At 67.5% G+C, this 57,671-nt stretch carries 47 protein-coding genes and 1 tRNA gene (2 of these 48 only partly in view); 19 read left to right on the top strand and 29 right to left on the bottom strand.

Annotated features, from left to right (window positions below):
* A protein-coding gene (locus tag SOM47_RS08405; protein ID WP_414715777.1) for a TonB-dependent receptor crosses the window boundary here: on the bottom strand, positions 1–1,288 show its 5' end (the start). 1,598 nt of this gene lie to the left of the window's left edge; the window shows 1,288 of its 2,886 coding nt (coding positions 1–1,288); the start codon lies at positions 1,286–1,288; the stop codon falls past the left edge of the window.
* Positions 1,289–1,538: 250 nt separating this feature from the next.
* Here SOM47_RS08405 and SOM47_RS08400 point away from each other — a divergent pair, with 250 nt between their 5' ends.
* Genes SOM47_RS08400 through SOM47_RS08380 form a run of 5 tightly spaced genes read left to right on the top strand, consistent with a single transcriptional unit; the run spans position 1,539 to position 8,515 of the window.
* Complete coding sequence (locus tag SOM47_RS08400; protein ID WP_042615029.1) at positions 1,539–2,972, top strand: chondroitinase-B domain-containing protein; 1,434 nt, start codon at positions 1,539–1,541, stop codon at positions 2,970–2,972.
* Positions 2,969–5,209, top strand: coding sequence for an oligoalginate lyase (locus tag SOM47_RS08395; RefSeq protein WP_320505308.1), 2,241 nt, complete (start codon positions 2,969–2,971; stop codon positions 5,207–5,209). Before SOM47_RS08400 ends, SOM47_RS08395 begins: the two co-directional genes overlap by 4 nt.
* The gene (locus tag SOM47_RS08390; RefSeq protein ID WP_042615031.1) at positions 5,206–6,516 is read left to right on the top strand and encodes an MFS transporter; all 1,311 of its coding nucleotides are present in this window, start codon (positions 5,206–5,208) and stop codon (positions 6,514–6,516) included. The genes SOM47_RS08395 and SOM47_RS08390 overlap by 4 nt, the downstream gene beginning before the upstream one ends.
* A 54-nt stretch (positions 6,517–6,570) precedes the next feature.
* Positions 6,571–7,323, top strand: coding sequence for an SDR family NAD(P)-dependent oxidoreductase (locus SOM47_RS08385; protein ID WP_042615032.1), 753 nt, complete (start codon positions 6,571–6,573; stop codon positions 7,321–7,323).
* 13 nt (positions 7,324–7,336) lie between these two features.
* On the top strand, positions 7,337–8,515 hold the full coding sequence (locus tag SOM47_RS08380; RefSeq protein ID WP_320505307.1) for a GDSL-type esterase/lipase family protein: 1,179 nt from the start codon (positions 7,337–7,339) through the stop codon (positions 8,513–8,515).
* 75 nt (positions 8,516–8,590) lie between these two features.
* Here SOM47_RS08380 and SOM47_RS08375 read toward each other — a convergent pair whose 3' ends face one another.
* Genes SOM47_RS08375 through nudE form a run of 4 tightly spaced genes read right to left on the bottom strand, consistent with a single transcriptional unit; the run spans position 8,591 to position 11,110 of the window.
* On the bottom strand, positions 8,591–8,914 hold the full coding sequence (locus SOM47_RS08375) for a YnfA family protein (RefSeq protein WP_320505306.1): 324 nt from the start codon (positions 8,912–8,914) through the stop codon (positions 8,591–8,593).
* Positions 8,911–9,732 (bottom strand): nucleoside triphosphate pyrophosphohydrolase, encoded by an 822-nt coding sequence (mazG, locus tag SOM47_RS08370; RefSeq protein ID WP_042615035.1) that lies wholly within the window; start codon positions 9,730–9,732, stop codon positions 8,911–8,913. The genes SOM47_RS08375 and mazG overlap by 4 nt, the downstream gene beginning before the upstream one ends.
* Positions 9,729–10,556 (bottom strand): 3'(2'),5'-bisphosphate nucleotidase CysQ, encoded by an 828-nt coding sequence (cysQ, locus tag SOM47_RS08365; RefSeq protein ID WP_042615041.1) that lies wholly within the window; start codon positions 10,554–10,556, stop codon positions 9,729–9,731. The genes mazG and cysQ overlap by 4 nt, the downstream gene beginning before the upstream one ends.
* Positions 10,553–11,110 carry an ADP compounds hydrolase NudE gene (gene nudE, locus SOM47_RS08360; RefSeq protein ID WP_042615036.1) on the bottom strand — a complete coding sequence of 186 codons (558 nt, stop codon included), beginning with the start codon at positions 11,108–11,110 and terminating at the stop codon, positions 10,553–10,555. The genes cysQ and nudE overlap by 4 nt, the downstream gene beginning before the upstream one ends.
* A gap of 124 nt (positions 11,111–11,234) precedes the next feature.
* On the opposite strand from nudE, the gene SOM47_RS08355 reads away from it, so the two are divergent.
* The gene (locus SOM47_RS08355; protein WP_042615037.1) at positions 11,235–11,972 is read left to right on the top strand and encodes a 16S rRNA (uracil(1498)-N(3))-methyltransferase; all 738 of its coding nucleotides are present in this window, start codon (positions 11,235–11,237) and stop codon (positions 11,970–11,972) included.
* Between the two features lie 131 nt (positions 11,973–12,103).
* On the opposite strand, the gene SOM47_RS08350 is transcribed toward SOM47_RS08355, so the two are convergent.
* The 7 genes from SOM47_RS08350 to pilG all read right to left on the bottom strand — a co-directional run bounded on the left by SOM47_RS08350 (position 12,104) and on the right by pilG (position 23,884).
* Positions 12,104–12,565 (bottom strand): chemotaxis protein CheW, encoded by a 462-nt coding sequence (locus SOM47_RS08350; protein ID WP_042615038.1) that lies wholly within the window; start codon positions 12,563–12,565, stop codon positions 12,104–12,106.
* Entirely contained in the window at positions 12,562–13,908 is a 1,347-nt protein-coding gene (locus tag SOM47_RS08345) for a chemotaxis protein CheB (RefSeq protein ID WP_320505305.1), read from the bottom strand. The genes SOM47_RS08350 and SOM47_RS08345 overlap by 4 nt, the downstream gene beginning before the upstream one ends.
* Positions 13,895–20,377: an Hpt domain-containing protein gene (locus SOM47_RS08340; protein WP_320505304.1), complete on the bottom strand. Its 6,483-nt coding sequence runs from the start codon at positions 20,375–20,377 to the stop codon at positions 13,895–13,897. Before SOM47_RS08340 ends, SOM47_RS08345 begins: the two co-directional genes overlap by 14 nt.
* A gap of 111 nt (positions 20,378–20,488) precedes the next feature.
* Positions 20,489–22,525 (bottom strand): methyl-accepting chemotaxis protein, encoded by a 2,037-nt coding sequence (locus tag SOM47_RS08335; protein ID WP_192084017.1) that lies wholly within the window; start codon positions 22,523–22,525, stop codon positions 20,489–20,491.
* 46 nt (positions 22,526–22,571) lie between these two features.
* Positions 22,572–23,102, bottom strand: a complete 531-nt coding sequence (locus tag SOM47_RS08330; RefSeq protein ID WP_042614340.1) for a chemotaxis protein CheW — start codon at positions 23,100–23,102, stop codon at positions 22,572–22,574.
* Complete coding sequence (locus tag SOM47_RS08325; RefSeq protein ID WP_057508185.1) at positions 23,102–23,464, bottom strand: response regulator; 363 nt, start codon at positions 23,462–23,464, stop codon at positions 23,102–23,104. Before SOM47_RS08325 ends, SOM47_RS08330 begins: the two co-directional genes overlap by 1 nt.
* A gap of 18 nt (positions 23,465–23,482) precedes the next feature.
* Positions 23,483–23,884 carry a twitching motility response regulator PilG gene (gene pilG, locus SOM47_RS08320; protein ID WP_042614342.1) on the bottom strand — a complete coding sequence of 134 codons (402 nt, stop codon included), beginning with the start codon at positions 23,882–23,884 and terminating at the stop codon, positions 23,483–23,485.
* Between the two features lie 226 nt (positions 23,885–24,110).
* Here pilG and gshB point away from each other — a divergent pair, with 226 nt between their 5' ends.
* Both gshB and SOM47_RS08310 read left to right on the top strand, forming a co-directional pair.
* Complete coding sequence (gshB, locus tag SOM47_RS08315; protein WP_320505303.1) at positions 24,111–25,061, top strand: glutathione synthase; 951 nt, start codon at positions 24,111–24,113, stop codon at positions 25,059–25,061.
* Positions 25,058–25,936 (top strand): energy transducer TonB, encoded by an 879-nt coding sequence (locus tag SOM47_RS08310; RefSeq protein WP_320505302.1) that lies wholly within the window; start codon positions 25,058–25,060, stop codon positions 25,934–25,936. The genes gshB and SOM47_RS08310 overlap by 4 nt, the downstream gene beginning before the upstream one ends.
* Positions 25,937–26,478: 542 nt before the next feature.
* Here the strand turns inward: SOM47_RS08310 and tsaB are convergent.
* From tsaB to SOM47_RS08275, 7 genes are all read right to left on the bottom strand, one after another.
* Positions 26,479–27,183 (bottom strand): tRNA (adenosine(37)-N6)-threonylcarbamoyltransferase complex dimerization subunit type 1 TsaB, encoded by a 705-nt coding sequence (gene tsaB / locus SOM47_RS08305; RefSeq protein WP_320505301.1) that lies wholly within the window; start codon positions 27,181–27,183, stop codon positions 26,479–26,481.
* 11 nt (positions 27,184–27,194) lie between these two features.
* Positions 27,195–29,231 (bottom strand): DNA repair helicase YoaA, encoded by a 2,037-nt coding sequence (gene yoaA / locus SOM47_RS08300; RefSeq protein ID WP_320505300.1) that lies wholly within the window; start codon positions 29,229–29,231, stop codon positions 27,195–27,197.
* A gap of 518 nt (positions 29,232–29,749) precedes the next feature.
* Positions 29,750–30,277 carry a hypothetical protein gene (locus tag SOM47_RS08295; protein ID WP_042615217.1) on the bottom strand — a complete coding sequence of 176 codons (528 nt, stop codon included), beginning with the start codon at positions 30,275–30,277 and terminating at the stop codon, positions 29,750–29,752.
* Between the two features lie 4 nt (positions 30,278–30,281).
* On the bottom strand, positions 30,282–32,708 hold the full coding sequence (gene mrcB / locus SOM47_RS08290) for a penicillin-binding protein 1B (protein WP_320505299.1): 2,427 nt from the start codon (positions 32,706–32,708) through the stop codon (positions 30,282–30,284).
* Between the two features lie 112 nt (positions 32,709–32,820).
* Positions 32,821–33,792, bottom strand: coding sequence for a glycosyltransferase family 2 protein (locus SOM47_RS08285; RefSeq protein ID WP_320505298.1), 972 nt, complete (start codon positions 33,790–33,792; stop codon positions 32,821–32,823).
* Between the two features lie 71 nt (positions 33,793–33,863).
* The gene (locus SOM47_RS08280; protein ID WP_042615214.1) at positions 33,864–35,426 is read right to left on the bottom strand and encodes a membrane protein; all 1,563 of its coding nucleotides are present in this window, start codon (positions 35,424–35,426) and stop codon (positions 33,864–33,866) included.
* Between the two features lie 30 nt (positions 35,427–35,456).
* Complete coding sequence (locus tag SOM47_RS08275; RefSeq protein ID WP_320505297.1) at positions 35,457–37,613, bottom strand: RelA/SpoT family protein; 2,157 nt, start codon at positions 37,611–37,613, stop codon at positions 35,457–35,459.
* A gap of 141 nt (positions 37,614–37,754) precedes the next feature.
* On the opposite strand from SOM47_RS08275, the gene SOM47_RS08270 reads away from it, so the two are divergent.
* On the top strand, positions 37,755–38,267 hold the full coding sequence (locus SOM47_RS08270; protein ID WP_042615213.1) for a hypothetical protein: 513 nt from the start codon (positions 37,755–37,757) through the stop codon (positions 38,265–38,267).
* A gap of 53 nt (positions 38,268–38,320) precedes the next feature.
* On the opposite strand, the gene SOM47_RS08265 is transcribed toward SOM47_RS08270, so the two are convergent.
* Together SOM47_RS08265 and hrpA are read right to left on the bottom strand one after the other, a co-directional pair.
* Complete coding sequence (locus tag SOM47_RS08265; protein WP_042615212.1) at positions 38,321–39,217, bottom strand: trypsin-like serine protease; 897 nt, start codon at positions 39,215–39,217, stop codon at positions 38,321–38,323.
* A gap of 137 nt (positions 39,218–39,354) precedes the next feature.
* Positions 39,355–43,446 (bottom strand): ATP-dependent RNA helicase HrpA, encoded by a 4,092-nt coding sequence (gene hrpA / locus SOM47_RS08260; RefSeq protein ID WP_320505296.1) that lies wholly within the window; start codon positions 43,444–43,446, stop codon positions 39,355–39,357.
* Between the two features lie 89 nt (positions 43,447–43,535).
* On the opposite strand from hrpA, the gene SOM47_RS08255 reads away from it, so the two are divergent.
* From SOM47_RS08255 to SOM47_RS08230, 6 genes are all read left to right on the top strand, one after another.
* Positions 43,536–44,111: a Dps family protein gene (locus SOM47_RS08255; protein ID WP_042615210.1), complete on the top strand. Its 576-nt coding sequence runs from the start codon at positions 43,536–43,538 to the stop codon at positions 44,109–44,111.
* 495 nt (positions 44,112–44,606) lie between these two features.
* Entirely contained in the window at positions 44,607–46,415 is a 1,809-nt protein-coding gene (gene recQ, locus SOM47_RS08250) for a DNA helicase RecQ (protein ID WP_191771820.1), read from the top strand.
* Positions 46,416–46,500: 85 nt separating this feature from the next.
* Complete coding sequence (locus SOM47_RS08245) at positions 46,501–46,884, top strand: CopL family metal-binding regulatory protein (protein WP_042615483.1); 384 nt, start codon at positions 46,501–46,503, stop codon at positions 46,882–46,884.
* A 48-nt stretch (positions 46,885–46,932) separates the two neighbouring features.
* Complete coding sequence (locus tag SOM47_RS08240) at positions 46,933–48,789, top strand: copper resistance system multicopper oxidase (protein ID WP_414715781.1); 1,857 nt, start codon at positions 46,933–46,935, stop codon at positions 48,787–48,789.
* Positions 48,786–49,727 carry a copper resistance protein B gene (locus tag SOM47_RS08235; RefSeq protein WP_320505294.1) on the top strand — a complete coding sequence of 314 codons (942 nt, stop codon included), beginning with the start codon at positions 48,786–48,788 and terminating at the stop codon, positions 49,725–49,727. The genes SOM47_RS08240 and SOM47_RS08235 overlap by 4 nt, the downstream gene beginning before the upstream one ends.
* Positions 49,728–49,784: 57 nt before the next feature.
* Positions 49,785–50,300 (top strand): GNAT family N-acetyltransferase, encoded by a 516-nt coding sequence (locus SOM47_RS08230; RefSeq protein ID WP_042613810.1) that lies wholly within the window; start codon positions 49,785–49,787, stop codon positions 50,298–50,300.
* Positions 50,301–50,305: 5 nt separating this feature from the next.
* On the opposite strand, the gene SOM47_RS08225 is transcribed toward SOM47_RS08230, so the two are convergent.
* Positions 50,306–50,653 (bottom strand): TFIIB-type zinc ribbon-containing protein, encoded by a 348-nt coding sequence (locus SOM47_RS08225; protein ID WP_042613811.1) that lies wholly within the window; start codon positions 50,651–50,653, stop codon positions 50,306–50,308.
* Between the two features lie 154 nt (positions 50,654–50,807).
* On the opposite strand from SOM47_RS08225, the gene SOM47_RS08220 reads away from it, so the two are divergent.
* The 3 genes from SOM47_RS08220 (at position 50,808) to yghX (ending at position 53,078) form a co-directional block, all read left to right on the top strand.
* Positions 50,808–51,581 (top strand): CPBP family glutamic-type intramembrane protease, encoded by a 774-nt coding sequence (locus SOM47_RS08220; RefSeq protein WP_320505293.1) that lies wholly within the window; start codon positions 50,808–50,810, stop codon positions 51,579–51,581.
* 118 nt (positions 51,582–51,699) lie between these two features.
* Positions 51,700–52,119 carry a response regulator gene (locus SOM47_RS08215; RefSeq protein ID WP_042613812.1) on the top strand — a complete coding sequence of 140 codons (420 nt, stop codon included), beginning with the start codon at positions 51,700–51,702 and terminating at the stop codon, positions 52,117–52,119.
* Between the two features lie 71 nt (positions 52,120–52,190).
* On the top strand, positions 52,191–53,078 hold the full coding sequence (gene yghX / locus SOM47_RS08210; protein ID WP_320505292.1) for a YghX family hydrolase: 888 nt from the start codon (positions 52,191–52,193) through the stop codon (positions 53,076–53,078).
* Between the two features lie 43 nt (positions 53,079–53,121).
* Here the strand turns inward: yghX and SOM47_RS08205 are convergent, their stop codons facing one another.
* Positions 53,122–53,421: a hypothetical protein gene (locus SOM47_RS08205; protein ID WP_042613814.1), complete on the bottom strand. Its 300-nt coding sequence runs from the start codon at positions 53,419–53,421 to the stop codon at positions 53,122–53,124.
* A gap of 127 nt (positions 53,422–53,548) precedes the next feature.
* Here SOM47_RS08205 and SOM47_RS08200 point away from each other — a divergent pair, with 127 nt between their 5' ends.
* Positions 53,549–53,947 carry a hypothetical protein gene (locus SOM47_RS08200; protein ID WP_320505291.1) on the top strand — a complete coding sequence of 133 codons (399 nt, stop codon included), beginning with the start codon at positions 53,549–53,551 and terminating at the stop codon, positions 53,945–53,947.
* 48 nt (positions 53,948–53,995) lie between these two features.
* Here SOM47_RS08200 and SOM47_RS08195 read toward each other — a convergent pair.
* The 6 genes from SOM47_RS08195 to tolB all read right to left on the bottom strand — a co-directional run.
* A tRNA-Lys gene (locus SOM47_RS08195) sits at positions 53,996–54,071 on the bottom strand.
* Between the two features lie 76 nt (positions 54,072–54,147).
* Positions 54,148–54,813: a 7-cyano-7-deazaguanine synthase QueC gene (gene queC, locus SOM47_RS08190; protein WP_042613816.1), complete on the bottom strand. Its 666-nt coding sequence runs from the start codon at positions 54,811–54,813 to the stop codon at positions 54,148–54,150.
* Between the two features lie 75 nt (positions 54,814–54,888).
* Positions 54,889–55,587 (bottom strand): 7-carboxy-7-deazaguanine synthase QueE, encoded by a 699-nt coding sequence (queE, locus tag SOM47_RS08185; protein WP_320505290.1) that lies wholly within the window; start codon positions 55,585–55,587, stop codon positions 54,889–54,891.
* 76 nt (positions 55,588–55,663) lie between these two features.
* Positions 55,664–56,482, bottom strand: coding sequence for a tol-pal system protein YbgF (gene ybgF / locus SOM47_RS08180; RefSeq protein WP_042613818.1), 819 nt, complete (start codon positions 56,480–56,482; stop codon positions 55,664–55,666).
* A gap of 3 nt (positions 56,483–56,485) precedes the next feature.
* Positions 56,486–57,001 carry a peptidoglycan-associated lipoprotein Pal gene (gene pal / locus SOM47_RS08175; RefSeq protein WP_042613819.1) on the bottom strand — a complete coding sequence of 172 codons (516 nt, stop codon included), beginning with the start codon at positions 56,999–57,001 and terminating at the stop codon, positions 56,486–56,488.
* Between the two features lie 64 nt (positions 57,002–57,065).
* Positions 57,066–57,671: the final stretch of a Tol-Pal system beta propeller repeat protein TolB gene (gene tolB / locus SOM47_RS08170; RefSeq protein ID WP_042613820.1), read on the bottom strand. Its footprint extends 714 nt past the window's final position; the window shows 606 of its 1,320 coding nt (coding positions 715–1,320); the start codon falls outside the window, past its right edge; it ends in the stop codon at positions 57,066–57,068.

The following is a 57,671-nucleotide window of genomic DNA, read 5'->3' as shown; positions in this document are numbered from 1 at the left end:
TGGTGCCGCTGCTGATGCCGGGCACGATCGCATTGGCGGTGTCGCGCTGGTTGGCGCGCAGGCGGGTGGCGCGCTCGTTGTCGACGCGCCGGGTGTGCGAATACGACAGATCGGTGGACAGTTCCCAGGCCGGGCTGGGGCGCACGATCAGGTTGAGGCCGCCACCGGTGTACTCCTCGTTGCGCCAATAGCGGTTGGAGGTCGAATCGATGGAGGTGCTGCCGGACAGTGCGCGCACCACGCCGTTGTCGTCCACCTGGCGGTCGACGATGCCACGACGGGTATTGGAAAGGCTCAGGTCGCTGCGGTTTTCATACCAGTTGCGGTCGGTGTGTTCGACATCGACATTGACCTCGACCACGTCATTGGGCCGCCACTGCACCGCGGCGAACTCGCTCTGGCGGTCGTTGCGCTCCTGCTTCAGGCGGTAGATCCGGCTGCTGGGCACCAGGTAGTAAGGCGTTCCGGCCGCAATCGCGGCAGCCCCCGGCTCGGTGCAGTTGGCGTTGGCGACATTGACCCGCCCGTCGCAGGCGTACCAGGTGGAGCCACTGGTGATGCTCTCTTCCGGATCAGACCCTTCCAGGCGTTGGATGCCCAGCGAGACGCCGAGCTTGCCGCCGTTGCTGAATTCAAACTGGTCGATGTAGCTGGCCGTACCGCGGTAGCCGATGCCATCGTCGTCCTTGTACTTCTTGTCGTACTCCGCCCAGCTGCCGCGCAGGTCCATCTGCACCGAGCGCTTGCCGTATTCCAGCGGTTTCACCGTCTCCAGGCCGATCGTGCCGGCCACGCCGCCTTCGATGATATCGGCGCGCTGCGTCTTGTAGATCGCCACGGTATTGATCAGTTCGGCCGGGAACATGTTGAAGTTCACCGAACGATCGCCACTGCCGTTGGTGATCTCGCGGCCGTTGAAATTGGTGCTGCTCAGGAACGCACCCAGGCCGCGGATCGAGATTTCCGAGGCGCCGGTCTTGTCGCGGGTGGACGCCGCGCCGGTCAGCGTCTCGATGGCGTCGGCCAGCGACGGCGCCGGCAGGTCACCGATGTCTTCAGCCGACAGCACATCGGAAATGACCGTGTCGTCGCGCTTCTTGTTGATCGAGCTCTGCATCGATTCGCGGATGCCGGTCACCTGCACCTGGTCCAGCGTGGTGGCCGCGCCGGTGGCTGGCGGATCGGCCTGCTGGGCCATGGCAGGCGCCGCGGCGAAAAGCGCTGCCAGCAGGGCGGCGGCAAGCGGATGTGGATGGAATGGTGAAACGGGCAGTTCAGTACGACGCATGATGTCCTCCTCCCAAAGGATGTCCCGCACAGCGGGCATGGGGCGCACTTTCGACATGCGGACACACAAATGTCAACCAATTGGACTGATTCTTTCGTCTTACCATTGCTATAGGCCAATTTACGGTAAAAAGATGTGCTGTTGCAGCATGACTTAGCGATGTTCTTGCCCTACTTTGCATCCCAACTGGACTAGCACTACGGCTTACAATCATCTCCTGCTTCGCAGGCCACGCTTCGGAGGGAACACCATGCAGTGTCCGTCACGCCATCTGACCGCCGCGCTGTTGCTGGCGCTGGGCATTCCGTTCGCGTCGCCCGCCGAGGCGGCAAGCTATCTGGTGCACGACACCGGCGAGTACACCGCCGCCTCCGCCAATCTGCAGCCGGGCGATGAGATCGTGCTGGCCAACGGCACCTGGAACAACACGCGACTGCTGCTGAAAGGCAACGGCACCGCGGCCGCCCCGATCACCCTGCGCGCGCAGTCGCCCGGCCAGGTGGTGCTCACCGGGCAGTCCGACCTGCGCCTGGCGGGCCAGTACCTGCATGTGGCCAACCTGGTGTTCCGCAACGGCTACAGCCCCAGCGATGCAGTGGTGGCGTTCCGCGAATCCAGCAAGGCAGTGGCGCGCAACAGCCGGGTCACCGGGCTGGTGATCGATGACTACAGCAATCCGGACCCGGCCGACCAGGACCAGTGGGTGATGCTGTACGGCGCTTTCAACCGGCTGGACCATAGCCAGCTGCGCGGCAAGACCAACGCCGGCCCTACGGTGGTGGTGGTGCGTGATGCCGCCCAGGGCCTGGACAACCAGCATCGCATCGACCACAACTGGTTCGGCCCGCGGCCGGCGCTGGGTGTCAACGGTGGCGAAACACTGCGCGTTGGCACCAGCGACACCTCGCTCAGCGATTCCAACAGCACCGTCGAAGCCAACTGGTTCGAAGGCTGCGATGGCGAAACCGAGATCATTTCCAACAAGTCCGGCGGCAATACGTACCGCGGCAACGTGTTCTACCGCTCGGCCGGGTCGCTGACGCTGCGCCATGGCAACGGCAACCGCGTGCTGGACAACGTCTTCCTGGGTGATGGCAAGGCCGGCACCGGCGGCGTACGCGTGATCAACGCGCAGCAGCAGGTCCGCAACAATTATTTCCAGGCGCTGGCCGGCAGCAGCAACCGCGCCGGCCTGGCGGTGATGTACGGCCAGGCCAACGCCGCGCTGTCGGGCTACTCGCCGGTGGTGGATGCCCTGATCGAGCGCAATACCTTCGTTGACGTGGCCAAGGTCAGCTTCGGCGTGGGCTACAACGCGGCCACCGCGATGGTGGTGCCGCCCAGCAGCAGCCAGTTCCGCGCCAACCTGATCGTCAACCGCACCGGTTCCAATCCGGTGACGGTCGATGGCAGCCTGGCCGGCGTGGCTTTCAGCGGCAATGTGCAGTCGCCGCTTGCCTCCACCGCGCTGCCGGGCGGCGTGGACAGCATGACCGTGACGCTGGTGCAGGCGCCGAACGGACTGTGGTCGCCCTCGCCCGCGCTGGCCGACGTGGGCGCGGCAACCAACCTGGCGGTGATACCGCGCGACGATACCGGGGTCACCTGGTATCCCAAACAAGGGGAATGGACGGATGCGGCCGCTGTCGGCCACCGTCTGCCCGCCAACGGAGCTGATCGATGAAACACACGTGCCTGTCGCTTGCCCTCGCCGTGGCTACCGCTACCGCAACCCTGGCCCTGCTGCCCGTCTCGGCGGCCTTCGCCGCGGCTCCCGCAGCGGCGGAAAGCAGCACGGCCCCGGTGCTGGTGACCGCTGCGCAATGGCAGCAGATGGCCAGCGATGGTGCGCGCTATCCGTGGTTCGCCAAGGAGCAGGCCCGCAACAAGGCGATGCTGGAAAAAATGATGAAGGCCGGCATCGACGTGCCCTTCCCCAAGGACAAGGGCGGCGGCCGCACCCACGAACAGCACAAGCGCAACTACCAGGCGCTGCTGGCCGCCGGCACGCTGTACCGGCTCACCGGTGACAGCCGCTACGTGGACTATGCACGGCGCATGCTGCTGGAGTACGCCACGCTGTACCCGACGCTGGGCCCGCATCCGGAAGGCCGCGGACAGATCCCGGGACGGGTGTTCTGGCAGGTGCTGAACGACTCGGTGTGGCTGGTCAATGCGGTGCAGGGCTACGACGCGATCCGCGACGCACTGCCGGCCAAGGACCGCCAGACCATCGATGACAACGTGTTCCGTCCGATGGCTGAATTCCTGGCCAGTGAGCCGAAGAACTTCGACCAGATCCATAACCATTCCACCTGGGCGGTGGCCGCCACCGGCATGACCGGCTACGTGCTGCGCGACCCGGAATTGGTGGAGAAGTCACTGCGCGGCAGCCGCAAGGACGATGAATTCGGCTTCCTGCGGCAGGTTGACCTGTTGTTCTCGCCGGACGGTTACTACGAAGAAGGCCCTTATTACCAGCGCTATGCATTGGCGCCGTTCCTGCTGTTCGCCAATGCGATCGAACGCAACGAGCCGCAACGCCGCATCTTCGAGCGCCGCGATGGCGTGCTGCTGAAGGCCGTCGACGTGCTGGTGCAGACCAGCTATGACGGCCTGTTCTTTCCGATCAACGATGCGATCCTGGACAAGGGCGTAGACACCGAAGAGCTGGTGGCCGGCATCGGCATCGCCTACGCCCGCAGCGGCGATGACCGGCTGCTGTCCGTCGCCGAACAGCAGGGTCGCCTGCTGCTGACCCCGGAAGGACTGAAGGTGGCGCAGGGCCTGGCCGCCGGCAAGGCCAAGCCGTTCGATTACACCCCGATGCTGCTGCGCGATGGCCCGGACGGTGACCAGGGTGGCCTGGCGATCCTGCGCATGGGCGGTGAACGCGGCCAGGCCCTGGTACAGAAAGACACCATGCAGGGCATGGGCCACGGCCACTTCGACAAGCTCAACTGGCTGTTCTATGACAACGGACAGCGGGTGGTGACCGATTACGGTTCAGCCCGCTTCCTCAACGTGGAAGCCAAGCGCGGCGGCATCTACCTGGCCGAGAACCGCAGCTGGGCCAAGCAGACCATCGCCCACAACACCTTGGTGGTGGATGAGAAGAGCCACTTCAACGGCGACTGGAAGGTCGGCGAGGAACACGCGCCGACAGTGCGCTTCTTCGAGGCCGGCAAGGACACCCAGGTCGCCTCGGCGACGATGCGCGATGCGTATCCGGGGGTGGTGTTCACCCGTACCCAGGCGCTGCTGCAGCACCCGGAGCTGGGCCTGCCGGTGGTGCTGGACCTGCTGCAGGTGAGCGCGGACAAGGCGGCACGCTTCGACCTGCCGCTGCACTTCAACGGCCACATCGTCAGCACCGGTTTCCAAGCCGAACGCTTCGTCGACCAGCGCCCGGTGCTGGGCAGGGAAAACGGTTACCAGCACCTGTGGCTGGATGCGCGCAGCCAGGCCGGCAGCGATCCGCGCACGCTGGCGTGGCTGCTCGACGGGCGCTTCTACAGTTACCGCTTCGGCAGCAGCGCGCCTTCGCAGGCCCTGCTGGTGGAGAGCGGCGCCAACGATCCCGAGTTCAACCTGCGCCGCGAACCGGCGCTGGTGCAGCGCGTGGACGGGCAGCGCGCGGTGAGTTTCTTCAGCGTGCTGGAGCCGCATGGCGAGTACAACGGCACTGCCGAGTACGTGCACGGTGCCGACAGCCAGATCCGCGATCTGAAGCGCGCACGCGGTAGCGATGCCGAGCTGGTCGAGCTGACCCTGGCCAGCGGCGCGCGCATCGCGCTGGGCGTGGCCGATGACAGCAGCGCCGATGTGGAACACACCGTCAGCGTGGAGGGGCGCAGCTACCGCTGGCGCGGCAGCCATGCGCGGATCGACCGCGCCGCCGGCAAAGGGGATGCACGATGAAGGGGCCGGCCGCCATCGACACGTTGCGCAAGGTGCCGGTGCGTTCGGCGGTGCGCTGGCTGATCGTCGGCCTGATCGCGGTCGCCACGGTGATCAACTACATCGACCGCAATGCGCTGGCGGTGATGTGGCCGGAGATCGCCCGCGAGGTCGGCGCGACCAAGGATGACTACGCCCTGCTGGTCACCGTGTTCATGCTGTTCTACGCAGCGGGCCAGTTCCTGTTCGGGCGACTGTTCGACCTGATCGGCACCCGGATGGGCTTCGCCCTGTCCATCAGCGTGTGGTCGATCTCCATCGCGCTGCACGCGGTCACCCATTCGATCCTGTCCTTCAGCCTGGTGCGGGCGATGCTCGGGGTCAGCGAAGCCGGCGCCTGGCCGGGCGCGGTGAAGGCCAATGCCGAATGGTTTCCCGCCCGCGAGCGTGCGCTGGCGCAGGGCGTGTTCAATGCCGGTGCCTCGATCGGTGCGATCGTGTCGGCGCCGGCGATCGCCGCCTTGTACCTGTGGCTGGGCTGGCGCGGCACCTTCGTGGTGATCGGTGCGATGGGGTTCCTGTGGTTGCTGCCGTGGCTGTTCGTTTACCGCGCCGGGCCGGACAAGCATCCGTGGGTCAGCGACGCAGAGCGCAGGCTGATCATGCAGGACCAAGCCGGAGCGGCCGACCCGGCTGCACCGCGCCGCAGCGTGCGCGAACTGCTGGCGCACCGGCAGAGCTGGGGCATGCTGGCCTGCCGCTTCCTGCTGGACCCGATCTGGTGGCTGTTCGTGTCCTGGCTGCCGATCTACCTGGCCGAAACCTTCGGCTTCGACATCAAGCAGATCGGCCTGTTCGCCTGGGTTCCGTTCGTCGGCGCGATGCTTGGCAGCCTGACCGGTGGCTGGTTGTCCGGCCGGCTGATCCGCGCCGGCCACAGCGTGGACCGCGCGCGCAAATGGTCGATCACCCTCGGCTGCGTGGTGATGGCCCCTGCCCTGCTCGGCGCGGTGCTGGCGGCCGAGCCGCTGACCGCCGTGCTGACCATCGCCGCCGTGCTGTTCGGCTTCCAGGTGGCGATCGGCAACATCCAGACGCTGCCGGGTGACCTGTTCGGCGGACGCTCAGTCGGCACCCTGGCCGGGCTGGGTGGCCTCGCCGCCGTGGCCGGCACGCTGATCACCACCTGGCTGGTGCCGGTGCTGACGCGTGAGTCGTACGCGCCGATGTTCATGCTGGTGGCGGCCCTGGTACCGCTTTCGCTCATCGCGTTGTGGTGGATCACCGGTACGGTGCGCCGCCTCGATGCCCCTTCGTCGGATTCCTGAGCGCATGCCTGCGCTCCCTTTTTTCCCCCTCACGTAAACAAGGAGCTTCATCCCATGTCATTCCAGGACAAGGTGGCCATCGTCACCGGTGGCGGCCGCGATATCGGTCGCGACATTTCAATCAAGCTGGCCGCTGCTGGCGCCCGCGTCTGCATCAACTACGCCAACGATGAAGCCAGTGCACGACAGACCCTGGAGCTGATCCAGGCCGCCGGTGGCCAGGCCATCGTGCACCGCGCCGACGTCACCGATCCGGCCGCAGTTGCCGGCCTGGTCGCTGCGGCGCAGGCCGCGTTCGGCCCCCGCATCGACGTGCTGGTCAACGTGGCTGGCGGCATGGTGGAGCGTCGCCCGTTGGCCGATATCGACCCGGCGTTCTTCCACAAGGTGATCGACCTCAACCTGACCTCAACCTACCTGACCACCCACGCGGTTGTTCCGCACATGGGCGAAGGTGCGGCGATCGTCAACTTCGCCTCGCAGGCCGGCCGCGACGGCGGCGGCCCGGGCGCGGCGATCTACGCCACGGCCAAGGCCGGCGTGATGACCTTCACCCGTGCGATGGCCAAGGAACTCGGTCCGAAGGGAATCCGGGTCAACGCCCTGTGCTGCGGCATGATCGCCACCCGCTTCCACGATGAGTTCACCAAGCCGGAAGTGCGCACTGCGGTGGCCGCCGGTACGCCGCTGCGTCGCCAGGGCCGGCCGGAAGAGGCGGCCGACGTGGCGGTCTACCTGGCCTCGGACGCGGCCGCCTTCATGACCGGTGCCAACGTCGACGTCAACGGCGGTACGTTCTTCTCCTGACCGGAGTTTTGCCATGCTGCGCTGGATCACTGCTGTTTCGTTTGCCGTTGGTTCGGCGCTCTCCGCATCGGCTGCCCCTGCGCAGCCGGTGTGGGTTACCGCATGGACCGCCTCGCCCGCGCCGGATCGCCTGGATGGCACGCCGCAGGCTCCCATGCAGTTCGCCGCACAGACGGTGCGCCAGGACATGCGGCTGGGCAGCCGCGCCGATGCGTTGCGGCTGCGCATCAGCAATGAACTCGGGGTTGCCCCGCTGCGGTTGCAGGACGTGACCATGCAGGGGCCTTCCGGCACGGCGCTGCCGGTCACCGTGGCCGGACGCGCGCTCATCGAAGTGCCGGTCGGCGCGGCCCTTTTGACCGACGCGGTACCGCTGCAGGCGGCGGCACTGGATGAAATCCGGGTCACCGGTTACTTCCCGCAGGCGACCCGGCCTGCAGTCCGTCGCACCACCGTGCGGGTCGTCGATGGCCGTCATCCGACCATCGCCGATTCGGTGGCGGTGTCCTACCGGCAGAACGTGTTTTCCGCGGTGCTGGTACAGCGCGCAGATCGGCCGTCGGTGATCGTGGCGCTCGGCGATTCCATCACCGAAGGCGCCACCGCCCAGCGCGGCTCGTACAACCAGTGGCCGGAACGGCTGGCAGTGCGGTTGCAGCGCGCTTGCCCGGACCGCTTCGTGGTGCTCAACCAGGGCATCAGTGGCAACAAACTGCTCGACCACGGCCGCAGCCACAGCGCGCTGTCGCGGCTGGATCGCGATGTGATCGCCACCGCCGATGCCGACCAGGTGATCGTGTTCGAAGGGATCAACGATATCCGCCATGGCGGTGGGCCGGCACCACTGCCCGGCCGCAACGCCGACGACATGCAGGCCGGCTACCGGCAGATTGCCGACCGCGTGCACCTGCACGGCGGGCGTGCGTTCATCGGCACGCTGACCCCGTTCGGTGGCTCGGAGCGCTACGAACCTGTTTCAGCTGCCACGCGCACGGCGATCAATGCCTGGGCGCGCGGGCCGCAAAGTGGCTATGACGGGGTGGTGGATTTCGATGCGGCGCTGCGTGACCCGGCGGTGCCGGAATCGCTGCCGGGCGGCATCACCCGCGACCACCTGCATCCCAACGATGAAGGCTATGCGCGCATGGCCGATGCGATCGACCTTGGGATGCTGGGCTGCCGGAAGCCCTGATCGTCTTGGCCCGGTGGGTGGCGAGGGCTTCGGTGGGTGACGACCGTTGGTCTTCAGCCACCGGGATGACGGTCGTCAGCCGGTGCGCGGGGCGAACATGATCACCGCCATCCCGGCCAGGCACAGGCCCACGCCGAGCAGGTCCCAACGGCCGGGACGGATGCCGTCCACCAACCACAGCCAGACCAGCGCAGTGCCGACATAGACACCACCGTAGGCCGCATACACGCGCCCGCTGGCCTGCGGATGCAGGGTCAGCAGCCAGGCAAACAGGGCCAGGCTGGCCGCCGCCGGCAGCAGCAACCAGGCGCTGCCATCGCGACGCAGCCACACCCACGGCAGGTAGCAGCCGATGATCTCGGCCATCGCCGTCACGACGAACAAGCCGAAGGTTTTCACGAGGCGGTTTCGTCGGCCTTCGCGTGCTGCCAGAGCGCTTCCTGGGCGTCCAGGTCCAGCTCGGCCAGCCGCTTCCCGTCTTCACCGGCGCGCGCTTCCATCGCGCGGAAGCGTCGCTCGAACTTGTGGTTGGCCCCGCGCAGCGCAGCACCCAGGTCGAGGTCGGCGTGGCGTGCCAGGTTGGCACAGACGAACAACAGGTCGCCGAGTTCTTCCTGCAACCGGGCCTTGTTCGCCGCCACGTCGCCGCGTTCGAATTCCTCGCGCAGTTCCTGCAGTTCCTCGGCGGCCTTGTCCAGCACCGGCAACGGGCCGGGCCAGTCGAAGCCGACCTTGGCCGCGCGCGACTGCAGCTTCATCGCCCGCTGCCATTCCGGCAGTCCGCGCGAGATGCCGGCCAACGCCGAGCCATCGGTCTCGCCCTTGGCGGCGCGTTCCTCGCGCTTGATCGCCTCCCAGTTGCGCAGCACCTCGGCGGCGTCGCCCGCACTGGCATCGGCGAAGATGTGCGGATGGCGGCGGACCATCTTGTCGTTGATGCTGCGCGCCACGTCGGCGAAGGCGAACGCGCCCTGCTCCTGCGCCATCTGCGCGTGGAAAACCACCTGCAGCAGCAGGTCACCCAGTTCGTCGCACAGGTCGTCGAGGTCGCCGCGATCTATCGCATCGGCCACTTCGTAGGCTTCTTCGATGGTGTACGGCGCGATGGTCGAAAAGTCCTGCTCCAGGTCCCACGGGCAGCCGCCCTGCGGGTCGCGCAGGCGCGCCATGATCGCCAGCAGGCGGCCCAGTTCGGTGGCGGCGTCGCTCGTGCTCATGCAGTCTCCGGTTCGTCGGGGGGCAGCCAGTCGCGCCATGCCAGGCGGGTATCGCCCAAGGCCATGAAATCACCGTTGAGCAGGCTTTCGCGGCGGTTGTAGCGGAACGGCTTGCCGGTGGCGGTGGACAGCACCGCACCACCGGCGGCGTGCAGCACGCACTGGCCGGCCGCGGTGTCCCACTCGCTGGTCGGCCCCAGCCGCGGATAGACATCCAGGTCGCCCTCGGCGATCCGGCAGAACTTCAACGAAGAGCCCTGGGCCACCGTTTCGATATCGCCCATGCGATCCAGCAGCACCTGCGTGCGCGACGAACGGTGCGAGCGGCTGGCGGCTACCCGCAGCGGTGCGTGCGCCGGCACACGGGTGCGCAGCACGGTGTCATGCACGCCCTGCCGGCGGTAGGCCTGCTCGCCGCGCATGGCGTGCCAGACCAGGCCGGTCACCGGCGCCAGCACCACGCCGAAGGTTGGCGCGCCTTGGTAGACCAGCGCGATGTTGACGCTGAATTCGCCGTTGCGCTTGATGAACTCTCGAGTGCCATCCAGCGGATCGACCAGCCAGTAGGCGCCCCAGTGGCGCCGCGTTTCCCAGGGGGCCGCGGTGGCTTCCTCGGACAGGATCGGCAGGTCCGGGGTGAGCCGTGAAAGGCCGCGGACGATGCGCTGGTGCGCGGCCAGGTCGGCGGCGGTTACCGGGCTGTCATCGGCCTTCATCGTGATATCGAAGCCGGACGCGTAGACCTGCATGATCGCTGCGGCGGCATCCTGGGCAATGGCGATGACCGTTTCGCGCAGGTCGGTGGTGAGGCGGGCGTGGGTCATGGCGCCGTCGCGCCACGCTGCAGCCACTCTCGGGCAATGAACAGGGCCGCCAGTGAACGGCCCTCGGAGAAGTCTTCGCGCAGCATCAGCTGGTCGATCTGCGACAGCTTCCACGGCACCACTTCCAGTTCTTCGGGCTCATCGCCCTGCAGCCGTTGCGGATACAGATCGCGCGCTACCACCAGCCACGATTGGTGGCTCATGTAGGTGGGGGCAAGGGTCATGGCGCGCAGCACGTCAACGCGGTGCGCGCCGTAGCCGGCTTCTTCCTTCAGCTCGCGGTCGGCCGCCTGCTCCGGCGTTTCGCCGGCATCGATGCGGCCCTTGACCAGGCCCAGTTCATAGCGGTGCATGCCGGCGGCGTATTCACGCACCAGCAGCACGGTGTCATCGTCCAGCATCGGCACCACAACCACGGCACCGTGGCCGCGGCTGACCAGTCGCTCGAAGCGGCGCTGTTCACCGTTGGAAAACTCCAGGTCCAGGTGCTGGCGCTGGAACGGGCCGTTTTCCTCATCGGTGATGCGATGGATGATCGGCAGGGGACGGCTCATGCGGTATACCCCGCGCGGGCCGATAGAATGGACGAAGGAAGCAACATGTTCATGAGCCCACGATGCTAGCAGAGACACCCCCCTCCCCGCAGGACGCCCGCCCATCCGTTGTGGAGAACGCCGCATGCGCGTGACCCGCTGCCCCGTGTCGATTCTCCTGCAGGCCGGCCAGACCGTGTCCCTGCCCGAGGACGCCGCCAACCACCTGCTGCGGGTGATGCGACTGCGCGAGGGCGATGCCTGCGTGCTGTTCAATGGTGATGGGCATGACTATGCCGCCACGATTGTCCTCGCCGGCAAGCGTGATGCACAGGTGCGGATCGAAGCAGCCACGCCGCTGGCCAATGAATCGTCACTGCGGATCACCCTGCTGCAGGGCGTGGCGCGCGGCGAGAAGATGGACCTGATCCTGCAGAAGGCCACCGAGCTGGGTGTGGCGGCCGTGGTGCCGGTCAATGCCGAGCGCACCGAAGTGAAGCTGGATGCCGCGCGGGCGGAGAAGCGCGTCGCGCACTGGAACAACGTGGTGCAGTCCGCCTGCGGCCAGTCAGGACGTGCGGTGATTCCGCGGCTGGGCCCGCCGTTGGGCCTGGCAGCGGCGATGGCGGTGCTGCCCGCCGATACACTGCGCCTGACCCTGGATCCGGAAGGCAGCCACCGCCTGTCCACGCTGCAGGCAGCGCCCGCAGGCGGCGTGGTGATCGCCATCGGTCCGGAGGGCGGCTGGTCGCCGCGCGATCGCCAGCAGTTGGCGGCGGCGGGCTTCCAGGGGCTGCAGCTCGGGCCGCGCATCCTGCGCACCGAAACGGCGGGTCTCGCTGCGATTGCGGCTCTGCAGGCACGCCTGGGCGACATGGGCTGAGGCGCTGGTGGGTGGACCTTGCGGGTCTGGTGGGTGACGACCGTTGGTCGTCACGCTTGGGCAAGGGCAAGGACGTGACGACCAACGGTCGTCACCCACCGGAGCTTGTCGTCAGCCACATACCGCAGGGTTCAGTGCAGCGAATCCAGCGCGGTTTCCACCGCGTCCAGGTTCGGCAGCAGCGCGCTCTGCTCGCCCAGGAGCACGCGCATGTGCACGCTGTCGGGAAGGGTTTCTTCGGATGCATCGGCCAGCAGGCCATCTCGCGGCACGGAAATCAGCTGCGGGAAGCTCTGCGTCAGCAGGGCGAAATACGGGCGCTGGGCATTACCGGCCAAGGCCTTGAGCACCACGACCTTGTTGTTGCCGCCGATGCTTTCCTCGCCCAGCCCGGACAGCCGCGCGAAGGACACCAGCGGCACGTCCCAGCCGTGCCAGGCCAGCGTGCCCAGCAGCCAGTCAGGACCTTCGTCGCTCGCCTGCACCTGCACCTTGGCCATCATTTCGGCCACGGTGGCATTGGGCAGCAGCACGCGTTCGGGACCGGACTGGATCAGGACCCCGCGGATTTCATCGTTGTTGGCATGGCTCACTGCGCTTCCCCTTGTTCCGGACGTGCCCAGCGGGCACTGATGGCCTGCGCGAGCTCCTGCGGCTCACCGGCGAACATGCCGGCCGCCACCACGGCGGTGGCTGCGGCCGGGTCGTAGCAGCCCTCGCCCACCTGGCCGCCCACCCATGCACCGGCCTCGGCCAGCGTCAGCGCCGGGTCGACCTGCAGCAGGTCGGCACCACTGAGCAGGATCACCGCGCTTTCGCCCGGCGGCAGCCGCGCCAGTTCCAGGCCCTGGGGTCGGCTTTCGAACTGCAGTCCGCCATCACGCAGCACGGTGGCGGTGTCGTCGGACAGGATGTAGACATGGCCTTCCAGCACATCTGCGCCGGTTTCGGCGAGCAGTACCGGCAACGGGGAAACCCGCGCCATCTGCTTGACCAGATTGCCGTAGCGCGCGCCGTCCAGCGGCATCCGCACCAGCAGCGGAACGTCCAGCGCCGACGGCAGGGCGGCCAGCAGGCGCCGCAGCGCATCAGGGCCGCCGATACCGGCCAGCACCACCACCGCGCCGCGCGCGCCGCGTCGTGGACCGGTGCTGGGCGCGGTGTCTTCCATGTCCACCAGCGAAAGGTGGGCCGAATCGAATACCGGCAACGCCGGCGGCGCGGTGGTCTGGCGGCTCACCGCAGCGGGTGCGGCGTCCTCGTCCAGCAGCGCCCAGCGGCTGTGGTCGGCCAGTGGCGGCGGCACCACCGCACCTGCATCGGCAGGCGTGGCAGGGGCTTCGGCGTCGGCGTCGGCGTCGGCGTCGGCGTCGGGCAGGTTCGTCGCCAGTGCCTGTTCCAGCGCCTGCGGTTCCTGCCACTGCGCGGGTGCTTCGTACAGGCTGTCACCCGCCAGCAGATCAGCCGCGTCGGCCGCTTCGTCCAGGTGAAAGTCCAGCGGCGCATTGACGTGCAGCTGGGCCGGTGTATCCGGCATCCCCGGTTCAATCTGCAGGTCTTCTTCCACTTCCGCACCGGGCGGCAGCACTTCCCGATGACCATGCAGCTTGGCCGCCAGGTGCCGCGCCCAGCGCTGGGTCTCCCAGCCTTCGCGGCGCGCGGCCAGGTCGGCCTCGTCGAACACCAGGGTGAAAGCCGGCGAAGACAGCACGTCGTCGAGCCGTTCCAGGGCGGCTTCCACGGCGGGCTCCAACGCGATCACCACGGCTTGCGGAGCGAGCGCGATCAGCGTTGCAGGATCCAGCGCGTCGGGATCCTCTTCCAGCACCAGCGCCACGTCGGCCTGGACCAGCGCCTCGCGCAGGCGGTCGCGGGCCGCGCCCGGGCGTGCCAGCAGCGCGACGGCCGGCGGCAGGCTTGCATCATTCTCGGACACGGGCGATCCCCAGCAGGTCGTACACGTTACGCATCAGGTCCAGCTCCTGGTAAGGCTTGCCCAGGTAACGCTGCACGCCGATTTCGAAAGCGCGCTGGCGATGCTTGTCGCCGCTGCGCGAGGTGATCATCACGATCGGCACTTCGCGGTAACGAGGGTCGGCACGCATCGCGGTGGCCAGCTCGTAGCCATCCATGCGCGGCATCTCGATGTCCAGCAGCATCAGGTCCGGTACGCGCTCTTCCAGCCGCTCCAGCGCTTCCACGCCATCGCGCGCCACGCTGACTTCGAAGTTGTGGCGTTCCAGGATGCGGCCGGTGACTTTGCGCATGGTCAGCGAATCGTCCACCACCATCACCACCGGCACCTGGCGCTGCTGTTCCAGTTCGGCCACCGGCAGCGGACGCTCCGGGTTGGCGACGAAGCGGCGCACCAGCGGTGCCACGTCCAGGATCACCACCACACGGCCATCGCCGGTGATGGTGGCACCGTAGATGCCCGGCACCGAGGCGATCTGCAGGCCGACCGGCTTGACCACGATTTCGCGGTTGCCGAGCACCTGGTCGATTGCCACCGCGGCGCGCAGGTCGCCCGCGCGCACCAGCAGCAGCGGCACCTGGGCCTGCCCTTCGGCACGGGCCGGGGCCTGGCCGATCAGGCTACCCAGGTCATGCAGGGTGTACTCCTCCCCGCTGTAGCGGTAGGTGCTGTCGCCGGCCTCGAAACGCTCGCGCGAAATGCGGCCGATGCCACTGACCGAACCCACCGGGACGGCGAAGGTGGTCTCGCCGATCTGCACGAACACCGCCTGGGTGACGGCCAGCGTCTGCGGCAGGCGCAGGGTGAAACGAGCGCCCTGGCCGCGTACCGAGTGGATTTCCACGCTGCCGCCAAGCTGGCGCACTTCGTTGCGCACCACGTCCATGCCCACGCCACGTCCGGCCAGCTGGCTGAGCTGGTCGGCGGTGCTGAAACCGGAGGCGAAGATCAGGTTGTCCAGTTCGTTGTCGGCCAGGGTGGCATCGGCCTGGATCAGGCCGCGTTCCAGCGCGCGCCGGCGGATCGCTTCGCGGTCCAGCCCGGCACCGTCGTCGGCCACGTCTAGCACGATTTCAGAGCCTTCGCGATGCAGGCGCAACGAGATCTCGCCTTCCACCGGCTTGCCTGCCGCACGTCGCTGTTCGGCCGTTTCCAGGCCGTGGGCGACGGAGTTGCGCAGCATGTGTTCCAGCGGCGCGACCATGCGATCCAGCACGTTGCGATCGAGTTCGCCGTGGGTTCCTTCCAGCGTCAGGTGAACCTGCTTGCCGGTATCGGTACCGGCCTGGCGGACCACGCGACGCAGGCGCGGCACCAGCCCGTCGAAGGGCACCATGCGCGCACGCATCAGGCCGTCCTGCAGCTCGGAGCTGACCCGCGACTGCTGCTGCAGCAGTGAATCGTACTGGCGTGACAGGTCGTCCAGCACCCCCTGCAGGCCGCCAAGGTCGGCTGCCGATTCGTTCAGCGCGCGGCTGAGCTGCTGCAGCGTGGAGAAGCGGTCCAGTTCCAGCGGGTCGAAGCTGTGGTCGGCCTGCTCCTGCTCGCGCTGGTAACGGGCAACGATCTGCGCCTCGGTTTCCAGGTCAAGACGGCGCAGCTGATCGCGAAGACGCGCATTGGTGCGGTCCAGTTCGCCCATGGCGCCGCGGAAGGCACCGAGCTGCTGTTCCAGCCGCGAACGGTAGATCGCCACTTCGCCGGCGTGGTTGACCAGGCGATCGAGAAGGTCGGCACGCACGCGCACCTGTTCCTGCTGCGGGCGCGCGCCGCCTTCTTCCTCGCCGCCGGCTTCCACCGGCAGTGGCGCGGACAGCGGCAGGCTGGCGATCAGCTCGGCAGCGCTGGGCGCGGCAGCGGCGGGTTCGTCGGCCTCGGCCGGCGTGGCCGGCCGGCCCTGGGTGCGTGCATCGAAAGCAGCCACGAGGTCATCGGCCGCCGCCACCTGGCGATGGTTGCCGGTGAGGGTGAGCATCTGGTGCAGGCGATCGAAGCCGCGCTCCAGCAGCTGTACATCGCTGTGCTCGATGCTGGTGCGTCCGGCGAATACCGCTTCCAACAGCGATTCGATGCCGTGGCCGAGATCACCGATGGGATTGATGCCGGCCATGCGTGCGCCGCCCTTCAGCGTGTGCAGGTCGCGCTGCAGGCCGGCCAACGGCTCACGATCCTCCGGCGCGGTGCGCAGTTCGCTGATCAGGCCGTCGCAATGGTCGAGCAGGTCCTTGCCTTCTTCGACAAAGATGTCGACCAGCTCGCGGTCCAGCACGCTGAAGTCCAGCGCATCGGCGCTGCCGACTTCTGCTTCGACCACTTCGACTACTTCGACTGCTTCGACATCCGAGGCGTCCACGGCGTCCTGCAGGGCAACCTCGTGCGCATCTTCCGGCACCTCGGCTGCGCCGGCGTGGGACGAACCAGCGACCGATGCCGCACCGGGCTCCATTTCGAAGTACGGCTGCTGCACGCCCGCTGCGTCCACGGCTTCGGCCTCGGCGGAAAGCTGTTCCGTTTCCTCGGCATACGGCGCCGTAGCCGGCTCATCGGCATCGATGTACGCGGCGAACGCCGCATCCTCGTCCGCCGACCCAGCATCGCCGGCGACAGAGATGAGCTCGGCCGCGTCTTCCTCTACGGAATCGTCGATGACGTGCAGCCCCTCATCCAGCGCTTCCTGCAACGACACGGTCTCGCCGAAGGCGGCACTGCCCTGCAGTTCGTCGGAAATCGCCTCGCCCGGCTCCTCGCCGGTCGCCTCGAGCGCCTGCCCGAGCGGTTCGACGTACTGGGTGACAGGTTCGATGGCACCGGGCACGTAGCTGTCAGGCAGGGCGGCATGTGCTGCGTCATCCAGGTACAGCGACAGATCCTCTGCGCCGGTCAGCTGTACCTCGACATCGCGGTCCTGGCCCGGTTCGGCGGTAGGCTGATCGCTCTCGCCCGAGGTTGCCGCCGGCACTTCGGTTTCCGCGACGAAGGTCGGCTCGGCGACCCGTTCGTGCTCGACCGGCGACACCGGAAGCGGATCCAGGAACGAAGACAGATCGTTGGCGCCGGTCAGTTCGACCTCAGCCACCACCGGCGCGTCGAACCGTGCGACCTCCTCGTCGCTGGCCCGGTCTTCAACCCGTGCAACCTCATCGCTGACGGACTCCGGCTCGGGCTCGATGACCTGCAGTTCGCCGCTGTCGACCATCGCCTCGGCGATCTGCTCGACCTCGTCCTCGGCCTGCGCTAACGGCTCGGCCGCGTCGATCACCTCAACGTCGGCATCGGCATCGGCACTGACGGCCTCACGTTCTGGCTGCGCCTGTTCAAGTACATCGCCGGCATCTTCCAGTACCGGCCAACGCGCTTCGGGCAGGGTCGCGGCGAGCGCCTGCAGGCGGTCGGCAAGTTCCTGCTGCAGCGGGACGCGGGGCGATTCGGCCTGCAGTGCCAGCATCGTGGCTTCGATCGCGCGCGCAGTCGCGTCCAGCGCATGCACGCCCTCATGGCTGGGCACTTCGGCCGCTGCCAGCGAGCGCTTGATGTAGCTTTCAGCCGCGCCGGTGACGGAGGTGATCTCCGGCACATCGGTCATCGCGAAGGCACCGTTCATGGTGTGCACGGCACGCAGCAGCGGATCGGAAACCGGCTGCGGCTCGACGCGCGACGACGCCAGCCACCCATGCAGGGTGGCCATGTGCGCTTCCACTTCGGCTTCCAGGATCTCGCGCAGCACACTGTCGATGCTGGCCGGCGCACCCTCAAGGGAAGCGGCCGACACATCGGCGGCGAAGGCCGCTTCCAGCGCGTCGATCCCGGCCTGCTCATCCGTCCCGGAAACCGCCGTGGCGACCGGATGGGTGGGCAGCGGCACGTGGAAGGTTTCTTCGCCAGCGCCCACGCGGTCGGCGATCGACTGCAGCGCCTGCAGGTCCGCGCTGACGCGCTGCCCACTGCGCAGTGCGGCATTGAGTTCGGGCAGGGCGTGGTAGGCCTGTTCGACCACGGCCACCACCGCCGGCGTTGCCGGGCGGGAGCCATCCAGCACGCGGTTGAGCATGCCTTCGATCTTCCAGGCGAACTCGCCGAGCGTGCGCGCGCCCACCAGGCGCCCACTGCCCTTCAGCGTGTGGAACACGCGGCGGATCGGGCGCAGGCGGTCCATGTTGTCCGGCTGTGCGCGCCAGGCCGGCAACAGCCCGCCTATGTTGATCAGTTCTTCGTCGAACTCTTCCAGGAACACCTCGCGGATGTCCTGGTCGATATTCTCGGCCTGCTCGTCGAAACCACCGTCGAGCGTTCCGGCGGCAGCAACGGGCGTTTCGGCCAGCACCGGCGCCTGCGGCTCCGGCTGCGGGTTGAAGTCGGCCGCAGCCGCAGCCAGTTCGGCCAGGAAGCGTGCGTCGGCATCGTCGACCTCAGCGGCCTCGGCCGGCGCTGCGTCAGGCTCAATGGCCTGCATCGGCTCGGAGGATGCGAACGCTGCCGGTTCGGCAGCAGTGATCACATCGAATCCTGCCGGCGCTTCGATGACCGACGCTTCCAGCGCTTCCAGCGACAGGACATCGTCAGCACGGCTGATGTCGCCGTCATCGAAGCGGAAGCTGACCGGCTCGAGCGCGCTGTCTTCCGCCTCGACTTCGGCGAGCACCGGGTTGAAGTCAGCGCCATCGATCAGCAGCAGGCCATCGTCGGCGGCGGTGAGATCCACCTGGGCGACCGGTTCGACCGTCCAACGCGTGGCATCGGCGGCATCTTCGGCAAATACCGGATCGAAGTCGGTGAAGGTCGGCGCGCGGCTGTCGTTCTCGTCGGCTGCCGCGTGGAAGCTGCCGAGTTCCCAGGCCGGCACGGGCGGCGGAACCGCGGTGGTGGCGGAGAACACCAGCGTCGGCGCGGTCGATTCAATCGCTGCACGTTCCAACGGCGTGCCATCGGACGCCTCGAGCGATGGCGGCATGACGTCTTCGTCGGCAACGTCCGCGACGGTTTCCTCGCCCTGCGCTTGCGCTGCCTGCACGGTCGGCGCGGCGTCGAAGACGAAGTCCGGCAGTGGCGGCGGCACCTGCGCGGGTGCGGCTGCCAGCGGCGGCAACTCCAGCGTTTCCAGCCCAGGCACCTCGAGCGGCGGCGGCAGCACGGCTTCGCGCTGTACCGGCTGCGGCGCCGGCTCGGCGATCAGCGCGGCAGCGTTGGCCACCGGCAGCGGCCAGTAGCGTAGTGCTTCCAGGCTGCTGCGGGTGATGTCCAGGATGCTTTCGCGTCCGGCGCGACGGTCGCGCAGCGCTTCCAGGTAGTACTCCAGGCTGGCCATCGCATCGGCCAGCGTATCCAGCTGGCGCCCGCTGGGCACGCGCTGGCGCCCGATCAACTCGGCGTCGATGTACAGCTGCACGCCCTTCAGGTAGTCGGCCGGCACCGGCAGGTCGAGCATGCGCAGCGCGCCGCCGACCTCGCCCAGCAGCCGCGGCACGTCCTGCAGCTGCTCGTGGTTCCAGTTGGTTTCGATGAAGGCGACGAAGTGCTCACGGGCCACAGTGAAGTTGGCGATCGCTTCGTGCGCCAGCACTTCCAGTGTGCGCCGGGTTTCAGCGGCGGAAGGGTCATCTTCGCCGCTGCCGGTCGCGCCCAGATGGGCAACCTGGTCATCCAGCGACGCGTCCACGTACAGCAGCGCACCGGCGACATCCAGCAGCAGGCTCTCGTCGATCTGCTGCTCGCCCGCGACCACGCTGCTGAGCGCATCGCGCTGCTGCACCACCACGTTGCGCGCGACGTCCAGGCCCATCATGGCCAGCGTATCGCCCACCGCGGCAAGTTCGTTGACCTGCTGCTGCAGCTGCTGCGGCGCTCCGCCGGTGCGCAGGTGCAGGTCCAGCGCGTCCTTGATGCGCAGCAGTTCTTCCTTCACCGCGTTGCCGACGGTGTCGAGCAGTTCGCGGTTGCGCCCGCTCAGGCTGCCGCGGGCGTGGTCGAGTTCGGCTTCGGTGGCACCCACGCTGTCCGGCGCAAAGGCCAGCAGCACGCTTTCATTGATGCCCGCCATGCCACGCGCGGCACGGATTTCGTTGAGCAACGGCAGCAGCACGATCGGAATGTCGCGGTGGCCGTTCTGCAGGCGCTCCAGGTAATCCGGAAGCAGCACGCTGCCGCGCATCAGGGTCGCGCACGATTCATCGCGCTCGGCGACATCTCCATTGCCGATCGCCACGGCGAGCTGTTCGAGCTCCTCGGCCACCATCGCAGGTGCGTACAGTTCCACCATGCGCAGCGTGCCCTGCACCTGGTGCAGGTAGCCGGCGCACAGGCGCATGCGGGTGGCGTCGGCGGGCGCCTCGACGAAGTACTCGACCTCGTTGCGCACCTGGCGCAGGGTCTCATCCAGCTCCGGCTTCACCCAGCCCAGGGCGGCATGGCTCATTGCATCGCGCAGGGTACTCATGGGCGGACTCCGGTCGCCAGCGAACGCATGCCGCGCGGGGCATGGCATGCAGTGTGGCGGAAATAGTGACGATGCTTCATCAGGTAATCCTTGCTTCCCCGTACTGCCGGCTTACGCCGGCAGCTTGAAGTCGGCGACCGAGCGGCGAAGGTCGGCGGCCAGCTGTGCCAGGTGGCCGATCGATTCGGCGGTCTGCCCCGCACCCTGCGAGGTCTGGCCGGTGATCTGCCGGATCACGCCCATGGTATGGGTGATGTCCGACGCGGCCGAGGACTGCTGCTGGGCGGCCACGGAGATGTTCTTGATGAGGTTGTTGAGGGCGTTGGACACGCGCTCGATCTCGGTCAGCGCGGTGCCGGCGTCCTCGGCCAGGCGTGCACCGGACACCACCTCGGCGGTGGTCTGCTCCATCGAGGTGACTGCTTCGTTGGTATCGGCCTGGATGGCCTGCACCAGGCCTTCGATGCGTCGCGTCGCGCCGGAGGTGCGTTCTGCCAGGCGCTGCACTTCGTCGGCCACCACGGCAAAACCGCGACCGGCTTCGCCTGCCGAAGCGGCCTGCACCGCCGCGTTCAACGCCAGGATGTTGGTCTGCTCGGAAATGTCGTTGATCAGTTCCACGATCGAGCCGATTTCCTGCGAGGACTCACCCAGTCGCTTGATGCGCTTGGACGTTTCCTGGATCTGGTCGCGGATCTGGTCCATGCCCTGGATGGTTTCGCGCACCACGCCGGCACCTTCTGCAGCGATGACCACCGAGCGCTGCGCCACTTCAGCAGACTCGGAGGAGTTACGCGACACCTGTTCAATGCTTGCCGCGATCTCGCCGATGCGGTCCGAGGCGGTGGTGATCTGGTTGGCCTGGTGGCCTGCCGCTTCGGCCAGCTGCATCGCGGTGGCCTGGGTTTCCTGGGTGGACACGGCGACCTTGGCCGAGGTGTCGTTGATGGTGGTCACCAGGTGGCGCAGCTCGTCGACGGCGTAGTTGATGGCGTCTGCGATGGCGCCGGTCATGTCTTCGGTCACCGACGCTTTCACCGTCAGGTCGCCCTCACCGAGCGAGCTGATTTCATCCAGCAGCCGCATGATGGCCTGCTGGTTACGGCTGTTGAATTCCACCTGCGTCTGGTAACGCAGTTCCTGCTCGCGCGAACGTCCGCGCACCGAAGTGCTGACGAAGCCGATGATCGCGATCAGCGACAGCGCGCCGGACACCACGCCGATCCAGAAGTTGGGGAACAGCCGCGTATCGCTGGCCGAGCCGAAGGAAGAGAACGCGTTGAACAGGCCCTTGCTGTCGGCCAGCATGTCCGACGAACCGGCGGTCAGGCTGGCGGCCGCGGCCTGCGCGGCGAACAGCTGGCGTGAGCTGGCCAGGATCGCGTCGGCGTCGGTCTTCATCGCCGTCCACTGCTGCTGGGACTGCTCCAGCGCGGCCAGCGCGGCGGCGCCACGTACCGCGGCGATGCCCATGTCTTCGTTACCGTTGCGCAGGCCGTCCAGCACCTGGCTGAACACGGTGATGTCGCGGGCCAGTGCATCGCCGGCGCCGGCGGCACCAGAGCCACCGGCGCGGATTTCAGTGACCCGGCGCGCCATCGTGCCGGCGACCACGACCTGCTGCAGCGCGCTGTAGATCTGCGCCGACGGTGCACCGGAGGCACTCATCGCGCGCACCACTTCGTTCAACTGGGCCTGCAGGCCCGGCACGGCACCGGTGAAGTTGTTCGCGTTGCCGGCCAGGGTCAGCACCGCCGGCTCACTGGACACCAGCTGGGCGGCACTCTTGGCCAACGGCTGCCAGGTCGCGACCAGCTTGCCGATCGGGGCGGACACGCCCGGTTCGGCGCCGTAGCGGCCCTGCAGGGTGGCCACGTTCTCGTCGATCGCGGTGCGGGTGGCCTTGAACGCGGTGAAGGCCTGCGCGTTGCCGGCCACTGCTTCTCGTCCCTGGTTGGCCAGCTGCTGCGACAGCACCTGCAGGTCGGCGGCCTTGGTGCTGGCGTCGGCCAGGCGGCTGCCCTGCCAGGTGGCCACGCCGGTGTTCAGGCCGAACAGCGCCATTGCCAGCAGCAGCAGGATCAACCACGCGTTGGTGCCACCCAGGCGCACCTTGGCCGCCTTGCTGGAATCGGAAGCAGTACTCATCGTTCAACCTCGATGTTCAATGCAATGCAGGAACGGAAGCCAGCGTTCAGGCCGCGGCTTGCCGGAATTCGGGAGTGCGCGACAGCAGCGAGAGCGAGAAAACGCCCCAGTCGTGGTCGTCGGCATGGAAGGCGCGTTCGACGAAGTGAGCGTAGCGCCCCTCGGCCAGTCCACCGGCCGCCACTTCCTGGTCCAGCTCGAAACTACGCTGGCCGTAAAGTTCGTCGATGGTCAGTGCCACATCGCCTCCGGCCTGGCGCATCACCAGCACGCGCTGGCCTTCCTGCTGCACCGTGCGCGCGCCTTCCAGGAACAGTTTCAGGTCGATCACCGGGAACAGGTTGCCGCGCAGGTTGCCCACGCCCAGCAGCCACGGCTGCGCGCATGGCACCGGCGTCACCGGTGGCATCGGCACGATTTCCACCACTTCGCGGAAGTCCGAGACCAGCCGGCGATGGCCGACGCGGTACCCCACGCCACGCCACAGGTCCTGGGCGAACTGGCGTTCCGGCAGCTGCACCGCATGGGCCAGGCTGCGGCGCTCATACGCTTCGAGGATGTCGAAGGGAGAGCGCATCAGGACACCAGCTCGTTGATCCGCGCGATCAGGTCTTCCTCGCGCGGCGGCTTGACGATGTAATCGGCCGCGCCCTGGCGCAGGCCCCAGGCCTTGTCGGTTTCCATCGCCTTGGTGCTGACGATGATCACCGGGATGTGCTTGGTGGCCGCGTCGCGGGCCAGTGCGCGGGTGGCCTGGAAGCCACTCATGCCCGGCAGCACGACGTCCATCAGCACCAGCTGCGGCAGCTGGCTGCGAACCAGCTCCAGCCCGGCTTCGGCGTTGTCTGCCTCTTCGACTTCATGCCCTGCCTTGCGCAGCCATTGGCTGAACACCGCACGGTCGGTCGGTGAATCCTCGATCAGGACGATACGAGCCATTTTGCCTTTCCCCCCTGGTCAGGCGTTGACGTATGTGCGGATGGCACCCAGCAGTTCTTCGCGCGTGAAAGGCTTGGTCAGGTACTGCTCCGAGCCGACGATGCGCCCGCGCGCCTTGTCGAACAGACCATCCTTGGACGACAGCATGATCACCGGCGTGGACTTGAACAGCTGGTTGCCCTTGATCAGCGCACAGGTCTGATAGCCGTCAAGACGCGGCATCATGATGTCCACGAAGATGATCTGCGGCTGCTGGTCTGCGATCTTGGCCAAGGCCTCGAAGCCGTCGGTGGCGGTCACCACCTCGCAGCCTTCGCGTTTCAGCAGCGTTTCCGCCGTCCTTCGAATGGTCTTCGAATCGTCGATGACCATCACCCGGAGTCCTGCAAGCTCCCCGCCCGCAGTCATGTTCTCAGTCATTACCGTTCCCCATGCGCGGCACTTCGGTCGGTGCCGCTGCGAAGGCGTATCTATATCGCACTTGCGTGACCGCCAGCAAGTTCGGCGACGACTTTCCCGCGTGAGGCCCGTCCGGCCGTGTTGCCGGATGCCGGGATCATGGGCCGCACGCACCGTTGCGCGCAGACAGGCGGGCACGCTGCGGGCGGAGCCGCTACCATCAGCACCTTGCCTGACAGGTGCCGCCATGCCGTTGAACGTCATCGTGGTGATGGACCCCATCGCCCATATCAAGATCGCCAAGGACACGACCTTCGCCATGCTGCTGGAAGGGCAGCGCCGAGGCCACGCATTGCACTACGTGAAGCCCGGCGGGTTGAGCCTGGACAACGGCCGCGCCGTCGCCCTCACCGCCCCGCTGCAGGTGCGCGACGACCCGGCCGACTGGTACACCCTGGGTGAATTCAGCCAGACGGTGTTCGGCCCCGGACAGGTCGTGCTGATGCGCAAGGATCCGCCGGTGGATGCCGAGTTCATTTACGACACCCAGGTGCTTGACGTGGCGGCCATGGCCGGCGCACGGGTGGTCAACAATCCGCAGGGACTGCGCGATTACAACGAGAAACTGGCCGCCCTGCTGTTCCCGCAGTGCTGCCCGCCCACCCTGGTCAGCCGCGACGCCAAGGCGCTGAAGGCCTTCGTGCTGGAACACGGCCAGGCCGTGCTGAAGCCGCTGGACGGCATGGGCGGACGCTCGATCTTCCGCAGCGGCACCGGCGATCCAAACCTCAACGTCATCCTGGAAACGCTGACCGACGGCGACCGCAAGCTGACCCTGGCGCAGAAGTTCATCCCGGACATCACCGCCGGCGACAAGCGCATCCTGCTGGTGGACGGCGTGCCGGTGGATTACTGCTTGGCGCGGATTCCGCAGGGCGATGAATTCCGCGGCAACCTGGCCGCCGGCGGACGCGGCGAAGGCCGCCCGCTGAGCGAGCGTGACCGCTGGATCGCAGCCCAGGTGGGCCCGGAGATGAAGCGGCGTGGCATGCGTTTCGTCGGCCTGGACGTGATCGGCGATTACCTCACCGAGGTCAATGTGACCAGCCCGACCTGCGTGCGTGAACTGGACGCGCAGTACGGCCTGAACATCGCCGGCCAGCTGTTCGATGCCATCGAGGCCGACCTGCCGCGATGAGCGCGATGGTTTCCCCCGGTGCCGGCGGCCGCGAATCACAGCGGCTCGGCGCGACCCTGGCCCTGTCCGTCGCCCTGCACGCCCTGCTGATCCTGGGCGTGGGGTTCGCGGTGCGCGGCGACGCCCCGCTGGTGCCGACGCTGGACGTGATCTTCACCCAGACCCAGACCGCGCTGACGCCCAAGCAGGCTGATTTCCTGGCCGCCGCCAGCCAGGTCGGCGGCGGCGAGCACGACAAGGCGCTGCGCCCGCGCGAGAGCCAGACCGGCGTGGTGCCGCAGGCATTGCCCGGCAGCAGCCCGGTACCGCAGCAACGCCAGGATGCCGCCGCCCCGCCGCCGCCGCAGTCGCGGGTGGTCAGCAGCCGCAATGGCGAAGAGCAGGTCGTGCGGGCCCAGCAGCAGCCGATGCCCGAACAGCCGCGCCCGGATGCGCCGCTGGACGCGCGCGAGCAGCGCGATGCCGAGATGGCCCGGCTCGCCGCCGAGGTGCATCTGCGTTCGGCGCAGTATGCCAAGCGGCCCAACCGCAAGTTCGTTTCCGCCAGCACCCGCGAGTACGCCTGGGCCAATTACCTGCGCGCCTGGGTGGACCGGGCCGAGCGCGTAGGCAACCTGAACTATCCCGATGAAGCGCGCCAGCGCCGGTTAAGCGGACAGGTGGTGATCACCGTGGGTGTGCGCCGCGATGGCAGCGTGGAAAGCGCGCGCATCCTGCGCTCCAGCGGGACCCCGCTGCTGGACGAGGCGGCGCTGCGCGTGGTGCGGCTGGCGCAGCCGTTCCCGGCGCTGCCGCAGACCAAGGACGACGTGGACATCCTGCAGGTGACCCGCACCTGGGCGTTCCTGCCCGGTGGCGAACTGCGCGACGACTGAGGGTGTGTGGGGGTGCCGGGCTGCGCCCGGCGCCTGCTTTTTTCGAGCAACGTCAACGTCAACGTCAACGTCAACGTCAACGTCAACAGCTGCGGGGCTGGTTGTGGGCGGGACGGGGTGGGTTCGTGGGAATCGCCGCAAGTACGTCCATGTAGGCTCGCCATCCGCATCCATGCGGATGAGCGTTCCCTCGAACCCACCCCGCCCCACCTTTGACAGGTCCATGGCGGCCATGGAACCTGCGGCTCTGGTAGCGCCGACCCATGGTCGGCGGATGGTGGGGGAATGAGGTCTGATGGGTTTCGCCGACCATGGGTCGGCGCTACCGCTTTTCTATTTCTTTATTACGCGGCTGGCGGCCCCCGGGAACCTGTCAGGGGCCGGGCGGTGGGGCTGGGCGGGGGCGTTGAGCGCCATGGATGGCGCGAAACGAGGCCCGCAGGATGCGGCTTCTGCCGTCCCCCGACCAGCCCCACCGCCCGGCCCAACCCAGCTGCGGCAACCAGCAGCCACCCGCGAGGGGGTCTTGCCCGTTCGCTACCTCAGCGCTGCTTGGACGCCCGCAACGACTGTTGCTCCACCAGCGTCAACGCCACGTTGTCGCGCAGGTAAGCCGGCTCCACCCGCTCCGGGGCGATCGCTTCGCCGCGCGCCAGCATCGGCAGGGCGATCGCCAGAACATCCGAAGCACGCGGCAAGGACGTGGCGTCCACGCTGCTCAACGCAGTACCCAGCTGCGCGACGATCGCGCCCTCGGCCGCGGCAAAGCCGGTGCCCACGCCGGCGCAGCGGATTCCCTCGGGCAGCACCACCGCCTGTGGCGGGCACACCCGCTCGGCATCCTGCAGCCGGGGCAAGCCGTCGACCTGCTGGTAGCGGGCCACGTACACCTCGCCCATCCGCGCATCGATGGCCGCCAGCACGTGGCCGGCGTCGGCCGGCGCGCGCATCGCCAGTGCCTGCAGCGTGGAAACCGGAACCAGCGGGCGATCCAGCGCCAGTGCAACGCCCTGCGCCAGCGCGATCGCCAGGCGTACGCCGGTGAACGCGCCAGGACCGCGGCCCAAGGCGATCGCATCAAGCTGCGAACGCGCGATGCCGGCCTCGGCGAGCAGTTCCTCCGCCCACGGCAGGGCCAGCTCGGCATGCCGGCGTGGCGCGATTTCGAACCGTTCGCGCACCTGCCCATCCACGTGGACGGCAACGGAACAGGCTTCGGTGGACAATTCAAAGGCGAGCAGTTTCATCGTTTCAATGTTCAGAACAGGGAGAGCGGCATACCGGGCGGCGGCACGTCGTCAGGAGCAGGCCCAGGCGCCGCCGGCAACCATTGTGGGGCAAAGAAGGCCTGTACATCGGCCAATGCGCGGGTGCGCCGGAACGGTGGCAGCGAGTCCAGGAAGATCCGGCCGTAGCCGCGGTTGAGCAGTCGCGGGTCGCACAGGACCAGCACGCCGCGGTCGGTCTCGCTGCGGATCAGGCGGCCGACGCCCTGCTTCAGCGCGATCACCGCCTGCGGCAGCTGCTCGTCGCGGAACGGGTTGCCCCCCTGGGTGCGGATTGCCTCCAGGCGCGCCTCGAACACCGGATCATCCGGTGCGGCGAAGGGCAGTTTGTCGATGACCACCACGCTCAGCGCATCACCGACCACGTCTACGCCCTCGCGGAAACTGGCCGATCCCAGCAGCACGCCGTTGCCGGATTCGCGGAAGCGCTGCAGCAGCGTCGCACGCGGCGCCTCGCCCTGTACGAACAATGGCCAAGGCCCACCGCGCAGCGCTTCGGCCGCCTCACGCAGCGCGCGATGCGATGCAAACAGCAGGAAGGCACGCCCGTGCGAAGCGTCCAGCACCGGCCGCAGAGTGGCAATCAGCGCGGTACCGAACCCGCGCGCAGCCGGATCCGGCAAGCCTTCGGGCAGGTAGCACAGCGCCTGGGTTGGCCAGTCGAACGGGCTCGGCTGGACCAGCGTGCGCGGGTCATCCAGTCCCAGGCGTTGGGTGACGTGGTCGAAGCCACCGCCCACGGTCAACGTAGCCGAGGTGAATATCCACGCCGCCAGCGTGCGTTGCCGGTGCTCGCGCAGTGGACCGGACACGTCCATCGGCGTGCGCTGGCAGCGGAATCCCCGCGGGGTGAGTTCGTACCACAGCACATCACCGGCTTCGCCCACCGCCGGGTCCGGCTCGGCATCGAAGTCCAGCAGCGGCGCGTCATCGCCCAGCCAGCGACCGAGCCGCGACACCGCCTCGCGCGCGCGCGCATGGCAGGCGTCCAGCCCGGAGGAGGCTTCGCGCAGGCCTTCCAGTCCCTGCAGCAGGGCATGCAGTGCACTCATCGCCGCATCGAAACCATCGCGTACCTGCGGCACCGCCAGCGCACGCCACTGCGTGCCGCGCGATGGCAGGCCGTCCATCGCGGTACGCAGGTCGATCAACGCGTGCTCCAGCGCCGAAACCGGCGCCTGCAAGGCGGCCTGCGCACCGGCCACACTGCGCGCTTCCAGCAGGCAGTCACGCGCCAGCTCCTGCCACGGACGCATGCCGAAGCCTTCCCCGAAGAACTGTGCCGCCAACTCAGGCAGCTGGTGGGCTTCATCGATGACGAACGCCTCCGCCCCTGGCAGCAGCTCGCCGAAGCCTTCCTGCTTCAAGGCCAGGTCGGCCAGCAGCAGGTGGTGGTTGACCACCACCACGTCCGCGGCCTGGGCGCGCTGGCGCGCCTGCACCACGAAGCAGTCATCGTAGTAGGCGCAGTCAGGGCCAAGGCAGTTGTCCACCGTGGAGGTGACCATCGGCAGCAGCGGAGAGTCGTCGGCCAATGCATCCAGTTCGGCCATGTCGCCATGCCGGGTACGCCCGGACCAGGCCAGGATGCGCTGGAACTCGGCCGCCTGCTGGGGCGAGCTGAAACGCGGCTCGCCGCGCGCCTGCTGCAGCCGGTAACGGCACAGGTAATTGGCGCGCCCCTTGAGCAACGCACTGCGGTGGCCGACGCCGAGCGCCTGCCGCACGCGCGGCAGGTCACGATGGTAAAGCTGGTCCTGCAGCGCGCGGGTACCAGTGGAGATGATGGTTTTCATCCCCGACAGCAGAACCGGCACCAGGTAGGCGTAGGTCTTGCCGGTGCCGGTGCCCGCCTCGGCCAGCAGCAGGTCGCGCTGCTGCAACGTTTCTGCAATCGCTTCGGTCAGGCACAGTTGCGCCGGGCGTGGCACGAACGCGTCCAGGTGGGAGGCGAGCGCCCCGCCCTGGCTCAGCGCCTCGCGGCTGGCATGGACAAGATCAGGCTTCATCAACGCTGACAGGATACCGGGTGGGGAGGGTTTTCGCCGGGCCGCGCCCGGCAGCGCAGAAGCCGAAGCGAACAGCTGGGGGTCTGTGTGTTGGCGGGACGGGGTGGGTTGGCGGGGGACGGCAAGGACTGCATCCATGCGGGCCTCGTTTCGCGCCATCCATGGCGCTCAACGCCCCCGCCAACCCACCCCGCCCCACCTTCGGCAGATCCATGGACGCCTTGGTAGCGCCGACCCATGGTCGGCGGCATGTTCCCGCCAACGGCCCGCTGCGCTCGCCGACCATGGGTCGGCGCTACCGCTTTTTCTCTCTTTCTTGCGCGGATGGCGGCACCCGGAAACTGTCAGGGGCCGGGTGGTGGGGCTGGGCGGGGGCGTTGAGCGCCATGGATGGCGCTCAACGAGGCCCGCAGGATGCGGCTTCTGCCGTCCCCCGACCAGCCCCACCGCCCGGCCCACTCCCAGCTGTGGCTTCAAATAACAGCCACCCGCGAGGGGGCCTAACCCGTTCGCCGACCTCAGTAGCGCATGATCGGCGGCACGGTGCAGCTGGCAATCTGCGCGTGCGCCGACACGGCGTTCTCTTTCTCGCCTCGCGCCAGGCGCGCCTGCTCGATCGTCGCCCAGTGACGACGGCACAGCGGACCGGTTTTCGATCCAAGCTGCAGGGCCTGGTGCGCGAACTGTTCGGCCGGGGCCCACTGGCCCTGCAGCAGCGCGATCTCGGCGCGCTCCTGTAGTACCGCCGGATCTTCAGCCACCAGGCCCAAGGCCTGGTCCAGGTGACCTGCGGCGGCATCCAGATCACCGCCCTGGCGCTGTGCCAGCGCAGACTGGCGCAGATCATCCACCTGCGGATCGCGCAGCGGCGCCACCGATACTTCCTTGTCATCGGGGCCTGCGGCGGCCTCGACGGCGGCCATGCGCTGGGCCGGCGTCGTGGTATCCACCGGTGCCACCACCGGCGGCGGCGCGCTGACACAGGCCGCCAGCGAGGCACTCAGTGCCAGCGCAACCAGGGACACACGCAGGGTACGGAATGTCATGGGGTCACCTCGGGGACGTCGAAGGCGCTGGCTGCGCCGAAGGTTCTGCGGGAGCATCCGGCTTGGGATCCAGGCCGAACCAGCTGCGCCAGCCGCCGCCCTGCTCGCCGCCTTCTTCCGGCAACGCGGCAGGCGGGGCACAGGACGCGTACGCCGGCGCGTAGCCGACCACGAACGGGAAGCGACGTGCGCCGGGACAGCCCTCATCGGTGGCGCCGGTTCCGGTGGCTTCAACGTACTGGTAGTCCAGACCCTTGTCACTGACCCGCAGCGGCGCGGTCGGCAGGCGCGAGAAGATGCCCGACCAGACCCGCATCGCGCCGGTGGCGCCGAACAGGCCGGTCTGCTCGTTCTGGTCGTTGCCCATCCACACCACCGCCAAGTGGTCACCGGTGTAGCCGGCATACCAGCTGTCACGGCCGTCATTGGAGGTGCCGGTCTTGCCGGCCGCCTGCAGGCGCGCCAGGCCATCGGCGTTCAGGCGCTGGGCAGTGCCGCTGGACACCACCTGCTGCAGGCCGATGCTGATCAGGTTGGCAGCAATCGAATCACCTTCCTGGGCAGGCGCCGGGGTCTTGTCGTAGCGCTTGAGCAGTTTGCCCTGCGGGTCCAGCACGCCGCGCACCGCATGCAGCGGCTGGATCTCACCACCGGATGCCAGGAACTGGTACAGCTGGGCCATCGCATACGGGCTCTGGTCGGTCGCGCCCAGGATCACCGCCGGATTCGGGTCGGCCTTTATCCCGGCCAGCACGTGGATGAGCTGGGTGACCCTCTCCGGACCCACCTGCATGCCAACCCGCACGGTGGCCTGGTTGTACGAATGGGCCAGCGCATCGACCAGCCGTACCGTGCCGTGGCTGCGGTTGTCCGCGTTGCCCGGCGACCAGTTGCGGTTGCGCCCGAGGTTCACGGTGACTGGTGAATCATCCACCCAGCTGGCCAGCGAGTAGCGATCCGGCTGGGCAAGCGCCAGCAGGTACACGAACGGCTTGAGCAGCGAGCCGACCTGGCGCTGCGCCTCGATGGCCCGGTTGAAGCCCGGCGCGGAAACATCACGGTTACCCACAACGGCCAACACGTCCCCGTTGTGCACGTCGGTCAATACAAGGCCGGCCTGGATCTCCGGCCTTTTCTTGTTCTCCAGCGATTTCACCGTGCGGGTGACCGCACCCTCGGCGTAAGCCTGTGCGGACGGCGCCATGCCACTCATCACGCTCATCCCTGCGCCCTGCAGCACCGACTCAGGATAATCGTGGCCGAGCTGGCGACGCACCAGGTCGATATAAGCCGGGAACCGGTTGGCCGCCACGATGCCGGGATTCTTTGGCACGCCCAGTGGCGCCTTCACCGCGCGCTGGTACTCCGCATCGTCGATCAGCGTGGCTTCGTGCAGCTTGCCCAGTACGAAATTGCGCCGGTCCAGTGCGCGCTCCGGATTGCGTCGCGGGTCGTAATAGGACGGCCCCTTGACCAGGCCGATCAGCAGCGCGATGTGTTCACTTTCCAGCGATGAAAGGTCGCGCCCGAACCAGAATTCGGCGCCCGAGGACATGCCATGGATGGCCTGGCTGCCGCGCTGCCCCAGATACACCTGGTTGAGGTAGGCCTCGAAAATGGTGCGCTTGTCATACCGCGCTTCCATGATCAGCGCGAACAGCACTTCGTTGAACTTGCGGGTGAGGGTCTGTTCCTTGCCGATGCCGAGCAGGCCGCTGCGTGCCAGCTGCTGGGTCAGCGTGGAAGCACCCTGCCGGCTCTGCCCACCGGACCGCACCGTCACCCACACCGCGCGGGCGATGCCGGACAGATCGATGCCATGGTGGCGGTTGAAGTCCTTGTCTTCCACCGCCTGCAGGCCGGTGACCAACAGGTCCGGCGCTTCTTCCATGCGGATCAGGCGGCGCTCTTCCTGCTTCTGCCCGTACAGCGTGGCGATGCGGGCCGGATCCAGGCGCGCGGCCTTCAGCGCCTTGCGCCCGTCGGCATCACGCAGCGAGGCGATGCTGCCGCCAGACAGCGTCAGCTCCACCCGTCGCGGCGCCACGCGCCCGTCCACATCGTTGTAACCACGACTGGAAATGGTGAAGCGCGAGCCCTTCACCGCGTAGGTCGCCGGCGCCTCGCCGACGCCGTCATCGCGATACGCCGACGCGGCCAGTTCGGTCTTCAGCGTGGCCGCGTCCATCGCCTTGCCCGGCAGCAGGACCAGCGGACGCGCGTACACCCGCGTGGGGATCTGCCAGCGCAGCTCCCCGAACCGCTGGGTGACCTGATGGTTCAGGTACACCGTATACGGGATCAGGAAGCCCAGCCCCAGCGCAACGGCGGCCATGCTCCAGGTGATCAACCGGCGGCGCCAGGGCGCAGGGCCGGTCTCGTTGTCGTCGTCGAGATCGTCGATGTCGTCGGAATCGTAGCGTCGGGGCACAGGCAGGGCGCGATATTTGAATGCGCCGAGTCTACCCCAGCCCCCGCGAACGCTGCCTGTTCCCGTCCGCGCGGTTGGGTTCAGTTCAAGCTGGCGGCGGCGTCGGGCAGGCTCAGCCGGGCAGTTCGCCGCTGCGGCCCAGCACGCCGTCGCGCAGTCCCTTGCACATGAACACCAGTCGCTGCCAACGCGCCGGAAGGAACAAGGTGTTGCCGATGAACTTGAGCACCAGTCGCGGCACATCCTGGGCGATCCATACCCGCGGGGTATAACCGCGGCGATACAGCAGCACCCGGTTGCGCATGATGAAGTACAGGCGGAACGGTTTGTGTACGATCACCCCGTCCTGCTTCACCCGTGAAGCGAGCAGCTGCTCACCGATGCTGTGCGCCATCTGCGCATCGCAGATGCCGTGCAGGGACAGCCCCGCACGCTTGGCACGAAAGCACCAGTCCAGGTCGATGTTGTCGATGAACAGCGCTTCGTCCATCGGTCCGATCCGCACCAGTGATTCCACCGGAACCAGCGAACCGGAGGTGATCAGAAAATCGCAGGACACCCGCTGGCCTGGCCCGCCGCGCAGTTTGCGGTTGAACGGAAATCCAAAGCGCACGAACGGCGCCAGCTCGCCGCTGCGCGCATCGCGGAACTGCGGCCCCACCGCCGCCACGTCACCGCCCTGCTGCAGCTCGACCAGCGCCGCACCCAGGGTGCGCACCATGCCTTCGGCCAGCACGCTGTCCTGGTCCATCAACAGCACATGCAGGAAACCCAGTTCGCGCGCGCGTTCGCAGGCCCGGTTCAACGCAGCGCCCAGGCCGACGTTGAGCGCCGATGGCATCACACTCACGCGGCGATGCCCTGCCAGCAGGCCGGCCACGTCCACCCCGCCGCTGCCGTTGTCGAACACCACCACGTGGCCCACCTGGGGAACCACGCTTGCCACTACCTGCTGCAGCAGCGCGGGATCCGGTCCATAGGTCACGATCACCGCGCACGTAGACTGTGCGTTGAAACGCGCGGCATATCCCTGTCCGTCCGCATTGCGGACCGCGTTTTCGGCAAGAGGGACAGCAGCAGGCATGGAAGACCGTGGCAGGTGGGTGCAGCGGCAGGACTATAGCGGACACGGCCAGCGGCCGACAGCGCAAGGGCTCAATGCGGAAGGCCGCCTGCCTGCAGGACCCGCGCTTCGAACGCAGGAAGTTCAGCAAGCGTGGGCTGCAATTGCCGGGCCTGAAGGGCGGCACGCGCTGCGAATCGGACATCTCCACTGCCGAGCCGTTCACTGCCGATCGCAACCCAGCGCAGGGCAAGGCGGTTGCGCGCCACCCCCAACCCAGGATCGGTCGGCGCCAGGGTCTGCCATGCCTGCAGGCAGGCGCCGGCGGCCTCCACCCGGTTCTGCCTCAGCGCATCTTCAAAGCAATGGCGGCTGGCCGGCAGCAGGCGCTTGGCCGCCGCAACCACGCGCCGGTCGTCCGGCGCGAGCGACTGCGCTTCGCGCAGCGCGTCGTAGGCGCTGGCACCGGGCGGGGCGATCAACTGTCCGCGCGCCTCGGCTTCGCCCAACTGTTCCAGCAGGCGCCCGAGCTGCTTCGTGCTGGCACCGGGACGCACACCGCTGCCGCGCTGTGACTGCCTTGCCAGGCGGGCACGCTCCACCTGCTGGCGGGCCGCCGTGAGTTCGCGCGAAGCTCCCTGCAGGCGTTGCGCATCGTCCAGTCGCGCCGCTGCCTCATCGAAGCGGTAATCCGCCGCCAGACGCTGGCCTTGCTTCAGCAACGCGGCCGCGAGGCGCCCGCGCTGGAGGGCAACGGCCGGATCTTCCCCCGCAGCGTCCAGCGCAGGTTGCAGCTGGGCCAGAGCAGCATCCAGCCGGCCACGCTGCAACTCACGGCCGGCCTGTCGCGCACGTGATTCCAGCGCGCGCGACAGCGCCTCCTGGCTGGCCGGAAGGTCGGCATGGCCGGGATCATAATCACGTGCCCGCCGTACCAGCCGGGCGGCCTGTTGCACATCGCCGCGCTCGCTGGCCGTGCGTGCACGCAGCAGTAGATCGCTGAGCGCGTCTTCACGCGCCTCCAGCGCCGCCACGTCCAGAGGACGCAGTTCGAGCACGCGCTGGAGCAGCGGCAGCGCATCCTCCGGGGTGTCGTCCAGCCGTCCGGCAGCCAGTGCCTGGCGCGCCTGACCCAGCAGCACGTCAAGCCCGGCGCCCGCTGCCTGCCGGTCGCGAAGCTGGCGCGCAAGGGCCTCGCTGGCCGGCTGTGGCACCTGCAGCTGCCGCGCCAACGCGAGCGCTTCGGCGGCCGAACCCAGGTCATCCCGGGCCAGCGCCTCCGCGCCCAACCGCAGCGCCGCCTTGCCGGTCCGCGCCAAGCCCTCGCGTGCCTGGCTGCGGTCGCCATCCAGCGCGAGCGCAGCCTGGAAATACTCACGCGCGCCGCTGCCATCGTCTGCGCTCAGCCGACCGGCCAGCAACGCGTGATCTCCCTGCTCCAGCAACTGCTGGATGCGCGGCTCATCCCAGAACCAATCGGCCAGCGGCTTGCGCAGCAGGATCAGGGTGAGGAACAGCACGACGGCAGCCAGCAGCGCCCAACGCCAGATCCTGCGCGTGTGCCGTGCCTGCAGCCACCACCAGCGCCCTTCCTGGCGTACGCGCTGCAGCGCATCGTGTCCCTGCCCGCCTGCGCGACGCGAATTCCTTTCCATGTGCGAAGACTAGCCCGGATGACGTGAAGTTCAGCCCAGCCTGCGGACCTGGCTGACGCCAGGCAGCGCATCCATCTTGCCCAGGAGCGCGGAGAGCTGGTCGAAGTCGCTGACTTTCAGCCGCAGGCGCAGGTGGGCCTGGCCACTGTTGCGGACGTTGTCGCTGTGGATGTCCAGCACATAGGCCTCTTCCTGCGCGATCAGGTTGGTGATGTCCTTCAGCAGCCAACGCCGGTCCACTGCATCGATCACCACATCCACCTCATAGCCGCTGCCCGCCTGGCCCCATTCCACCGGCAGGATGCGCTGCGGACTGGCTGCCGACAGGCGTGCCAGCGATGGGCAATCGGCGCGGTGCACGGTCACCCCGCGGGTACGCGTGAGGTAACCCACGATGGGTTCGCCGGACACCGGCTGGCAGCAACGCGCCAACTGAACCAGCAGGTTGCCCACGCCCTGCACGGTGAACTTGCTCTTGCCCAGGCCCTCGCGGCGTGCCGTCGGACGTGGCAGGGCCGGCGGCGCAGGGGGCTGGCTGGCGGCACGTTCGGCCTCCAGGAGTGCCCGGCTGACCTGGTTGGGGCCGGTGTCGCCCAGAGCCACCTGGATGTACAGGTCGTCCGCACTGTCGGCATGGAATTTCTTCAGCACCGTGGAAAGATCAGCCTGCGCCAGGCCCAGGCGTTTCAGCTCCCGGTCCAGCAGCTCGCGGCCGGCCTGCACGTTGCGCGCGCGATCCAGCTTGTGGAACCAGTTGCGCACCTTCTCGCGTGATCGATTGCTGGCGAGGTAACCGTTGGCCGGCAACAGCCAGTCGCGCCGCGGGTCGGCCTCCTTGGCAGTCAGGATCTCCACCCGATCACCGCTGCGCAGCCGATAGGTCAGCGGCACGATGCGGCCGTTGATCTTCGCTCCACGGCACCGATGCCCGACCATGGTGTGCACGTGGTAGGCGAAATCCAGCGGCGTGGCGCCCTGTGGCAGGTCCATCACCTCGCCCTTGGGACTGAGCGCATACACCCGGTCCTCGGTGAGCTCGGCATCCAGCGCACCGGCCAGTCCACTCGCCGAAGCTTCCTGTGCCTGCTCCAGCAGCTGCCGCATCCAGGTGATCTTGCGGTCGAACGCCTTCTCGCCGCCCTTGCCGCCTTCCTTGTACTTCCAGTGGGCGGCCACGCCGAGTTCGGCCTGCGCATGCATTTCATGGGTGCGGATCTGCACCTCGATCGTGCGCCCTTCCGGCCCGACCACGGCGGTATGCAACGATCGGTAGTCGTTGGCCTTGGGGCGGGCGATGTAATCGTCGAATTCGCTTGGCACCGGCGCCCACAGTGCATGCACCACACCCAGCGCGGCATAGCAGGCGCCCACATCGTCGACCATCACCCGCACCGCGCGGATATCGTACAGCTGGTCGAAAGACAGGCGCTTCTTCTGCATCTTCCGCCAGATGCTGTAGATGTGTTTCGGTCGGCCACTGACTTCGGCGTTGATGCCATTGGCCGCCAGGTCACGCGACAGCAGTTTCTTGACGTTCTCCACGTAGCGTTCGCGCGCAACGCGGGTCTCATCCACTTCGCGTGCGATGCGCCGGTAGGTATCCGGCTCCAGATGCCGGAACGCCAGGTCTTCCAGTTCCCATTTCAGCTGCCAGATACCCAGCCGGTTGGCCAGCGGCGCATGGATGTCACGGGTCAGCTGGGCCAGCGCGCGGCGCTGCTCTTCGTCGTCCAGCTTGTCCGCCGCGCGCATCCTCGCCAGCTGCCGGGCCAACAGCAGGGGCACCACGCGCAGGTCCTGGATGATCGCCAGCAGCAGCCGACGCAGGCCTTCGCTGTTGCGGCCCGCTTCGCGCCCGGCATGCAACGCCCATACCTGGTCTGCAGCATCCAGGCCGTCCAGCAGCCCGGTGACGGCGGCCGGGTTGGCCAGCGGCAGGCCGGCAACGCGGCCGCGCAATGCGGGTAGATCGAACAGCAGCGCGGCCACCAGCGAGCTTTCGTCGGCCGAGAGCAATGCCAAAGCGTCGAACGTATCGCCCAGTATCGACCAGTTGGCGTCGACCGTCTCGCCGTGGCCGACCTGGGTCCACGCTCCGAGCAATGCCTCGCGCAACGGTTCGTGGACCGCCGAGGCGGATGGGCGGTTCAACAGGGCATCCAGGCCAGGTACGGAAGCGCGGTTCACGACGATCACAGATAAGACGGGTACGACCTACACTAGCGCCGCACCCGTTCAGGAACAATCGTTGCGGCGACATCCGCGCCCCCATGTTCATTCCCGGCGCGGCTGTCCTACACTCGGCCCAATCCCCATGGAAACCACCCGATGACCTTGCCCTCGCCCCGCCTGCTTGCCTGCTCGCTGGCCCTGCTGGCCGTTTCGTTCTCGGCCTGGGCCCAGCGCACCGTGGAAGGTGACCTGCAGCAGCAGATGAGCCCGGCCGAATTCAAGGCCGCTGGACTGGAAAAACTGCAGCCGGCCGAGTTGGCCTCCCTGAATCGCTGGCTGCAGGGCAAGGTGGAAGCCGCGTCGGCCGCCGCCGTGCAGGTCGCGCGCGAAGAGGGCCGCAGGGCCGTCGTCGAAGAACACCGCGGCTTCTTCGACTTCGGCAGCCGCGAACCGATCACCAGCGTGCTGCCGGGCGAGTTCCGCGGCTTCTCCCAGGGCCGGGTGTATGTGTTGGCCAACGGCCAGCATTGGGAGCAGACCGACAGTGCCAATGTCGGCGGCGTGCGTCGGCAGGACCCGCAGGTCAGCATCGCCCCGTCGGTCAGCGGCGCCTGGTATCTGCAGATTCCCGGCGTGAACACCCGTGCCAAGGTGAAGCGGGTGAAGTGACGCCGCGCCGGGCCAGCGGGGTCCCGCAGGATCGGCTCACTATCGGCGGCCACTCAGTAGCGGACGAAGCGCGACAGGAAGAGATGGGTTTCCGGGTTGGACAGCCGGGTGTACACGCCGGGGTAACCTGTCATTGCGCAGCCGATTCCCCAGCTCACGATCCCGACCTGGACCGCCGGCCCGCCGTTCGGCGTGGTGGCGAACAGCGGTCCGCCGGAGTCACCCTGGCACGAATCACGCCCGGTCACACCGGCGCACACCTGGCGCTGGGGATCGAACATGTCCTCCGGCTCCGGGCCCGGGTAGGCGAACGAACACTCCCAAGGCGCCAATATCGGCACCTGCACCCACTGCAACTGCGTGGCGGGTTCGAAGTCATCACTGGACATGTTGCCCCAGCCGGCGGTCGTCAGCTGCGTGCCGGACCGTTCAAACACATCACTCCCCGGGCTGGGCAGTCGGATGATCGGTACGCCCGGAACGGATTCATCCAACAGGACGACGGCCGCATCGGTGCCGGAGCCGCCCTTGGGTGGCCAGTCGGGATGGACATATATCTGGAAATTGCCGCCCCCACGCGACACACGCCGTACAACGCCGCTGGTTGCGGCACCGAGATGGGCGCGGTTGATCACCAACACCAGGTCGGCCGGGTCGCGGTCCGGCTCGCCACGCGCGTACCCGTAAACGCAGTGCGCTGCAGTCAGCACGGCCGAGGGGCTGATCAGGGTGCCTCCGCAGAAGTGCTCGACTCCATCCAGTCCTGGCCGCTGAATCGAAACCATGAAAGGAAACTGGCCCTGCCGTGCATCCTGCCCGCCAATGATGGAAGGCTGCGCCAGCCGGTCGTCATCCGGTGCAGGCGCAGCCGCCGATGCGGACTCGAGGATCCCGCTCGCGCAGAACAGGCTGGCCAATGCGACGGGGAGGATGGATGGATGCGACTTCATGACAATCCCGGGTGAGCGTCGGCGGTTGTCCGACGCGTCCATGGGAAAGCAAAACACACCCTTCGTGCCTTGATCATCTGCACGGAATCGAGGTTATCAACGAAGATCACGTACTCAATAGGCATGAGCGCTGCGAGTCAGCGGCGGATGCCCCCCAGTTCGGCAGCGCGCTGGGCAACCTTCTTGGCCGAAATGCCACCGCGCCCGATCAGTTCCTGCGCGAACAGTGAGACACGTAGTTCCTCCACGTCCCAACGCAGCGCCTGCCACTGTGGCCGATCCTGCATCCCCTGCTCACGACCCTTCTGCAGCGCCTCCAGGAACGGATGCAGTTCCAGCATGCGGGCCTGGTCTCGTGGCGGATCGCGCTTGGCGCGCTCGGTCCGCAGCAGCATGGCCTTGAGATAGCGCGGGTACTGCGACAGAGCCTCGGCAGGCGTATCACGCAGGAAACCGGCATGTACCAACCCCGCCAGCTGCCGTTCCATGTCATCCAGGTTGCCGCGTGCCCAGCCCATCAGCGGTGCCTCCAGCGCGGGTTTGATCTCGGCCACCAGGCCGAGGATCGACTCTGCCAGCTTCAGGCGCTCCATCGCCTCGCCGAACAGTGCCTTGCCCGCACTGTCACGCCGCTGCGCGAACGCCTGCGGGTCACGGATCGCGTCCAGGCCTTCGGCCAGCACGGCATTCATCGCCGCGTCGACGATGTCACCGCGCAACCGTTCCTGCGACTCGATGGCCGCGTACAACAGGCCGGTTTTCGGTGACACCGGCAACTGCTTGCGCGCCTGCTTGGCCTTCTCGGCCAAGCCGATCTCCAACAGTCGGCGTACGCCGCGTGGATGCGCCTCAGCGGCCTGCTGCGGATCGGCAAAGATGCGCAGCGCCGCCGAATCCACTTCGTCCACCAGTGCCGGGTAAGCCGGCACACCGGCTTCGCCGGGCACCTGCAACGGGATCGGTGCAGACGGGAAATCGCGCAGCCCTTCTGCGGCCATGTCACGCCCTGCACGCGCAGCGAAGGCATGGCCGGCCTTGTCACCAAAGCGTGCGCGCAGTCCCTCCAGGTCACGCGAGGTTGCCAGTACTCTGCCCTGCTCGTCGCGCAGGCGCAGGTTCATGTGCAGGTGGGTATCGACCGCTTCCAGGTCGAAGTCGAGCGCGGCCACCGGCGCGCCCGTCGCACGCGACAGGAACCGTGCCAGCTCGCCGCGGATGTCATCGGCACTGGGCTGCGGGAACGCTTCGGCGAAGGCCCGTGCGAAGTCCGGTGCGGGCACATAGTTGCGCCGCATCGCCTTGGGCAGGCTGCGGATCAACGCCGTGGCCTTGTCCGCCACGAAGCCCGGCGCCAGCCAGCCCAGTTGCACCGGATCCAGTGCATTGAGCAGGTGCAGCGGCACGTCCAGCGTTACGCCATCGTCGTCCGCGCCCGGCTCGAAGCGGTAATTCAGCGGCAGCCGGGCATCGCCCAGCGCGAAATACTTCGGGAACCGGTCTTCTTCGCTGCCTTCGCCCGGCAGCAGATCGACGAGTGACCAGGACAAGCCATGCCGCTGCGCAGGCGGCAGGCTCTTCCACCAGGTATCCAGTCCGGCCGCGGAGTGGATCTCCGATGGAATCCGGTCCAGGTACCAGCGTGCCTGCCAGCCTTCGTCGGCGACGATACCGGCGCGCCGCAGCTTGGCTTCCTCTTCGCGCGCCTGTTCCAGCACTTTCTGGTTGTCGGCGACGAAGCTGGCGCGGGTAGTGATCTCACCGGTCACCAGCGCCTGGCGCACGAAGATGTCGTGCGCTTCGGCCGGCTCGATGCGGCCGTAGTGCACGGGCTTTTTCGGCGCCAGCACCAACCCGAACAGGCTGATCTGTTCCGAGGCCAGCACCTGTCCCTGCGCACGCGACCAGTGCGGATCGAAGTGCTTGCGCAGCAGCAGGTGCGGCAGCTCGGCGATCACCCAGTCCGGCTCGATCGCCGCATTGGTCAGGCCCCAGATCTTCTGCGTATCCAGCAGGGTGGCGGCGAGCAGCCACGGCGGCGGCCGCTTGGCCAGCGTAGAGCCCGGGAACGGCTGGAAACGGCGCTGGCGGGGCGCCTCGAAATCGCCCTTTTCGGTACGGTGGCCGATCTGCGTGGGCAACCCGGCAATCAGCGCGCGATGCAGTGTCTGGTAGGCAGCGGACCGTGCGCGCTCGCTGAAGCCACCGCCTTCCGGTGCCTGTTCCTTCTGCGCGCGTACCGCCACCGGCGCAGGCGCCTGCTCGGCCGGCTTGCCTTCGCGCGCCAGTCGCGCAGCGCGGTGCAGCTGGCCACGCGTGGCCTTGATCGCGGTGGCGTCATCGCTGGCCGCGGCCGGTGCCTTGCTGCCCGCCAGCAGCGGTGCCAGCGAGGCCTCGACAGCCTCTTCGGTCCAGCCCAGTTCCTCGCACAGCAGGCGCAGCTGTCGATGCAGCTCGCGCCACTCGCGCATGCGCAGGAAACCGAGGAAATTGCGCCCGCACCAGTCACGCAGCTTGGACTGGGTCAGGTCTTCATGGGCCTGGCGGTAGGCATCCCACAGCCGCAGCACGCCGACGAACTCCGAGCGTCCATCGGCGAACTGGGCATGCGCGGTATCGGCCGCGCCACGGGCTTCGGGCGGACGCTCACGCGGATCCTGGATGCCAAGGAACGAGGCGATCACCAGCATCGGCTTCAGGCAGCCGGCCGCCTGCGCGGCCACGAGCATCCGCGCCAGTTTGACGTCCACCGGCAGTCGCGCCATCTGCTTACCCACGGCCGTCAGGCGGCGCTCGCCATCCACGGCACCCAGTTCGGCCAACTGCTGCCAGCCATCGGCAACCGCGCGCTCGTCCGGCGCCTCAAGGAACGGGAAATCCTCGATCCGGCCCAGGCCCAGCTGCAGCATGCGCAGGATCACCCCGGACAGGCTGGAGCGCCGGATTTCCGGATCGGTGAAGTCCGGCCGGGCCTGGAAATCCGCTTCGGCGTACAGCCGGTAGCAGATGCCCTCGGCCACGCGTCCGCAGCGTCCCTTGCGCTGGTTGGCGCTGGCCTGGGAGATCGGCTCGATATGCAGGCGATCCAGCTTCTGCCGTGGGCTGTAGCGCTTGACGCGGGCGAAGCCAGGATCGACCACGTAACGGATGCGCGGCACCGTCAGCGAGGTCTCGGCCACGTTGGTGGCCAGCACGATGCGCCGGTTCGGGCCCGGGTTGAACACCCGGTCCTGGTCCTGGTTGGACAGCCGGGCATAAAGCGGCAGCACCTCGGTCTGGCGGTACTTGCGCCGTTCCAGCGACTGGTGGGCATCGCGGATCTCGCGCTCGCCCGGCAGGAAGATCAACACATCCCCGCGCGCGTCGATCCGGGTGATCTCATCGATCGCACTGACGATGGCATCGTTGACCGTGCGCTCGCCCTGCGCTTCGCCCTCGCCTTCCAGCGCGCGGTAGCGCACCTCCACCGGGTAGGTGCGCCCTTCCACGCTGATCACCGGCGCATCGTCGAAATGTTCGGCGAAACGTCCGGTATCGATGGTCGCCGAGGTGACGATCAACTTCAGGTCCGGTCGCTTCTTCAGCAGTTGCTTCAGGTAGCCGAGCAGGAAATCGATGTTGAGGCTGCGCTCGTGCGCCTCGTCGACGATGATCGTGTCATAGCGTGACAACCAGCGATCACTGGCGATTTCCGCAAGCAGGATGCCGTCGGTCATGAACTTGATGCGGCTGTCTTCGCTGACTTTGTCGTTGAAGCGCACCTGGAAACCCACCAGCTGGCCCAGTTCGCTGTTCAGTTCCTGCGCCACGCGGCTGGCCACGGCACGCGCCGCGATGCGCCGCGGCTGGGTGCAGCCGATCATCCCGGCTTCGCCTCGGCCGGCAGCCAGGCACAGCTTGGGCAGCTGCGTGGTCTTGCCCGAGCCGGTTTCACCGGCGATCACCACCACCTGATGGCCACGGATCAGCGCGATGATCGACTCGGCTTCACGCGCGATGGGCAGCTGCGGGTCCAGAGTAATGGCCGGTTTCTGGCTGGCCCTTGCCTGGCGGCGCTGTACCGACGCCTGCAGTGCCTGCTCGAAGGCTTGTGCCAGGCCAGCATCCTGCGGTCTGGATTGCCAGCGCGCGAGCATGCCGAGCAGGCGCCCCCGGTCGCGGGTCATCGCGCCGTCGAGGGCGGTCCGCTGCTGCGACAGGCGGGAGGCCGGGTTTTTTTCAATAGAGTTCATCAATCGATTCGTTTAAAAACTTGATAGCGACCAGACATTAGTTCTGGTCTATCGTGAAGATCATCTCATCCACAAGGAGAAACGTCCCCATGGCAAAGACCAAGAGCATCACCAAGGCCCCGGCACTGGCCAACGCGAAGGCCGCCCAGACCGGCAAGCAGAAGCTCGCTTCGGCAGCACCTTCGGCACCTGGCATTGATATCGGGATCAAGGAAGGCGAGCGCAAGAAGATCGCCGACGGTCTGTCGCGCTACCAGGCTGACGCGTTCACTTTGTACCTGAAAACCCACAACTTCCATTGGAACGTGACCGGGTCGATGTTCAACTCGCTGCACGCCATGTTCGAGACCCAGTACACCGAACAGTGGGCCGCACTGGACGAAGTGGCCGAGCGCATCCGCGCACTGGGCTTCAACGCACCGGGCTCCTACCGCGAATTCGCCGCGCTGACCTCCATCCCGGAAGAGCCCGGCCTGACCAACAGCGCCGACTGGCGTGAAATGGTACGCCAGCTGGTGGTCGCCAACGAAGCGGTCTGCCGCACCGCCCGCCAGGTGCTGGACGTGGCCGACGACGCCGACGACGCCCCCACCGAAGACCTGATGACCCAGCGCCTGCAGACCCACGAGAAATACGCCTGGATGCTGCGCTCCCTGCTGCAGTAAGGCAGCGGGGCGAAGCCCCACTGCGTTCCTGCCCCCGCATCCCTCCTATCCCCCCGCCTGTCGGCGCGCCCCCCTTAGCAGGAGCCATGCGGCTGCGCCGCACGGCTCCTGCCCCCGCATCCCTCCTATCCCCCCGCCTGTCGGCGCACCCCCCTCAACAAAGGGGGGTTTGCACGCGGCCAGATGGCGTGGATGCGTGGATGGCTGGATGGCGCAGCGGCATGGTGTTTGGTGGTTCCCGCCGAGCGTGGCTCGGCGCTACCAGAGCCTGCCTCCCCGCATGCCCGTGGCCACCGGGAACCTTTCGGAGGTGGGGCGGGAGGCTGTGCAGGACCGTCTGTTGCCATGGATGGCAACAGCGAGCCCCCATGGACGGGTTCACGGCGTGTCCTGCACAGCCTCCCCGCCCCGCCCACCACGCAGCCCTGCCGCTTTTGACGTTCGCGCAGAACGCAACGCAGAACAGCACCCCGCGCGAACGGGTAAACTAGCGGGATGCCTTCCAGTCCCGCGCACGAGCTGCTCCGCCGCGTCTTTGGTTACGACGACTTCCGCGGCCCGCAACGGGACATCGTCGAGCACGTCGCTGCCGGCCATGATGCCCTTGTCCTGATGCCCACCGGCGGCGGCAAGTCGCTCTGCTACCAGGTCCCGGCCCTGCTGCGCGATGGCTGCGGCATCATCATTTCCCCATTGATCGCGCTGATGCAGGACCAGGTCGAAGCCCTGCGCCAGCTCGGCGTGCGCGCCGAATTCCTGAACTCCACCCTGGATGGCGAAACCGCCGCGCGCGTCGAACGCGACCTGCTGGCCGGCGAGCTCGACATGCTGTACGTCGCTCCCGAGCGCCTGCTGACCGGACGCTTCCTGTCGTTGCTCTCGCGCAGCCGGATCGCCCTGTTCGCCATCGACGAAGCGCACTGCGTGTCGCAGTGGGGCCACGACTTCCGCCCGGAATACCGCCAGCTCACCGTCCTGCACGAGCGCTGGCCGGATATCCCGCGGCTGGCCCTGACCGCCACTGCCGACCCGCCCACCCAGCGCGAAATCGCCGAACGCCTCGACCTGGCCCAGGCGCGGCACTTCGTCAGCTCGTTCGATCGTCCCAACATCCGCTACACCGTGGTGCAGAAGGACAACGCGCGCCAGCAGCTGACCGGCTTCCTGCGCAGCCACCGCGACCAGGCCGGCATCGTCTACTGCATGTCGCGGCGCAAGGTCGAGGAAACCGCCGAGTTCCTGTGCAGCCAAGGCTTTACCGCCCTGCCCTACCACGCCGGCCTGCCGGCCGAAGTGCGCGCCAACAACCAGCGCCGCTTCCTGCGCGAGGACGGCATCGTGATGTGCGCCACCATCGCCTTCGGCATGGGCATCGACAAGCCGGACGTACGCTTCGTCGCCCATACCGACCTGCCCAAATCCATGGAGGGCTACTACCAGGAAACCGGCCGCGCCGGCCGCGACGGCGAGCCCGCCGAAGCCTGGCTGTGCTATGGCCTGGGCGATGTGGTGCTGCTCAAGCAGATGATCGAACAGTCCGAGGCCGGGGAAGAGCGCAAGCAACTGGAACGTTCCAAGCTGGACCACCTGCTGGGCTACTGCGAGTCCATGCAATGCCGGCGCCAGGTGCTGCTGGCCGGCTTCGGCGAGACCTATCCGCAGGCCTGCGGCAACTGTGACAACTGCCTGACCCCACCGGCCGCCTGGGATGCCACCATCCCGGCGCAGAAGGCGCTCAGCTGCGTGTACCGCAGTGGCCAACGCTATGGCGTGGGCCACCTGATCGACATCCTGCGCGGCAGCGAGAACGACAAGGTGCGCCAGAGCGGCCATGAAAAGCTGAGCACCTATGGCATCGGCAAGGACCTGGACGCGCGGACCTGGCGCAGCGTATTCCGCCAGCTGGTGGCCACCAGCGTGCTGGAAGTGGACACCGCCGGCCATGGCGGCCTGCGCCTGACCGACGCCAGCCGCGAGGTGCTCAAGGGCCAGCGGCAGATCAGCATGCGCCGCGACAGCGCCCCGAGCAGCAGCCGCGAACGCAGCACCCAGCGCAGCGGCAGCGGCCTGTCGGTGCTGCCGCAGGACCTGGCGCTGTTCAACGCGCTGCGGGGGCTGCGCGCCGAACTGGCCCGCGAGCAGAACGTGCCGGCCTTCGTGATCTTCCACGACAGCACCCTGCGCAACATCGCCGAACAGCGCCCGACCTCGCTGGATGAACTGGCCCGGGTCGGCGGTATCGGCGGCACCAAGCTGTCGCGCTACGGTCCGCAGCTGATCGAGGTGGTGCGTGAACAAGGCTGACGGCAGATGCCTCGCGCTGCTCCAGGATTGAACCAGCGGTTCAGGCGGGGCTGCATCTACGCGACGATCCGGCTAAGGTAGCGCCATGTCCGTGGCCTCCCTCCTGCTGCGCGTGGTGCTGATGATCAGTCTGTTGCTCAACGGACTGAACGCGGCCATGGCCGGAGAACACCGCCTGGATGCGCCTGAAACGGCCCCCGCTGCAGCGCCTCCATGCCACGGGCACGCCCCGGCACAGGCCGGCATGCAACCGCCGCACGCCAGCGATCACCAGACCCAGGCAGCGCCGGACGATGCCCACTGCAAGCTGAAGGACTGCGTGCGTACCTGTGCGCAGCAACCGGCGCTGGCCGCCGAGGGACTTGCCCTGTTGGCCGCCGACTACGCCGGCACACAGCCGCCGCAACAGCATGCACCGGGCCATCCCATGCCCGCGCTGCCACGGATCCAACGCCCTCCCATCGGCTGATTCCAACGCCCACGCCCGTGGCGTGACTCGATGCTGTCCCGCGCGCCGCTGCGCCGGACCGGTGATGTCCTGCGTCTGGAGTTTCCTACAATGCGTTTTTCTTCTTCCAATGGTCCGGGCCATCCGGCCCAACCGTCACGCCGCCTGTTCGTGCAGGGCCTGGCCGCCGGTGGCGTGGTCGCCGGGGCCGCCGCCACCGGTCTTCCCTCGCGCGCGCTCGCTGCCGCCGGTCCTGCCCTGGCTACCGCGCCGCAGGTCCTCGGCCACTCCCACATCGAACTGGCCATCGGCGAATCGGCGGCCAATTTCACCGGCCGCACCCGTCCGGCCATCACCGTCAACGGCAGCCTGCCCGCGCCGATCCTGCGCTGGCGCGAAGGCCAGACCGTGGACATCCACGTGCGCAACACGCTGGCCCACCACCCCACGTCGATCCACTGGCACGGCATCCTGCTACCGGCCAACATGGACGGCGTGCCGGGCCTCAGCTTCAACGGCATCGCCCCGGGCGAGGCCTACCACTACCGCTTCACCCTGAAGCAGTCCGGTACCTACTGGTATCACAGCCATTCCATGTTCCAGGAGCAGGCCGGGCTGTACGGCGCGCTGATCATCGACCCGGCGCAGCCGCCGCCGTATGCCTTTGATCGCGAACACGTGATCCTGCTGTCGGACTGGACCGACCTGGATCCCGGCGCGCTGTTCCGGCGCATGAAGAAGCTCGCCGAGCACGACAACTACTACAAGCGCACCCTGCCCGACTTCCTGCGCGATGCGCGCCGCGATGGCTGGGGTGCGGCGCTGTCCGACCGCGGCATGTGGGGCCGGATGCGGATGACCCCGACCGACATCTCCGATGTCAACGCGCATACCTACACCTACCTGATGAACGGCACGGCGCCGGCGGGCAACTGGACCGGCCTGTTCCGCAGCGGCGAGAAAGTGCTGCTGCGCTTCATCAACGGCGGCTCGATGACCTACTTCGACGTGCGCATCCCCGGCCTGAAGTTGACCGTGGTCGCCGCCGATGGGCAGTACATCCACCCGGTCAGCGTCGATGAGTTCCGCATCGCCCCGGCCGAAACCTTCGATGTGCTGGTGGAACCCAGCGGGCAGGATGCGTACACCGTCTTCTGCCAGGACATGGGCCGCACCGGCTTCGCCGCCGGCACCCTGGCGGTTCGCCACGGGCTGCAGGCACCGGTTCCCGCGCGCGACCCGCGCCCACTGCTGACCATGTCCGACATGGGCCACGGCATGGGCCATGCGATGGACCACGGCGGCATGTCCGGACACGGCATGGACCACGCCATGCCCGCCATGGATCACGGCGCACACGCCGGCCATGCTGCGCACGGTGCAGGCGCCGCCATGCCCACGAAGGTCACCCATCCACGCAGCGAGCGCGGCAATCCGCTGGTGGACATGCAGAGCAGCGCCACCGACCCGAAGCTGGACGATCCGGGCATCGGCCTGCGCGACAACGGCCGCCAGGTACTGACCTACGGCGCGATGCGCAGCCTGTTCGACGATCCCGATGGGCGCGAGCCCGGCCGCGAGGTGGAACTGCACCTCACCGGCAACATGGAGAAGTTCGCCTGGTCCTTCGATGGCATCCCCTTCGCCGGGGCCGAGCCGCTGCGGCTGAACTACGGCGAGCGCATGCGCATCGTGCTGGTCAACGACACCATGATGCAGCATCCCATCCACCTGCATGGCGTGTGGAGCGACCTGGAAGATGCGCAGGGCGATTTCCAACTGCGCAAGCACACGGTGGACATGCCGCCGGGCACCCGCCGCAGCTATCGCGTACGCGCCGATGCACTGGGCCGGTGGGCATTCCACTGCCACCTGCTGTACCACATGGAAGCGGGCATGATGCGCGAAGTGAGGATCGAAGAATGAGCGTCTCCTTGAACCTTGCACGTAGTGCCATCGGCCTGACGATGCTGGCGGCGTTGCCCGCGCTGGCGCAGTCGCACGATCACCACGCCGCCCCGGCAGCGTCGGTGGTGGACCACTCGAAGATGGACCACTCCACGATGGACCATTCGCAGATGGACCATTCGAAGATGGATCATTCCGGCATGGATCACTCGCAGATGGGCCATGCGCAGCATGATGCTGCAGCGTTGCCGCGCGAGCCGATTCCCGCGGTCACCGCCGCCGACCGTGCAGCGGCTTTCCCCGTCATCGACCACGCCGCCATGCAGCACGCCCCCTCCATCAACAGCCTGCTGCTGGTGGATCGGTTGGAACACTGGGACGGGCGCCATGGCACCGGACAGGCCTGGGAAGCCACCGGCTGGGTCGGCGGTGACATCAACCGCGTGTGGCTGCGCAGCGAAGGCGAACGCAGCGGCGGCCGCACCGATGCGGCGGACCTGGAAGTGCTGTACGGCCGCAGCATTTCCCCGTGGTGGGACGTGCTGGCCGGTGTGAAGCAGGACTTCCGGCCGGCGGACTCGCGCACCTGGGCCGCGCTGGGCATCCAGGGCCTGGCGCCGTACAAGTTCGAAACCTCGGCCACGCTGTACGCCGGCTCCGGCGGCCAGCTGATGGCCACCGCGGAAGTGGAATACGAGGTGCTGCTGAGCAACCGGCTGATCCTGCAGCCGATGGTCGAAGCCACGCTGGCCGCACGTGATGAGCCGGCCCAGCGCATCGGCCGCGGACTCAACAAGGTCGAAGCCGGCCTGCGCCTGCGCTATGAGTTCAGTCGCCGCTTCGCGCCGTACATCGGCATCAGCCATGAGCGCCTGTTCGGCGATACCGCCGACCGGGCCGACGCAGATCATGTCCGCGATACGCGCTGGGTGGCCGGCGTCAGGATGTGGTTCTAGGACGCGGTGACGCAGGCCCCGGTGCACTCTGTGCGCCGGGGCCTTCTACAATGGGCCATGCCCACCACCCTGCGCCGCGCCTGCGTGGACGATGCCGCTGCACTGTCCGACATCGCCATTGCCACCTATACCGAAACCTTCGGCGATTCGTATCCGCCGCAGGACCTGCACGCCTTCCTGCACGCGCACTACAGCCTGGAACCGCAACGCGCCGAACTGGCTGACCCGCACGCTGCAGCGTGGCTGCTGGAAGCCGATGGACGCGCCGTGGGCTATCTGGCCGCCGGCCCGAACAGCCTGCCGCACACCCTGGCCGCGGCCGGGGACATCGAACTCAAGCGGCTGTATGTGTTGGCCAGCCACCAGAATGCGGGGCACGGCGAGCGCCTGATGGGCGCGTTCCTGGAATGGCTGGACAGCCCCTCACGGCGCACCCTGTGGGTGGGCGTGTGGTCGGAAAACCACGGCGCGCAGCGCTTCTACGCGCGCCATGGGTGCCACAAGGTGGGCGAGTACGATTTCGTCGTCGGTGACTCGCGTGACCGCGAGTACATCCTGCACCGCCCCGCCTAGCCTGCTCAGAAATCGAACAGGTCCGACAGGAAGCTTTCCTTTTTCTTTTTCTTGTAGCCGTGCTGGTTGTACTGGCCCTGCTGCGCGTAGCCGTCGTGGTGGCGCTGGCCCAGGTGGCGCGTATCGCGGTGCTGCACGGCCACCGGCGGCGGTGGCGGCTGGCTGTAAGCCGGGGCTGCGGCCTGCACCGGTGCGGGCGGGGACACGGCCGGCGTCGATGCCGAACGCTCGATGATCTTGTCCAGTTCGCCACGGTCCAGCCACACGCCACGGCACTGCGGGCAGTAATCGATCTCGATGCCCTGGCGTTCGGACATGGTCAGCGCCTGGGTCTTGCAAACGGGGCACAGCATCGCTGGCGCTCCTGCTAGGGGGGAGACCTGCACTGTAACCGCCCGCCGATGACTGCATGGCAACAGCCCTGACGATCGGCACATGGACCTCCGGCGCATGCCCGTGCGCTGCTGCGGCGGCATAGTGCCGCATGATCCGCGCAAGGATGCCCCGTTGACTACGAACTCCCGACTCCCCCGCCTGCCCGCCTCGCTGGTACTGCTGCTCGCCGTCGCGCTCGGGCTGTGGGTGCGCGATATCGCCAAGGCCATCGGCACGCCGATCCCCGCCCTGCCGATGCCCTTCGGTGGCAGCCTGCTGGACAACCTGCTGGCGACCGCCCTCGCCCTGCTGACCGCGACCGTGCTGCTGGCACCGGGCCGCTCGCTGGCACGCAGTCTCGGCCTGCAGTGGAACGGCGCGCGAGGACCGCTGCTGGTACTGCTGGCCACCGTGCCGTGCTGGCTTGGCCTGTGGTGGCTGGGCGCGCTGGCCACCGACATCGACCCGCTTTCACTGTTGATGTTGGCCCTGCTGTTTCCGCTCGCCGAAGAAATCCTGTACCGCGGCCTCGGCTTCGTGTTCGCCCAGCGCGTACTGGGGTGGTCCTGGTGGCTGGCCGCAAGCGTGCAGGCGGTGCTGTTCGGCGCCGTCCATTGGTTGGGGTTCGGTGGCCCGGAAGGCGGGCCGATGGCCGTCCTGGTATTCGCCGTGACCGGCCTCGGCGGCTTCGTGTTCGCGGTGTTGAACCGCCTGGACGGCTACACCCTGTGGAGTGGCTTGGCCCTGCACGTATCGCTGAACCTGGCCTGGAACGTGTTCACCGTGCCAGACGCCATCGCCATGGGCTGGCAGGGCATCGGCCTGCGCCTTGGCGCGGCCGCGTTGGCCGTGCTGGTGCTGTGGGCGCTGCTGCCGCCCCGTGCACGCCGCGCCACGGCGCTGTAACCGGAACTTACCGATTCCTGCACGCCGGACTCACCCATCGCCCGCGCATACTTGCGCGCCGCTGGGGCCTGGAGCCTCCGCTGCCCTTGTTCCAATCGTGTCACGGAGCCCGTGCGTCATGTTGTTGTCAAAGCAGAATGTGCAGCCGCGAGTGCTGCTGATCGAAGATTCCGAGGAAACCCTCGAGCTGAGCCGCCTTACCCTGGAAAGCCAGGCCTGCGAGGTGGTGGGCGTCAGTTCCGCCGAGGCCGCGCTGGGCCTGCTGAACGCCGGCGAGCGCTTCGACATGCTGTTCACCGATGTCTGCCTGGGCGGCATCAGTGGCATCGAGACCGCCAACCGCGTGCGTGCGGCCTTCCCGCGCCTGCCGATCCTGGTCACCTCCGGCATGTGCCAGCACGAGGTGCTGCCGCTGCTGCACCAGGGCATCCATTTCCTGCCCAAGCCGTACAACATGAGCGAACTGCTCGATGCCATCCGCATCTGCTTCCGCCATTCCGGTGAAGGCCTGCCGCACGACGCCCCGCGCGCCGCCTGAGCGGCCTGCCACGGGCGTATCCGCCGAAGCGATGCTAGATTCAGCGCACCGCTTTCGCAGAGGCTGCGCCCGTGACCCGACTGACCGCCAAGGATTTCCATCCGGACCTGCTGGAACTGTATGACGGCTATGTACATGGCCGCCTGAGCCGTCGCGACTTCCTCGACCGCGCTGCCGCCTTTGCGATGGCCGGCGTGGCCGCCACCACCCTGCTGGCGGCGCTGAGCCCGGATTACGCGTTGGCCCAGCAGGTGCAGTTCACCGATCCGGACATCGTCGCCGAGTACATCACCTATCCCTCGCCCAATGGCCATGGCCAGGTGCGTGGCTATCTGGTCAAGCCGGCCAAGGTCGCCGGCAAGCTGCCCGCCATCGTGGTGGTGCACGAAAACCGTGGCCTCAATCCCTACATCGAGGACGTCGCCCGACGCGTGGCGAAAGCCGGCTTCATCGCGTTGGCGCCGGATGGCCTGAGTTCGGTCGGCGGCTATCCAGGCAACGATGTACGCGGCCGCGAACTGCAGGCGCAGGTCGACCCGGAAAAGCTGATGAACGATTTCTTCGCCGCCATCGAGTACCTGCGCGCCTCGCCGCTGGGAACCGGCAAGGTCGGCATCACCGGTTTCTGCTACGGCGGCGGGGTGTCCAACGCGGCAGCCGTCGCGTATCCGGAACTGGATGCCGCGGTGCCGTTCTATGGCCGCCAGGCCAAGCCGGAAGATGTCGCCAAGATCAAGGCGCCATTGCTGCTGCATTTCGCCGAGAAGGACGACAACGTCAATGCCACCTGGCCGGCCTACGAGGCGGCCCTGAAGAAGGCCGGCACAACGTACGAGGCCTATGTCTACCCCGGCACGAACCACGGCTTCCACAACGATTCAACGCCGCGTTACGACGAAGCGGCCGCCGCGCTGGCGTGGGAGCGCACGCTGGCGTGGTTCCGCAGATACCTGGGGTGACGACGCAAGGTGCCGGGGCTTGCCCGGCATCGCTGTTCGGCGATCAGAGCCGGATGCCCGGCCGTGCGCCGAGGGTCCCCATGGTGAAGGTGTAGCCTTCATCCATCAGGAACTGTCGCATGCGCATTTCCGCGAGCTGCGGAGCGCCCAGGCTGCTGGGGCCGTACAAAGCGTAGACCACCGTCCCGCTTTCAATATCTTCCCGGCGTACCGAGATACCGGGGACCGCCGCAGCGGCTGCCCAACCGGCACGCAGCTTGGCCGGCGCGATCGACTGCCCGTTGCGCAGCCTGAAACTCAACCAGCGTGTTTCAGAGTTGTCCTGCCGTTCGTACTTCGCCATCTGTGCGCTGTCCTCCCGAACCAACCTTGACCATACTCGCCTGCAATGTCAGCTCTGAATGAGACGGACAAGTGGGTTGTCGGCGGGGTCAGCCGCAGCTTGGCGGCATGCGGCGTTCGCTGCATCGATGCACGATTTCTTGCAGCAGGTTCGACGGATTTCCTGCCAGCCTGCAGCTACACGCATCCGGAGGATCACGGTGGAGGCAGCAGGTCCGCATTACATCGAGCAGCGCGTCGCCCTGCGGCGTCCATCGATCGCACTCAGCCTGCCCAACGGCATGCCGCTGCTCGAAGTGCGCGATAGCGTGGTCGTGGAGATTGTGCAGAACCGCGAGCTGCCGCCGAACTGGAGGGACACGCCGTTATCGTGCACGAAACGCACCCTGCAGGCCGGCAGCAAGGTGCTGGGTGCGGCGACCCTGGTTTATGCCCTGTGGTCGGTCATCAACTACATCGCCCCGCGTGGTGACTCCAATACCTCGGGGCTGCCTCTGCAGAAGCCTTTCGATTTTGACCATTTGTAGCCCACAAAAAAAAGCGCCTCTGGGGCGCTTTTTTGGTGCTTCCTGCAATGGTGGGCCGTGATGGATTCGAACCATCGACCAAAAGATTAAAAGTCTTCTGCTCTACCAACTGAGCTAACGGCCCATTGCTGCCCCCGGCTTTGCACCGGGGGCGTGCATTCTACCCTGATTCGGGCGCCGAGGTGAAGCACTCGCGCATGTCAGGCGTAATGCGTCGGATCAGCGACGCCGGCCTCGTCGAAGCCCTGTGCGCGCAGCCGGCAGGCATCGCAGTGGCCGCAGGCGGCGCCTTCGGCGTTGGCGTTGTAGCACGACACCGTAAGCCCGAAGTCCACGCCCAGCCGCACGCCTTCGCTGACGATCTGCGCCTTGCTGAGGAACTGCAGCGGAGCGTGCACGGTGATGCCCGCCCCTTCCACTCCCGCCTTGGTGGCCAGGTTGGCCAGCGCCTGGAACGCGGCGATGAACTCCGGACGGCAATCGGGATAGCCGGAGTAGTCCACCGCGTTGACGCCACAGAAAATGTCGTTGGCACCGAGCACTTCGGCCCAGCCCAGCGCCAGTGACAGCATGATCGTGTTGCGCGCCGGCACATAGGTGACCGGGATGCCCTCGCCGCCCGCTTCGGGCACGTCGATGTCATCGGTCAATGCCGAACCCCCGATGCTGCGCAGGTCCACGTCGACGGTCTTGTGCAGGACCACGCCCTGGGCGGCGGCCACGCGGGCGGCGGCCTCCAGTTCGGAGGTGTGGCGTTGCCCGTAGCGCACGCTGAGCGCATGCACGGCGAAGCCCTGTTCCTGGGCAAGGGCGATGACGGCGGCCGAATCCATGCCGCCGGAGAGAAGCACGACTGCCTTCTTCATGGGTGAATCATCCGGTTTGGGGAGGGGAGCCAGCACGCTGTCCCGCGCCGGGGTGAAACGGGAAGACGGGCCAGCTTACCTGCCGGGTTCGTCATTCCACAGGAGTTTGTGCAGCTGCATCTGGAAGCGCACCGGCAGCCGGTCGGCGACGATCCAGTCGGCCAGCTCGCGGGCGGTGATTTCGCCCTTGCTGGGCGAGAACAGCACCATCGTGCGTTCGGAGAGCGCGTGCTCGACGACCATGGCCTTGGCCCAGTCGTAGTCCTGGCGGCTGCAGATCACGAACTTGACCTGGTCACGCGCGGTCAGCAGGGGCAGGTTTTCCAGTTTGTTGCGCGCCATCTCGGCAGAACCCGGCGTCTTCAGGTCGACCACGCGCGATACGCGCGGATCGACCTCGGACACATCCAGCGCACCGGAGGTTTCCAGCGAAACGTCCATGCCGGCGTCGCAGAGCTTCTGCAGCAGGATCAGGCAGCGCTTCTGTGCCAACGGCTCGCCGCCGGTCACGCAGACGTGGCGCACGCCCTGGGCCAGCACCTCGGCCACGATATCGTCGATATCCCACCAGGTACCGCCATGGAAGGCATAGGCCGTATCGCAGTACTGGCAGCGCAGCGGGCAGCCGGTCAGGCGTACGAACACGGTAGGCCAGCCCGCGGTATCCGCCTCGCCCTGCAGCGAAGTGAATATCTCGGTGATTTTCAGCCGCGGCAGCGGCGACTGGACGATGTCACTGGGCGTGGCAACGGCGTTGGCGGGTACTGCGTTCATGCGGAATTCCGGGGACCTGAAACGAAAGCAGCCGAGCATGGCTCGGCTCTACAAAAAGCGGCTACCCGCGCGGGGTTCAGCGGATCTGCTGGCCCAGGCGGATCGACTGCAGGCGGTCCTGCGCGGTGCGCGCGGCGTCCGAGCCGGGGTACTGCGCCACGACCGATTCCAGAGTCTGCTGGGCCTGCTCTACCTGGCCTGCGCCAAACTGGGAAAGGCCGACTTTCAGCAGGCCACCGGAGGCCTTGTCGTGGGTCGGATAGCGCGAGATGAGCTCACGGAAACGCTGCTCGGCCATCGGGAAATTGCGGGTGGCGTAATAACTTTCGCCCAGCCAGTACAGCGCGTTGGGGGCGTAGACACCGCTGGGGTACAACTCCAGGAAACTCAGGAACAGCTGCGCGGAGTCATCGTACTTGCCGGCCTTCAGTGCATCGAAGGCGACGTTGTAGGTGGTGCGCTCATCGCCGCTGACCGCCAGGCTGCCTGCATCGCCATGTACCGAAGGCGGCCGCTCTGAAGTGGCCGCTGCGGGAGGCTGCACGGCCGGAACCGGGGGAAGCGGTGCATTGCCACCGGGAGCCGGGGGGACGACCGGCGCTGCACCACCTTCCAGGCGGTTCAGGCGTTCGTCCAGGTCCAGGAATGCGTCCTGGTTGCCCTGCTTGAGCTGGGCGTTTTCGTGCTGCAACTGTTCGATCGTGCCCTGCATCTGCCCGACCTGCTGGCGGAGCTGGGTGATCTGGTTCAACAGGTCCGTGTTGGCACTGTTGTTGTACAGCTGCTGCTCGATCGCGCCGACGCGGTCGGCAAGGCTCTGCCGCTGCGCGTACGCCGGGGCGGCAGCCATGAAGGCTGCCGCCACGACCAGCATCAGATTGATGCCGATGCGCATGGATTACTGCGCGGTGTAGACGATTTCGACGCGACGGTTCTGCGACCAGCAGGACTCGCTCGAATCGGTGCAGACCGGACGCTCTTCACCGTAGGACACGACGGTCAGCTGCGAAGCCGAACCACCGTTGGCCTGCAGCGCGGAGCTGACGCCGTTGCCACGACGCTCGCCCAGGGCCTGGTTGTACGCGCGCGAACCGCGCTCGTCGGTGTGGCCCTGCAGGGTGATGCGCGAGGACGGACGGTCACGCAGGTACTTGGCGTGGCAGGCCATGATCGCCTGGAACTCGGCCTTGACCGAATCCTGGTCCAGGTCGAAGTACACAACGCGCTGGCGCAGGCAGGCATCGGTGTCCAGGTCGCCCGGGCCGTACAGGCCGGAGGTCGACGGGCCGGTCGGCTGGGTGGTGGTCGGCGTGGTGGCCGGCTCGGCCGGCACTTCCTTCACTTTCTTCGAGCAACCGGCCAGGGCGGCCACGGACAACAGGGAAACAAGCAGAACTTTGGTGGTCTTGTTCATGGCGATACCTTTGAGGCTCCTAAGCCGGTGAATGGGGTAAATCTCGGAAAATATTAACACTCTTTTAGCGCTTGGTACGGTATGGCGACCATGCAGGTTCGCGAACATCGCCATCGGCCAGCACCAGGCGCTGGCGCACACGGGCATCGGCCGACACCGCGTACAGCACGCCGCGGCCACCTTCGCGCGCGGCGTAGAGCACCATGCTGGCGTTCGGCGCGAAGCTGGGCGACTCATCCAGCGAACCGGTGGAGAGCGTGCTCCAGCGCGGCGAACCCAGCGAGCTGTCCATCATCGCGACCTTGTAGCTGTTGCCGGAGCCCTGCGCCACGGCGATCTTCTTGCCATCCCAGGAAACCGACGGCTTGGCGTTGTAGTTGCCCTGGAAGGTAACGCGCTCGGCGCTGCCGCCGCTTGCAGAAACCTTGTAAACCTGCGGCCGGCCACCGCGATCGGAGGTGAAATACACCGCGCTGCCATCCGGGGCCCAGGTCGGCTCGGTGTCGATGGCCAGGTGGTTGGTCAGCTGGGTCAGCTGCTTGCTGCCCAGGTCCATCGAGTAGACCTCCGGGTTGCCCGAACGCGACAGCGTCAGGGCCAGCTTGCGGCCGTCCGGGGAGAACGCCGGGGCACTGTTGATGCCGCGGAAGCTGGTCACCAGCTCACGTGC

The organism is Stenotrophomonas sp. CFBP8980, assembly GCF_034046095.1.
GTDB classification, from domain to species: domain Bacteria; phylum Pseudomonadota; class Gammaproteobacteria; order Xanthomonadales; family Xanthomonadaceae; genus Stenotrophomonas; species Stenotrophomonas lacuserhaii.
Note: the sequence above shows the minus strand (reverse complement) of the source record. Positions and strands in the feature narration are given on the sequence as shown.

Excerpts from the sequence above, each read along its gene's own strand:
- SOM47_RS08400 (WP_042615029.1), top strand. The coding sequence starts at position 1,539 with ATGCAGTGTCCGTCACGCCATCTGACCGCCGCGCTGTTGCTGGCGCTG.
- SOM47_RS08395 (WP_320505308.1), top strand. The coding sequence starts at position 2,969 with ATGAAACACACGTGCCTGTCGCTTGCCCTCGCCGTGGCTACCGCTACC.
- SOM47_RS08390 (WP_042615031.1), top strand. The coding sequence starts at position 5,206 with ATGAAGGGGCCGGCCGCCATCGACACGTTGCGCAAGGTGCCGGTGCGT.
- SOM47_RS08385 (WP_042615032.1), top strand. The coding sequence starts at position 6,571 with ATGTCATTCCAGGACAAGGTGGCCATCGTCACCGGTGGCGGCCGCGAT.
- SOM47_RS08380 (WP_320505307.1), top strand. The coding sequence starts at position 7,337 with ATGCTGCGCTGGATCACTGCTGTTTCGTTTGCCGTTGGTTCGGCGCTC.
- mazG (WP_042615035.1), bottom strand. The coding sequence starts at position 9,732 with ATGAGCACGAGCGACGCCGCCACCGAACTGGGCCGCCTGCTGGCGATC.
- cysQ (WP_042615041.1), bottom strand. The coding sequence starts at position 10,556 with ATGACCCACGCCCGCCTCACCACCGACCTGCGCGAAACGGTCATCGCC.
- nudE (WP_042615036.1), bottom strand. The coding sequence starts at position 11,110 with ATGAGCCGTCCCCTGCCGATCATCCATCGCATCACCGATGAGGAAAAC.
- SOM47_RS08355 (WP_042615037.1), top strand. The coding sequence starts at position 11,235 with ATGCGCGTGACCCGCTGCCCCGTGTCGATTCTCCTGCAGGCCGGCCAG.
- SOM47_RS08340 (WP_320505304.1), bottom strand. The coding sequence starts at position 20,377 with ATGAGTACCCTGCGCGATGCAATGAGCCATGCCGCCCTGGGCTGGGTG.
- SOM47_RS08335 (WP_192084017.1), bottom strand. The coding sequence starts at position 22,525 with ATGAGTACTGCTTCCGATTCCAGCAAGGCGGCCAAGGTGCGCCTGGGT.
- SOM47_RS08330 (WP_042614340.1), bottom strand. The coding sequence starts at position 23,102 with ATGCGCTCTCCCTTCGACATCCTCGAAGCGTATGAGCGCCGCAGCCTG.
- SOM47_RS08325 (WP_057508185.1), bottom strand. The coding sequence starts at position 23,464 with ATGGCTCGTATCGTCCTGATCGAGGATTCACCGACCGACCGTGCGGTG.
- pilG (WP_042614342.1), bottom strand. The coding sequence starts at position 23,884 with ATGACTGAGAACATGACTGCGGGCGGGGAGCTTGCAGGACTCCGGGTG.
- gshB (WP_320505303.1), top strand. The coding sequence starts at position 24,111 with ATGCCGTTGAACGTCATCGTGGTGATGGACCCCATCGCCCATATCAAG.
- SOM47_RS08310 (WP_320505302.1), top strand. The coding sequence starts at position 25,058 with ATGAGCGCGATGGTTTCCCCCGGTGCCGGCGGCCGCGAATCACAGCGG.
- tsaB (WP_320505301.1), bottom strand. The coding sequence starts at position 27,183 with ATGAAACTGCTCGCCTTTGAATTGTCCACCGAAGCCTGTTCCGTTGCC.
- yoaA (WP_320505300.1), bottom strand. The coding sequence starts at position 29,231 with ATGAAGCCTGATCTTGTCCATGCCAGCCGCGAGGCGCTGAGCCAGGGC.
- SOM47_RS08295 (WP_042615217.1), bottom strand. The coding sequence starts at position 30,277 with ATGACATTCCGTACCCTGCGTGTGTCCCTGGTTGCGCTGGCACTGAGT.
- SOM47_RS08285 (WP_320505298.1), bottom strand. The coding sequence starts at position 33,792 with ATGCCTGCTGCTGTCCCTCTTGCCGAAAACGCGGTCCGCAATGCGGAC.
- SOM47_RS08280 (WP_042615214.1), bottom strand. The coding sequence starts at position 35,426 with ATGGAAAGGAATTCGCGTCGCGCAGGCGGGCAGGGACACGATGCGCTG.
- SOM47_RS08270 (WP_042615213.1), top strand. The coding sequence starts at position 37,755 with ATGACCTTGCCCTCGCCCCGCCTGCTTGCCTGCTCGCTGGCCCTGCTG.
- SOM47_RS08265 (WP_042615212.1), bottom strand. The coding sequence starts at position 39,217 with ATGAAGTCGCATCCATCCATCCTCCCCGTCGCATTGGCCAGCCTGTTC.
- hrpA (WP_320505296.1), bottom strand. The coding sequence starts at position 43,446 with ATGAACTCTATTGAAAAAAACCCGGCCTCCCGCCTGTCGCAGCAGCGG.
- SOM47_RS08255 (WP_042615210.1), top strand. The coding sequence starts at position 43,536 with ATGGCAAAGACCAAGAGCATCACCAAGGCCCCGGCACTGGCCAACGCG.
- recQ (WP_191771820.1), top strand. The coding sequence starts at position 44,607 with ATGCCTTCCAGTCCCGCGCACGAGCTGCTCCGCCGCGTCTTTGGTTAC.
- SOM47_RS08245 (WP_042615483.1), top strand. The coding sequence starts at position 46,501 with ATGTCCGTGGCCTCCCTCCTGCTGCGCGTGGTGCTGATGATCAGTCTG.
- SOM47_RS08235 (WP_320505294.1), top strand. The coding sequence starts at position 48,786 with ATGAGCGTCTCCTTGAACCTTGCACGTAGTGCCATCGGCCTGACGATG.
- SOM47_RS08230 (WP_042613810.1), top strand. The coding sequence starts at position 49,785 with ATGCCCACCACCCTGCGCCGCGCCTGCGTGGACGATGCCGCTGCACTG.
- SOM47_RS08225 (WP_042613811.1), bottom strand. The coding sequence starts at position 50,653 with ATGCTGTGCCCCGTTTGCAAGACCCAGGCGCTGACCATGTCCGAACGC.
- SOM47_RS08215 (WP_042613812.1), top strand. The coding sequence starts at position 51,700 with ATGTTGTTGTCAAAGCAGAATGTGCAGCCGCGAGTGCTGCTGATCGAA.
- SOM47_RS08205 (WP_042613814.1), bottom strand. The coding sequence starts at position 53,421 with ATGGCGAAGTACGAACGGCAGGACAACTCTGAAACACGCTGGTTGAGT.
- SOM47_RS08200 (WP_320505291.1), top strand. The coding sequence starts at position 53,549 with ATGCACGATTTCTTGCAGCAGGTTCGACGGATTTCCTGCCAGCCTGCA.
- queC (WP_042613816.1), bottom strand. The coding sequence starts at position 54,813 with ATGAAGAAGGCAGTCGTGCTTCTCTCCGGCGGCATGGATTCGGCCGCC.
- queE (WP_320505290.1), bottom strand. The coding sequence starts at position 55,587 with ATGAACGCAGTACCCGCCAACGCCGTTGCCACGCCCAGTGACATCGTC.
- ybgF (WP_042613818.1), bottom strand. The coding sequence starts at position 56,482 with ATGCGCATCGGCATCAATCTGATGCTGGTCGTGGCGGCAGCCTTCATG.
- pal (WP_042613819.1), bottom strand. The coding sequence starts at position 57,001 with ATGAACAAGACCACCAAAGTTCTGCTTGTTTCCCTGTTGTCCGTGGCC.